We start from the raw sequence: 55258 nt of genomic DNA on the forward strand, positions 1-55258 counted from the left end.
GGGCGGCGGGGGCGGCCGTGGGGGCGGGCGGGCGGATGTCCTCCAGGCCGAGGGCGGGGGTGCTGCGCGGCTTGACACCGAGCAGGTCGCGCAGCAGCCCGGTCACCGTCTCGGGCAGCGGTGCCGCCTTGGCCGGGTCGCCCCAGCCGTTCCACAGCATGTCCATTGAACGGTCGTCCTCACAGGTCGGTGTGCTGGTCGGGGGTCGGTCGGGTGGCCGGTCCGCGCGGCTCTGCTGCCGTTTCCGGGGCCGGGCCGCTTCCGTCCGGGCCCCGGGGCGTTACACTGTGACACATGACGCCTATTCGTCACAACGGTTCGGGCAGCGGTTCGGACAACGACGCCGTGCTCGACGCGGTACGCGACTGTGTACTGGCCGTCGGGGTGCGGCGCACCACGCTCGCCGACGTGGCCCGCCGCGCCGGTGTCTCCCGGATGACGCTCTACCGGCGCTGGCCGGACCTGCGGACCCTGGTGGGCGATCTGATGACGCGGGAGTGGATCGAGGTGGCCACCCGGGCCATACCGGAGCCCGCGCCCGGCACCCGGACGCGCGCCCGGATCGTGGACGGACTCGTGGCCGGGGTCGAGGCGTTCCGGGCGCACCCGCTCTTCCGGAAGATCGTCGACGTCGATCCGGAACTGCTCCTGCCGTACGTCCTCGACCGGCGCGGCGCGAGCCAGGAGGCGCTGCTGGCCCTGCTGGGCGACGCGCTGCGCGAGGGCCACGCGGACGGTTCGGTACGGCCCGGCCACACCGAACGGCAGGCCCGCGCCCTGCTGTTGACCGTGCAGTCCTTCACCCTGTCCCTGCGCACGATGACCGACGAGGACGATCCGGAGCTGGACTCCGCCGCGTTCCTCGGTGAGCTGCGCACCCTCCTGGAGAGGACCCTGACGCCATGAGCCACACCGAGGCCGCGCCCGGCTCGTCCCTGAGCGCACACCGGCGCCACCGGGAACTGGCCGAGGCCGCGGACGGCCGGACGGCCGACGTCCTGGTCGTCGGGCTCGGCGCCACGGGCGCCGGAGTCGCGCTGGACGCGGCGGCCCGCGGACTGGACGTCGTCGCGGTGGACTCCCACGACCTGGCCTTCGGCACCTCCCGCTGGAGCTCGAAACTCATCCACGGGGGGCTGCGCTACCTGGCCTCCGCGCAGTTCGACGTCGCCCACGAGAGCGCGGTCGAACGCGGCGTGCTCATGACCCGGACGGCCCCGCACCTGGTGGCCGCCCAGCCGTTCGTGCTGCCGCTGACCCCGCTGGTCTCCCGGTCCCAGGCCTCGCTGGCCTGGACCGGGTTCCGCGCGGGGGACATGCTGCGGCTGGCCGCCCGGACGCCGCGCCGGGTGCTGCCCGCTCCGCGCCGGCTGACCGCGACGGAGGCCCGGCACCTGGCGCCCTCGGTCCGCGCGGCCGGGCTGCGCGGCGGACTGCTGTCCTGGGACGGCAAGGTGACCGACGACGCCCGGCTGGTGACGGCCCTGGCCAGGACGGCCGCCGCGCACGGCGCCCGGGTACTGACCCGGGTGCGCGCACTGGAGCTGACCGGGACGGGCGCGCGCATCCGGGACGAACTCACCGGCGAGGAGGGCGAGATCAGGGCGCGCGCCGTGATCAACGCCACCGGGGTCTGGGCGGGCACCCTCGCCGACGGCATCCGGATCCGGCCCTCCCGCGGCACCCACCTGGTCCTGCGCTCCGAGCGGCTCGGCGCCCTGCCGGCCGGCCTGCACATCCCCGTCCCCGGGGAGACCAACCGCTTCGTACTGGTCCTGCCGCAGGGGGACGGGCGGGTCTACGTCGGTCTCACCGACGAGCCGGTCGAGGGCGGGATACCGGACGTGCCGGAGGTGCCCGAGACCGACATCGGCTTCCTGCTGGACGTGCTGGGCTCGGCCCTGGACGCGCCCGTCGGCCGCGACGAGGTGATCGGCGCCTTCGCCGGACTGCGCCCGCTGCTCGACACCTCCCCGGCCGGCGCACCCGACCGCACCTCCGACATCTCCCGCCGGCACGCCGTACTGACCTCCCCCGACGGGGTCACCACCGTGGTCGGCGGCAAGCTCACCACCTACCGGCGGATGGCACAGGACGCCGTGGACGCCGCGGCCGCGGCCCGGGGCCTGCGCGCCGCGCCCTCCCCCACCGCCGCGCTGCCGCTGATCGGCGCCGCCGACCCCGGACGGCTGCGCGCGCTGCCCGTGCCCCGCCGCCTGGTTCTCCGCTACGGCACCGAGGCCGTGGCGGTCCACGCCCTCGCCGCCCAGGACCCCGCCCTGGCCGAGCCGGTACTCCCCGGCCACCCCGTCACCCGCGCCGAACTCCTGTGGGCCGTCCACCACGAGGGCGCCCTGGACGAGTCCGACCTCCTGGACCGCCGCACCCGCATCGGCGTGGTCCCGGAGGACCGCATCCAGGCACTCCCCGTGGCCCGGGAGATCCTCGGAAGGACGGCGCCGGTACACCCCTGACCCGGCCGCCCCGCCCCGGCATCGTCCGGCATCGGGGACGCGCATCCGGAGCAGGCGGTGACCTCGCGTCAGAGCAGGCGGCGGATGTCGCCGCGGACGCGGTAGAAGCCGCCCGCCGCCGGGTGCAGGGCATCGACGACGTACCGGGCGCCGGGTTCGCGTATCGCGCGCGGGAACTGGACGTTCCAGGAGGCGTCGTAGCCGTCGGAGAGCACGTGCACCCGCAGCCGGCCCGCCTCCTGGACGCACTGGACCACCACCGCTCCGGCGGGTGCCTGGGCGACCGTGGACACCGCGGCCACGGCCGTGGCCGGGGCGTACGTCGGCAGGGCGGCGGCGAGCTTGACGTCCCGCACCACCGGCACCGTGCCCTGCTGGGCGGCCGAGACCGCCGCCCCGCCGGCGTCGACGCACACCAGCGAGCCGTCGGTGGTGACCAGGTACAGCCGCTCGTCGTGGTACTGCATGGACAGCGCCGAGCCGCTGCCCGTGCCGAGCTTCCACAGCCGTGTGCCGTCCTGGTCGAAGCAGTAGACCGAGGATGCGGAGTCCCCGGCGAAGACGAACCGGCCGCCGGGCGAGGTGGCGCACGAGTACACCGGGCTGTCGCACGCGTACGTCGCCTCGACGGCGCCGGTGGCCTTCGACAGCCGCTGGACCACGCGGTGCGCCGTACCGGCGTACACCGCGTCCTGCTCCTGCCAGCCGAAGAGCACTCCGCCCTTGGTGGGCGTGTGCCACAACTCGCCGCCGCCGTCCGGCACGTAGGCGGTGACGCCCCGGTGGTGGCCGTGGTAGACGGCGCGGTCGTCGGCGCGGACCATCCAGGCGTGCTCGCCCTGACTGCGGCGGGACCACTGGTGTTCGTCCTCGTGGTCGATGACCGTGAGCCGGCCCTCGCGGTCGGACACGTCCAGGACGCCCTCGTGGATGTCCAGCCAGAAGATGTCGACGTCGGCGGCGATGTCGTAGGCGGCGAAGGGCAGTTTGGAGGAGAGGTCGTAGACCTTGCCGTCGTCGCAGCCGGCGTAGATCCAGAAGTCGTCGGCGACCAGGCACTTGACCCCGTCCGGCAGGCTGAAGCGGGCCAGGACGGCGCCCTCGTGGTCCAGCGTGTAGACGTCACCGGCCTGGTTGCCCACCCAGCAGCGCTCGTCGTCGACATGGATGCCGAACGCGGCGGAGCCGGTGCGGAACCGCCACAGCACCGGTGCGACAGCCCGTGCCGTGGACGGGGCGGAGCTGACCTGACGGCGGGTCACCGCGCGCGGTGCGCGCCCGCCCTGGACGGCGGGGGCGTAGCCCTTGCGGACCTTCTCCCCCACCTTCCTCGCGGCGGCGGCCCGTGCCTTCTCAAGGGTCGGGAACCTCGTCGTCTGCGTCTGTCCGGCGGCGCCGATCCGGCCGTACCGCACCGTCACCACCTGTCCGTCGACCGTCACCTCGTAGAACTTGTGGGCGCCGCCGCCCTCCTGCGACAGCTCCAGGTACGTCGTCGACACCGTGGACCCCGTGGACATGGCAGACCCCTCCCCAAGTGCGGACCCGCGCCGTTCCCGCAGGTCCTCAACTGCTGTTCACGGTAGAGGGACCCACTGACAACGCCCCCGGGCCGACGGCCCCCCTTCGTCGGACACGGCCACGCTCGTGAGGCGCGGCCGCGTTCGTCAGGCGCGGCGGTGGGTGTTGAGGCGGGCGGCCCGGCGGGTGAGGTGGTCGCGTTCGGCGAGGTTGGGCGCTGTCCGGGCCGCCTCGGCGTACAGCCGTGCCGCCGTGGCCAGGTCTCCGTCGCGCTCGTGGAGGTAGGCCGCCACCGCGGTGTGGCGGGGCAGTGCGGCGTCCAGCCCGGCGAGCGCGGCCAGGCCGGCGCGCGGGCCGTCGGCCTCGCCGACGGCGACCGCGCGGTTGAGCCGGACGACGGGGCTGTCGGTCAGGCGGGCCAGTTCGTCGTACCACTCGACGATCTGCACCCAGTCGGTCTCCTCGGCGGTGGGTGCGTCGGCGTGCAGTGCCGCGATGGCGGCCTGGGCCTGGAACTCGCCCAGCCGGTCGCGGGCGAGGGCCGCCTGCAGGATCCGGATTCCTTCGGCGATCAGCCCGGTGTCCCACCGCCCGCGGTCCTGCTCGGCGAGGGGTACCAGGCTGCCGTCGGGCGCCGTCCGGGCGGCGCGGCGGGCGTGGTGCAGCAGCATGAGGGCGAGCAGGCCCGCCACTTCCGGGTGGTCGATCCGGGCGGCGAGCTGCCGGGTGAGCCGGATCGCCTCGGCGGCGAGGTCCACATCGCCGGAGTAGCCCTCGTTGAAGACGAGGTACAGGACGCGCACCACGGTGGCCACGTCGCCCGGCTGGTCGAACCGTACGCCGGAGACGGTGCGTTTGGCCCGGCTGATGCGCTGGGCCATGGTGGCCTCCGGCACCAGGTAGGCCTGGGCGATCTGCCGAGTGGTGAGGCCGCCGACGGCGCGCAGGGTGAGTGCGGTCGCGGCGGCCGGTGTCAGGGACGGGTGGGCGCACAGGAAGTAGAGCTGCAGTGTGTCGTCCGCCGCGGGCGCGGGCCCGGGCGCCGGCTGTTCGTCGTGGCGGTCCTCACGGCGGCGGCGGGCGCTGTCCGCCCGGGCCTGGTCGAGGAATTTGCGCCAGGCCACGGTGACCAGCCAGCCCTTGGCGTCCCGCGGCGGGTCGGCCGGCCAGACGCGGATCGCCTCGACCAGGGCGTCCTGCACGGCGTCCTCGGCCGCCGCGAAGTCCGCTCCGCGGCGGACGAGGATCCCGAGCACCCTCGGTGTGAGGCTCCTGAGCAGGGCCTCGTCCATCGGTGGCATCACTCCGTGACGGTGGGCGGCGCGGCCAGGAACGGGCGGACCTCCAGCCACTCGTGGATCGGCTTCCCGCCCGCTCCGGGCGCGGCCGACAGTTCCCCGGCCAGCTCGACGGCGCGCTCGTAGTCGTCGACGTCGATCACCATCCAGCCGGCGATGAGGTCCTTGGTCTCGGCGAACGGGCCGTCGGTGACCGGCGGGCGCCCTTCACCGTCGTAGCGGACCCACGCCCCCTCGGGGGCGAGCGCCTGACCGTCGACGAACTCACCGGTCTTCTCCAGCCGGGCGGCGAACTCCTGCATGTACCGCACGTGCGCGGAGATCTCCTCCGGCGTCCACTGGTCCATCGGCACGTTGTTGACCGGAGCCGGAGCGCCGCGGTAGTGCTTGAGCAGCAGGTACTTGGCCATCGTGGTTCTCCCTGGTGGTCGTGCGACCCATTGTGGTCGCGTTCGACGCTGGGACGCAGCCGGTCGGGAGTTCTCGACATCACCGGCGGAATTCTCTTCGACGCCCGCGGAAAGCGGCCTGGGCGGGCCGGCCCGGGCGAGCCGTCGGCGGGGGCCGGCCGGGGTCCGACGGGGCGGGGAACGGCCCGAGCGCATGGATTCGCCGTTCCCCGTCCCTGCCGGTCGGCCCACCGCCGCTCGGGGCCGAGGCGGCGTGCCGGTCCGTGGGGTCACGACCTCGGCGGACGTACGGAACCACCGGTCCCGTCGCGGACCCTCCGATGATCGTTCTCGTTCCGACCCTCCGGCACCGCGCCCGCACCCGCCAGCCGGAGGGGCCCGGCCGGGTGAGGCGGCCCGGCCGGCCGGCACCGCCGGACCGCCGGCGGCAGCGCTCGAACGGCTCATCCCTGCGGGAACTCCCGAGGCGTGCGCGGAAGTTGGCAGGTGGTGTGCGAGGCTGTGCGCGGCAGGTGCGGACCGGGGCCGTGCCGGTCGGGGAGAGGAGTCCGGCGTGGCACAGGACGGCTTCGAGGCCGTGGGCATCGACACCAGCAGACCGCATCCCGCGCGGATCTACGACTACCTCCTGGGCGGCAAGGACCACTACGAGGTGGACCAGCGGGCGGGCGACGAACTCGCCGCCGCGGCCCCCGAGGCGCGGATCGGTGTCCGGGCGAACCGTGCCTTCCTGCGGCGCGCCGTCCGGTACGTCGTCGGCGGCGGGGTCCGCCAGATCCTGGACATCGGTACCGGCCTGCCCACGTCGCCGAACGTGCACGAGGTCGCCCAGTCGGTGGCACCGGACGTCCGCGTGGCCTACGTGGACAACGATCCGATCGTGGCCGCGCACGGCAACGCCCTGCTCAGCCGGTCGGGTACGACCCGCATCCTCCTCGGGGACCTGCGGGTCCCCCGGTCGGTCCTGGACCACCCCGACGTACGCCAGCTCATCGACTTCGACCGGCCGGTCGCCCTGCTGCTCGTCGCCGTCCTGCACTTCCTCACCGACGCGGACCGGCCCGAGGAGATCGTCGCCACACTGCGCGACGCGCTGCCGGCCGGCAGCTTCCTGGTGCTCTCGCACGCCACCGGCGACTTCGCCGACCGCAGCGCCGCCCAGGCGGTCTACAGCAAGGCGAGCGCCTCCCTGAACCTGCGCACCCGCGCCGGGGTCGAGCGGTTCTTCGACGGTTTCGACCTGGTGGAGCCGGGCCTGGCCCAGGTCCCGTTCTGGCGCCCGGACACCCCGCCGCCGCCCCGGTCCGGGGAGATCGGCTTCTACGGCGGCGTGGCCCGCAAGACGGCCTGACCCGGCCCGGGCGGGCGGCTCGGGCCGCACGCCCGCCTGGCCTGGCCTGGCCGGAGCGGGCGGCGCGGCCCGCACGACCGCCTGACCCGGCCGGGGCGCCGGTTGCCGGACCCCGGTCGGGCCGCCGTGCCGGCGTTACACCACGAACGCGTTGACGCGGCCGGCGGCGATCTGCCGCTTGCCGTCGACCGCCTGCGCCACCGCCGGGTACGGCTGGGAGCTGTTGAGGCTCCAGCGGTAGCCCACGAACAGGCCCGTGCCGGGGTCGGCGTAGAAGACCATGTGGCCGTAGCCCACCCCGTTGTGCTGCGTCCAGGTGGCGTTGTCGTCGCTCAGCTCGGCCCGTGTGTCGGGGTAGGCCCGGTAGCGGTCGATGCTGGTCTGGCTGGCGAGGTCCGGGCCGCCGTGCGGGTTGTCGGTGCAGTCGACGACCTGGAAGAGGTGCGGGACGACACCGGGTATGCCGAGCTTGCCGTCGACGGAGGAGGCGTAGGTCCCCAGGTAGGCGCGGATCAGCACGGTGTGCCCGGTGTAGGGGACGGTCTTCTCGTCGGGGTCCTTGTCCCACGCCACGATGTCACCGGGGCGCAGGTTGACCGGCTTGGTCACCGGGTCGAAGTGCGGCACGGCGGAGGCGCCGAGGAAGCCGGCCTGCAGGTCCTCGGCGGTGGGGTAGGTACCGGTGCGGGTGGTGCCGGCCGGGGCTCCCTTGGTCGGGAAGTACTGGTCGAAGTAGGACGAGGTGGCCCAGCCGTAGGCGGTGTCGGCGCCGTAGGCGCGCTCCAGCAGCAGCGTCATGAACGACGCGCACTGGGACAGGTTCTCGAACTCCTCCGGGTGGCCGGGACGGCCCCAGGTCACCGTGGTTCTGCCCAGCGTCCTGCCGTCGGTCTCCACGTTGTACCGGTTGTGGTCCCAGGGGTTGGTGCGCAGCCGCAGGTACTCCACCAGCGTCTCGGCCTCCAGCAGGTGCGTCGGCTTGAGCGGGTACAGCGCGGCGGACTTCGGCTCGGCCGCGGCGGCCCGGGGCGGTGAGACCAGTGACGCGGCGGAGGCGGCGAGCGCCAGGCCGGCGCTTCCGGTCAGCAGGTGGCGGCGGGAGGGGCGGGCGGAGGGCGCGGACACGAGGGCTCCTTCGAAGCGGGTGGTGCGGGCGGACTGCCGCACCCTACTGACGAGTGATCACGGGAAGGAAGGGGCCGGTGCGTGGCCGGCCCGCCCCATGAGGAGAATCCGCGCTTCCGCTCGGTCGTGCCCGCACACCGCCCGCATCCCCTCCCTCCTGCGCGCTCCCGCCCCCTCCCTCCTGCGCGCTCCCACCCCTTCCCTCCTGCGCGCTCCCCCTCGCTTGGTGCCCCTCGGCCGATGGTGCGACGCTGGGTGGAGAGGTGTCCTACGAGGGGACCTGGAGGGCCGATGGGGCGCGACGTCCCGGCGCTCGTCTTCACCCGCGAGGACCGCCGCCGGTACCGGATCAAGATGCACGAGTGCCTGGAGGCGCTGGCGCAGATGCTGCGCGAGGCGCGGTTCGAGTCGGAGCGGCCACAGGTCGGCCTGGAGATAGAGCTGAACCTGGTGGACGACGAGGCCGAACCGGCGATGCGCAACACCGATGTGCTGGAGGCGATCTCCGACCCGGCCTGGTCCACCGAACTCGGCCGGTTCAACCTGGAGATCAACGTCCCGCCCCGGCGGCTGACGGCGGGTGGTCCGGACGCCTGGGAGTCGGAGATCCGGGCCGCGCTGAACCACGCCGACCAGCGGGCCCGGTCGGTCGGCGCCCGGCTGCTCATGATCGGGATCCTGCCCACGCTGCGGCAGGGGGACATCACCGAGCAGGCCCTGTCGGAGAACCCCCGCTACCGGCTGCTCAACGACCAGATCTTCGCGGCCCGCGGCGAGGACCTGCGCATCGAGATCGACGGCGCCGACCGGCTGCGGACGTACGCGGACACGATCACGCCGGAGGCCGCGTGCACCAGCACGCAGTTCCATCTGCAGGTGTCGCCGGAGGAGTTCGCCGGCTACTGGAACGCGGCGCAGGCGATCGCCGGGGTGCAGGTGGCGCTCGCGGCGAACTCCCCGTTCCTGTTCGGCAAGGAGCTGTGGCACGAGACGCGGATCCCGCTGTTCGAGCAGGCCACCGACACCCGCCCGGAGGAGATCAAGGTGCAGGGGGTGCGGCCCCGGGTGTGGTTCGGCGAGCGGTGGATCACCAGCGTCTTCGACCTGTTCGAGGAGAACCTGCGCTACTTCCCGGCCCTGCTCCCCCTGTGCGACGAGCAGGACCCGGTGGAGACTCTGGACCGCGGCGACACCCCCGAGCTGTCCGAACTGACCCTGCACAACGGCACGATCTACCGCTGGAACCGGCCGGTGTACGCCGTCGCGAACGACCTGCCGCACATCCGGGTGGAGAACCGGGTGCTGCCCGCCGGCCCGACGGTGGCCGACACCCTCGCCAACGGCGCGTTCTACTACGGGCTGACCCGGGCCCTGGTGGAGGAGGACCGGCCGGTGTGGTCGCGGATGTCCTTCGCGGCCGCCCAGGACAATCTGCACACCGCCGCCCGGCAGGGCATCGACGCGCCGCTGTACTGGCCCGGGATGGGCGAGGTACCGGTGCCGGAGCTGGTGCTGCGCCGGCTGCTGCCGCTCGCGCACCGCGGCCTGGAGCTCTCGGGCATGGACGCGGCGTGGCGTGAGCCGCTGCTCGGCGTCATCGAGCAGCGCTGTGTGACGGCACGCAACGGAGCGGTGTGGCAGAAGGAGATGTTCCACCACATCGCCGGCACCGCGCACGCCGGCCGGCACGAGGCGCTGCGCCGGATGACCCAGGTGTACATCGACTACATGCATCTCAACGCCCCGGTGCACACCTGGCCGGTGGACTGACCCGGGTCGGCGGCACGGGCCCCACCCGGGGGGAAAGCCCCGGGGCGCGGCCGCCGCTAGCGGTGTACGGCGGGTCGCTCCAGGCTCGTCTCGGGGCAGGCCGACGCCTCCGGCAGATGGGACTTCGCCCACTCGGCGAGTGCGCGGAGGGCGGGCTCCAGGGCCGCTCCGGCGTCGGTCAGCCGGTAGGACACGCGCAGCGGTGGGCCCTCGTCGACCTCGCGGAGGACGAGGCCGGCCGCGCCGAGTTCGGCGAGCCGGTCGGACAGCATGCGTTCGCTGATGCCCGGAACGGCCCGCCTCAGGTCGGTGAAGTAGGCGGGCTGCTCCACCAGGACGGCCACGATCGGGCCGCTCCAGCGTTTGCCGAGCAGCTGGAAGACCCGGGTGATGCCATCGTCCACCCGCTTGCACGCCGCGCTGTCGTGGTTCTGCTCCGCCGCCATGACCTCAGGGTACTACTTCACCGTATGGGGCTGAGAAAAAGTAAGTCGATGTGTTAAACATAGTCCAGTACGAAACGTGAGCCGAAGGCGCTGCGGCGTCCGGCCGTCCTGAGCTTCCCTGGAGACCTCCATGGCCACCCTGCTGCACATCGATTCGTCCGTCTTCCCGGCCGAGGCGTCGGCGTCCCGCCCCGTGACGGAGGCCTTCCGCAAGCACTGGGAGGAGCAGCACCCGCAGGGCACGGTCATCTACCGCGACCTGGCCGCCGAGCCCGTTCCGCACATCACCGCCGAGGCGCACCTGGCCGGCTTCCTCCCGGCGAGCGCGCACACGCCCGAGCAGGCCGCCGTCTTCGCCGAGCGCGTGAAGCTGATCGAGGAGCTGGAGCAGGCCGACGCGATCCTGATCGGCGCCCCGATGTACAACTACACGATCCCGTCGACCCTCAAGGCCTGGCTGGACAACATCATCCTGATGGGCCGCACCGCGGGCGAGAACCCGTCCGCCAAGGGCACCCCGGTCACCGTCGTCGCCAGCCGGGGCGGCTCGTACGCGCCGGGCACCCCGCGCGAGGGCTACGAGTACGTGCAGAACTACCTCAAGGCCGTGCTGGCCGACGCCCTGGGCCTGGACCTGGAGTTCATCGTCCCGGAGCTGACCATGGCGTCGAAGAACCCGGCGATGGCCGAGCTGGTCCCGCTGTACGAGGCCTCCCGGGACCATGCCTTCGAGGCCGCGGCCGCCAGGGCCCGGCAGCTGGCGGAGCGCCTCGCCGCCTGAGCACCCTCCCGCACCGCACCGCACTGCACCACGGACCCCGGGCCGGCGCCGCGCCGGCCCGGGGTCTCACGCCTGCGTACGGCCGCGTTCAGGCCAGGACGAGCACCAGGGGGACCCCCCGGCACGGCACCAGCCGCAGGCCGTCGTACTCCCCGGGCCGCGCGGCGGTGAGGACCCCGCCGAAGTCCGGGCCCTTGGTGAGGGAGCCCGCCAGGTGGGCGGGGTCCGCGGAGGCGGCGACCCGGCCGCGGGCGTTCACCAGGCGGGCCGGCCGGGACAGCCCCCGCAGCAGCGGCAGCACGGCGGCCTCGAAGTGCCGCAGGTACACGTCGGCCGCGGCCACGCCGGCGAACCGCCCGTGGCTCCGTACCGGCTGGGACAGGGTGAGGCTGTACTCGTCGGAGCAGAGGTAGTCCACGTAGGGTCCGGCCACGGCCCGGCGCCCGGTGTCGCGGGGCAGCGCGAACCAGTCCCAGTGCGTGTAGTCGGAGTAGGCCGACCTGCCGGGGTCGAGATCCAGCAGGAGCGGGCGGACGGCGCCGTCGGCGCCCGTCTGCCACCATTCCAGCCAGGCCGGCACGTCGGCCAGCAGGCCGGGGGCCGCGACGAAGCCGACGCCGGAGACGAGTTCCTCCTGGCGCAGCCGCAGATGCAGTCCGGGGCGCAGGGCGGCGAGGTCGCGGCTGGCGGGCCGGCGGCCCTCGGCGGCCACCCGGCGCAGCAGGGCCGCGGTGTCGGCACGGGTGGCGGCGACCGCCGCGAAGACGGCTTCCAGCACGCCGCACACCTGCGCGGCCACCCGGGTCGCCGGGTCCGTGGCGACGGTGGCCCCGAGGCAGACGCCCATCGTGTCCTCCAGCGGACGGGAACCGGTCGCGGCGCGGTCAGAGCGTGAGACGTACGGCGACGAGCCGCGCCGTCGACTCCCTGACGCACCGCTCGGCCAGCGTGCCGGCCGTTTCGTGGGCCCCATCCTGCACGGCGGAGACGACACAGCGGTGACGCTCCGCAACTTCTTCACGATATGGGTCGTCGGCCAGGACGAGACACAGCAGGGCGCCCACCTCGCTCTGCAGCGCCACCTGTTCCCGGGTGAGCCGGGCCGACTGGGCGGCGGCGGCGAGTTCGACGTGGAAGCGGCCGTACAGCCGGGTGCGTGCCGCCGCGTCCGCGGCCCGCGCCAGTTCCTCGGCCGTGCGGCGCAGCGGCTGGAGGTCCGCGGGTTCGGTGCGCTGGGCGGCGAGCCGGGCGGCGGCGCCGGACAGGGCGGCCCAGTGGTCGCCGAGGTCGCGCAGCTCCTCGGGGCTCCAGCCGTGCAGCCGGGACTTGAGCCGGTCGTCGGCGGGGATTTCGGGCAGCGAGACGAAGCTGCCGCCGCCGCGGCCCCGGCGGGTGGTGACCAGGCCCTGCTGCCGCAGCGCCATGAGCGCCTCGCGCAGGGTCACCGTGGAGACGCCCAGCCGGCCGGCCAGTTCGCTCTCGCCGGGCAGCTGCTCGCCGTCGGCCAGGAGGCCCAGTTCGATGGCGTCGCCTATGCGGTGGACGACGGCGTCCACGCGGGCGCGGTTGTCCACCGGGCTGAAGACAGCCCTGCGGGCACCTGCGTCGGTCTCGTGCTGCCTCACGGTCACCACCTCGTGCGTTGACTCAAGCTTTACCCTAAGGGGACCTTGAGCTATGACCTATGACTTCATATGTTTGCGGTCAACGTTCAGCGCGCCAGAAAGGTTCCGCATGGAGGCAGTGGCGATCCGGTTGCAGGGCCTGCGCAAGTCGTTCGGCGAGACCACCGCCGTGGCCGGGGTCGACCTGGAGATCCGGGACGGCGAGTTCTTCTCGATGCTGGGCCCCTCCGGCTCCGGCAAGACCACGGTCCTGCGGCTCGTCGCCGGGTTCGAGACACCGGACCGGGGCCGGATCGAACTCGCCGGACAGGAGGTCACCGGCCTCGCCCCTTTCGAACGGGACGTGCACACCGTGTTCCAGGACTACGCCCTGTTCCCGCACATGACGGTCGAGCAGAACGTCGCCTACGGCCTCAAGGTCCGCAAGGTGCCCAGGGCCGAACGCCTGGTCCGCGCCCGCAAAGCGCTCGCCGAGGTCCGCCTCGACGGCTACGGCCAGCGCCGGCCCGCCCAGCTGTCCGGCGGGCAGCGCCAGCGCGTCGCCCTCGCCCGCGCCCTCGTCGGCCGGCCCCGCGTGCTGCTGCTGGACGAGCCGCTCGGCGCCCTCGACCTGAAGCTGCGCGAGCAGATGCAGGTCGAACTCAAGGCGATTCAGCGGGAGGTGGGCATCACCTTCGTCTTCGTCACCCACGACCAGGAGGAGGCCCTGACGATGAGCGACCGGATCGCCGTCTTCGACCAGGGCCGCGTCGCCCAGGTCGGCACCCCCGCGGAGATCTACGAGCGTCCGGCGACCCCCTTCGTCGCCTCCTTCATCGGCACCTCCAACCTCCTCGAAGGCGAGGCCGCCCACCGGATCACCGGTTCCCCCGGCACCTACAACATCCGCCCCGAGAAGATCCGCGTCCTGAAGGACGCCGCCGAGCCGGACGAGCCGGAGCACACCACCACCACGGGCACCGTCGCGGAGGTCGTCTACCTCGGCGACGCCACCCGCTTCCTGGTCGACCTGGACGGCGGCGGCCGGCTCACCGCGCTCCAGCAGAACCTGGAGACCTCCTCCGCGGACGTCGCCGCCTACCGCGGTACCCGGGTCCGCCTCCAGTGGCACCGCCGGCACGCCGTCCGCCTGCCCTCCTGACACCGTCCCCACCCCTGGAGAACGCCGTGCGCCTCACCCGTACCCTGCGCTCCTCGGCCGTCTGCGCCGCTGCGCTGCTGCTCGCCGCCGCCTGCGACTCCTCCGGCTCCGGCGGTCCGTCCGCCACCGGCCTCCATCCGCCCGACCTCAAGGCACCGGTAAAGCTCGGCCCGACCGAGGGCCAGGTCAACCTGATCGCCTGGGCCGGCTACGTCGAGGACGGCTCCAACGACCCCAAGGCCGACTGGGTCGGGGACTTCGAGAAGCGGACGGGCTGCCAGGTCCACTCCAAGGTCGCCGCCAGCTCGGACGAGATGGTCAAGCTGATGAAGACCGGCGAGTACGACGCCGTCTCCGCCTCCGGCGACGCCTCCCTGCGCCTGATCGCCTCCGGCGACGCCGCCCCCGTCAACACCGACCTGGTCCCCAACTACCGTGACATCTTCAGCGGGTTGAAGAACGGCGCCTGGAACTCCGTACGGGGGAGGATGTACGGCATCCCGCACGGCCGGGGCGCCAACCTGCTGATGTACGACACCACGAAGGTCAGGCCCGCGCCCACCTCCTGGTCCGCCGTCTTCGACGACGCCTCCCGGTACAAGGGACACGTCACCGCGTACGACTCGCCGATCTACATCGCCGACGCGGCCCTGTATCTGAAGGCCACCAGGCCCGAGTTGAAGATCAAGGACCCGTACGCCCTCGACCGGAAGCAGTTCGACGCGGCCGTGGCGCTGCTCAAGCAGCAGAACGCGGACGTCGGCGAGTACTGGAGCGACTACCTGAAGGAGGTCTCCGCCTTCAAGAGCGGCGACTCGGTGGTCGGCACGACGTGGCAGGTCATCGCCAACCTCGCCGCCGCCGAGGGCGCGAAGGTCAAGGCGCTGGTCCCGAAGGAGGGTTCGACCGGCTGGTCGGACACCTGGATGGTCTCCGCCAAGGCCAAGCACCCCAACTGCGCCTACAAGTGGCTCGACTGGATCGTCTCCCCCAAGGTCAACGCCCAGGTCGCCGAGTACTTCGGCGAGGCACCGGCCAACTCCAAGGCGTGCGCGCAGACCGCGGACAAGAACTTCTGCACCGTCTACCACGCCGCCGACGAGAACTACTGGAAGAAGATCGCCTTCTGGAACACGCCCATCGAGCAGTGCCTGGACGGCCGCACGGACGTGAAGTGCGTGCCGTACGCCAAGTGGGTGCAGGCCTGGACCGAGATCAAGGGCTGAGCCGTGACGACCGACGTGCCGCCCGCCGCCGGCCGGGGCACCGCCCGGCGGCTCGCCGGAACCCTGCACCGCAGGCCCCGGCTGCGTCTGGCCCTCCTGCTCACCGCCCCGCTGCTGTGGCTCACCGTCCTCTACCTCGGCTCGCTGGCGGTCCTGTTCCTCTCCGCCTTCTGGACCACGGACTCCTTCACCTCCCAGGTGGTGAAGGTCTGGTCGACGGACAACTTCCACGCGCTGTTCACCACCCCGGTCTTCCGCCAGGTCGTCCTGCGCAGCGTCGGGGTGGCCCTCGCGGTGACCGTGCTGTGCGCGGTGATCGCCTTCCCCCTCGCGTTCTACACCGCCCGCGTGGCCCGGCCGAGGTGGCGTCCGCTGCTCGTCGTGGCCATCCTCACCCCGCTGTGGGCGAGTTACCTCGTCAAGGTGTACGCCTGGCGGCTGATCCTCTCCGAGGGCGGCCTCGCCGACTGGATGCTCGCGCCCATCGGGCTGAGCGGCCCGGGCTACGGCCTGCCCGCCACGGTCCTCACCCTGACCTACCTCTGGCTGCCGTACATGATCCTGCCGGTCCACACGGCCCTGGAGCAGCTTCCGGCCGGTCTCCTGGACGCCTCCGCCGACCTCGGGGCACGGCCGGGACGGACCTTCCGTTCGGTCGTCCTGCCCATGGTGCTGCCCTCCGTCGCCGCCGGCTCGGTGTTCACCTTCTCGCTCAGCCTCGGCGACTACATCACCGTGCAGATCGTCGGCGGCAAGACACAGCTGATCGGCAACCTCGTGTACTCCAACATCGAACTCAACCTGCCCATGGCCGCCGCGCTCGGCACCGTGCCCGTGGCCGTGATCGTCCTGTACCTGCTGGCGATCCGCCGCACCGGCGCCCTGAACAACCTGTAACCGGCCGCCCGGAGCGGGTGCACGACCCGGAAAACCCGGAGGAGAGGAGCGCCATGCATCTCAGCCGCCTCGCGCGCACCGCCCTGCGCATCGGCGCCGGGCTCGGTTTCGCGGTGATCTACGTCCCGCTGCTGCTCGTCCTGGTCAACTCCCTGAACCCCGACCGCAGCGCGAGCTGGCCGCCGCCCGGGCTCACCGCGCACTGGTGGTCGGTGGCCGCGCACAACTCCGGTGCCCGCGCGGCCCTGTGGACCTCGGTGAAGGCGGGACTGGGTGCCACCGCCATCGCGCTGGCTCTCGGCACCCTGATCGCCTTCGCCGTGGCCCGGCACCGCTTCTTCGGCCGCGGTACCGTCTCCTTCGTCGTCGTCCTGCCGATCGCCCTGCCCGGCATCGTCACGGGCGTCGCCCTGAACTCGGCGTTCGGCACGGTCCTGGCACCGCTCGGGGTGGGCCTCGGCCTGTTCACCGTGATCGTCGGACACGCCACCTTCTGCATCGTCGTGGTCTTCAACAACGTCGTGGCCCGGCTGCGCCGTACGTCCTCCTCCTACGAGGAGGCGGCCATGGACCTCGGCGCCACCACCTTCCGCGCCTTCGCCGACGTCACCTTCCCGCTCGTGCGCTCCGCGCTGCTGGCGGGCGGCCTGCTCGCCTTCGCCCTGTCCTTCGACGAGATCGTGGTCACCACGTTCACCGCGGGGCCCGGCGTCGAGACCCTCCCCATCTGGATCTTCGGCAACATGACCCGCCCGCAGCAGGCACCGGTGGTGAACGTCGTGGCCGCCCTACTGGTCCTGCTCTCGGTCGTACCGATCTACGTTGCCCAGCGGCTGTCCGCCGACACCACCACATCGAGCCGGGTCTGAACTTCCGTGCGGCCCAGCCGGGTTGCGCATCCGGCCGGACACACCGTGCCGCCCTTGCCGGAATGGGACAGCTGGGCCGTCGCGACGTGCGCGCCGCGGATGAAGCGGGGGAAGCGGGTGGAATCGGTCAAAATCATTTGAAGACACTGCCTGGAGGCACTGTTCACGGAGCACGGCCTGGCGGCGCCGCTGACGTAGTGCCCGTCGACCACCGACCCGGCTGTGGCGGGCCAGTGGCGGGGATGGACGGCAGCCGGGGTGGAAGGGTCGTGCTTCAAGCGGCTGAATGAGCCGTACCGGCCGGTGCGGTCGTGGTGTGTGACTGCGCCTTCTGGCCAGTTGGGCAGGGCGATCCCGCGCCTCACAGAGAGATATGCAGGAATGCCCTTTCACCGCGATCCCGGTACGCCCGTTGCGCCGTTGCGACAAGCCCGGCTATGGAGGGCAGTGGGCGGGGCTGTCACTCCTCGCATCCCCCGATGTCGTCCTTGCAGCCCTCCACGTCGGCGGTTGTGACCGTGTTGAGCCGCCACTGCATGAGTCCCTGGGTGTGCTGGCCCGCGGCGGGGATCCGGGCGGTGAAGCGGCTGCCGGCGGGGATGTTGAACTGGTCGGCCTGGCGGTCGCCGCACTTCACTTCCCACTCGCTTTCGACGCCACCTCGCGCGAGGGTCAGTGTCAGCGTGTGGTCGTCTGGTGCCTGGCAGGCGATGTCGAAGGTGTGGGGACGGTTCTCCTTCGAGGTGAAGGTCTTGTTCAGTCCCTGGGCGAGGTTCTCCATTCCCTCGTCAACCCGTGAGGCGCTGTCGGGTTCCACGGCGTTCAGGGCGCGGGTGGCGCGTCGCATGGCGTCTTCCTGGGGTGCCTTGCCTTCCCAGGAGGGGGCCGGAGTGACGGTGGCCGGGCCCGACGAGGCCGTGGGGCTGGGTTCGTTCGTCGTCTCCCGGTTGTTCTGCTCCGCGCAGCCGCCCGTCAGGGCGGTTGCGGCGACGATGAGTGCGAGGGCGACGCTCTGGCGTGCACGCATGGGGCTCCAGTCGGTGGGAGGGGTGCCGCCGCGGCCCGCGCCCGGGCGCGGGCCGCGGCGGCACGTCGTACAGGGTTCAGCGACGGATGGCGCGCCGGTACAGCTCGGGGCCGCAGACGCGGGCACAGGGATCGTCCGAGCGCCGGATACCCGCAGCGAACCCCGCGGCGGGCGGCGGGACGAGCATGTATTCGCGGCCCAGCACGTCGGCCTGGGTGTTGCCGTAGATCGTCACCTCGCCGTCCGACCAGCGTACGAACAAGTCATCCTCCCACTCGTTCGCGCCGAACTCGCCCACCGCGACGACACGGGCGTGCTCCCAGGTGCTGTTCTTGGGTTTTAGTTTGGACTCGCCGCCCAGGCCCCGGGTGGCGACATCCTGGTAGACGGTGAGTTCGCCGTCGGACCACTTCACGAACAGGTCGTGGTTGGCGTCGCTGGTGGAGCCGTCGAAATCACCGCCGGTGATGAGGTCGGCATGGTCGGCCCAGAGCTTGTTCTTGGCGAGCAGTTGCGTCTCCGCGTGGAAGCCGCCGCCGTCGACGTTGACGTACTTGGTGACCTCACCGTCGCCCCAGCGGACCACGAGGTCGTCGGGCCACTTGTTGCCGCCGTACTTGCCCGTCGCGATGCCCTTGGCGTGTTTCCAGACCGACTCGGCCGCGGCGATCTTTATCTCGTTGGCTGGGTGCTGGCTCGTCGACGTGGGCAGCTTGGTGTGCTGGTCGATGTCCTTGTAGATGGTCACTTCACCGTCGACCCATTTCACCAGCAGGTCGTAAGCGTTGGAGCCGGTGTAGTCTCCGGCAGTGATCACGTCGGCGTACTTGCTCCACATGTCGTTCGGCTTTGCCAGCTGCACTTCACACGGCTGGCCGGCCTTGCACCCGGTGTAAAAACCCTGGTTCTGGTCGCCGGGATAGAGGGTCACCTCGCCGTCGGTCCACCTCACGATCAGGTCGGAGTCGCCGAACTTCTGCGACTCGGTGTGGAACATCCCGGAGGCGGCACCGGCGGCGTGCCGCCACAGTTTGGCGTCTCCCATGCCGTCTATGCCCTTGGGGGTGTCGGGTGCGTAGTCGTTGACCGCCTGGTTGTACAGGCGCATGACGTCGGCGTCGAACTGGGAGGAGTAGGAGATGTCGTCTTTGGTGCCGCCGGTCTTGTAACCACCGATGACACCGATGATGTCGCCGCGCTTTCCGTCGAAGTTGCGCAGGAAGGGGCCGCCGGAGACGCCGGGGGCGAAGCCGTCGCAGGCGATTTCGAGGAAGCGGCCGTCGAACGCCTTGGTGTTGGTCGAAGGGCACACCAAGGGCGCCTTCGCGTCGCTCGGGAACCCGATGAGGGTGACGTTGCGCTGGGCGAGCTGCGCGGAGTGCAGGGTGGTGAGCTCGTTGCCCATGCCCGTCGCGTTCTCCAGGAACTGGCCCTTGGAGTTCGGTCCGCTGCGCAGGATCGCGAAGTCCAGGTCGTCGGCCTTGGCGGGACCCTGGGCCAGGTAGCGGCCGTCAATCCAGACCTTGCCCTTCTTGATGGGGAAGATCCCGTAGGGGGCGATGCCGCGGCCCGGGTGGTCGGGATCCGGCTTCCAGCCGGGGGCGAAGGCGAGGGACCTGAACCGGTCGTTGTCGTTCAGGCAGTGGGCCGCTGTGATGACGAGCGACTTGGTCGGCGAGGTCACGGAGGACGCCGAGCAGAACTGGTCGCGCTTACCCGGATCCGACTGCGGATCGTCGTCACTGTTGATGAGGAAGACTCCCGCGGTCGCCACGCCTCGTTTGTCGGGGTGGGACGCAGCGCGCGTCATTCCGCCCGCCATCGGCGGATGTTGGGGATCACTGCCGTCGGCACCCGCCCCGTCCTTGCCGATGTCGACAGGCACGGCGTTGGCGATGCGCTCAGGCGTCCAGTACGCCTCCGCGGCCTTGGCCTCGGCGCCGTCCCTGCCCCGGCAGCAGTAGGGCGCCGACAGGGCGGGACCGGTCCTCACCGGTCGAGGGCCGATCGGTCGTGGGTTTCGCCTGCACCGCGAGAGCCTTGCCGACCGCCGCCGGCGACCAGCTCGTCCTGGGCGGCGAGGAGCACGCCGGCCACCCGCCGCGGCGCAGCACGGACCCCGCCGACCAGCCGGGCCTGGCCCGGACCGGACCGCGGCCGTACGAGCAGGTCGACCCGGCCCGCACCCACCGGCCCGAAGACCTCCGTCCCGGCCTGACCGGCCGCTTCCGGGAGTTGCTGCACGGGCCGGGCTCCCTCCCGTTCGCGGCGCCCCTCATCGAGCGCCTGGCGGCCTCGGGCCACCACAGCTGGTTGAGCGGAGGCGCGCCCCGCGACCTGATGGCGGGTGCCGGCACCGCCGGCGTCAACGGCGTGAAGATGGCGCTGAGCGCCTCACGCGGCTCCCTGTACCGCTTCCTGGTTGTGCACCTTCGAAGTCGACCTGGACGGTCCGCCCGTACCGCTGCGCTTCCTGGACCGCGTGCCCCCGGCCGAGCTGGAGGTGTCCCTCTCGGCCAACGAGCGGGGCACGCCGGCCCGGTGACACCGGATGATCGACGAACTGCCCCGCCACCACCCTGCGCACGCCGCCCTCGCCGCGTACGAGGACCTCGTCCACTGGACGGCGCGGCGGGTGATGGCGGAGTCGACCGGGCGGCGCGATGAGCACAACGCCGAGGCGGAGGTTCCCAGCCGGCGGGCGTACCGCAGGGCGCAGGCGAATCCGCGGGCGGGTACATGGACGTACGCGGTCGACGGCGACGGCTGAGGGGGCTGCCCCGAAGAGCCGTTCCGGCCGGCTTCCGCGTCCACGATCACAGCACACTCCGGGGAGATCGCATGAGCATCGCGCACATCACGGCGCCGGCGCGGACGTTGCGCGCCGCCTACGAGGCCGCCTCGGCCGTCGTCGCCGGGCTGGGTGACGAGGAGTCCTGGTTGCCGACCGGCTGCACGGGCTGGGCGGTCCGCGACCTCGTCTTCCACTGCCTGCAGGACGCCCAGCGCGGGCTCGTGGCCCTGCACACGCCGTCGGACGGGCCCGTGGACCGGGACGCGGTGACGTACTGGCGGGACTGGCGGCCGGACACCGCGGGCGCGGCGAACGGGCGGCGCTGGGCGCGGGTGAACGGGAGCATGTTCCTGGTCTTCGGTCAGTTGCAGGAGCTGTACCTGGAGACGCTGGCGGCGGCCGTGCACGCGGCGGACGCGGCCGATCCGGACGGGCGCGTCACCACCCAGGGGCACGTGCTGACGGCCGGCGACCTGATCACCACGCTGGCGGTGGAGGCGACCGTCCACCATCTCGACCTGACCGTCCGGCTCCCGCTCGCCGCCGGTCCCGCGCCCGAGGGCCTGACGGCGGTGCGTGCCACGCTGGACGGTCTGCTCGGCCGGCCCGCCCCGGCGGACTGGAGCGACGAGCGGTACGCCCGTCTGAGCACCGGACGCGCCGAGCCGACCCGCGCCGAACGCGCCGCCCTGGGAGCGGCGGCGGACCGGCTCCCGCTGTTCGGCTGAGGGCCCGCCGCACGCCCCACGCTCGGCCGGGGGACCGCCGCACGCCCAACGCGGGGACACCCGCGGACGACACCTGCGCGGTGCGGGGCATCCCGGCCGGGTTGATGGAAACCTGCGCCCATGAACAACCCTCCCAGCATCAACAGTTACGTCGACCGGGTCACGGCCGGTCCCGGCGGGGCGATGACCGACGAGGTCGGCGTCGTCACCGGCGACCTCACCATCGCCACCATCCTGCTGGCCGACGGCCACAGTGCGCGGGTCGCCGTCCAGCATTCCGGCAGCGACACCTGGTACACCCTCGCCGGCAGTCCCGCCCCGGTGCCGGCCGGCCAACTCGCCGCCTACCACCGGGATCTGCTGGGCCGTATCCGCCGGGGCGGCGGAACGCGCGCGAGCTGAGCCCGAGACGCCGGCCCGCCGGGAAGGGCGGCGTGATACGGCGCTCACGGGTAACCCGCGATGTCATGAACCCGTTGAAGAGGCGGACCCAGCAGCCACAGCAGAGCGAGCAGCCGACGGCACCGGTACGGAAACCGCCGTGCCCGGTCACCACCGCGACGGCCGGCGGAGCGGGGAGGTAGCCGTGCTCTTCCTGGTCGTCGCCCTGCTCCTGCTGGGTCTCGTCGTGGGAACGGCCGCCTATCTCCCCTGGCCGCTCACACTGGTGCTCGGCTCGCTCATCGCCGTCTGGCTGGTCGTCTTCGCGGGCCGCGAACGGCGCCGGCGCAACCGGACGAGGAGGGTCTGACATGCGGCTGACCGCTCCTCCCTCGTACCGGACGGGCCGGCGGGACACCGAGGGCATGGCCGTGGCCTCCTTCGTCCTCGGTCTCGTCGGACTGCTCGTCCTCAACCTGATCCTCGGCCCCATCGCCATCGTGCTGGCCGTCATCGCCCTGCGGCGGGACACCCCGCGCCGGTTCCGCGCCCTCCTCGGGCTGGGACTGGGCATCGCGGACCTGGTCCTGCTCGCCGTCCTGGCGTCCGCGCACGGCACCACGTCCTGGTTCGTGTGGGGCGGCTGAGCACCCCGTGGCCAGGCGCTCCGGGTTTCGGGGCCGCGCTCCGGGGGAGTCGGTGCCCGTGGTCTCCTACGGACCCCCTCACCGTGTGTACGTGCCGGAACTGCGGGCCGACTGGCTGACGCAGACGTTCGTGCACTGGGCCTACCCGCCCGCTCTGATCCAGCCACTGCTCCCGCGCGGCCTGACCGTGGACACGTACGACGGCTCGGCGTGGGTGAGCCTCACGCCGTTCGTCATGGCCGGTGTGCGCCCGCCCGGCTCGCCCGCCGCCCTGCCCCCCTTCGCGGAGACCAACCTGCGCACGTACGTGCGGGGCCCGGACGGCGGGCAGGGGCTGTGGTTCCTGTCCATCGAGGTGGCGAGCCCGGTGATGCTGGCCGCCCGCGCGGTGGGGGTGCCGTACCACGTCGGCCGCCTGGAGCTGGCGCGGCGCGACGGTGTGGTGGCCTACAGCGGCGCGCGGCGGGGCAGCGGGCCCCGGTACCGCCTGTCGGTCCGGCCGGGCGAGGCGATCCGGCCAAGCCGCCGGGACGTGTGGCTGACCTCGCGCTGGCGGGCCTTCACCCGGCGGCTCGGCGCCCTCTGGGAGACCCCCGTGGAACACGCCCCGTGGCCCCTGCGGGAGGCGCGCCTCGACGCGCTGTCGGAGACGGTCACCCTGGTCGCCGGGCTGCCCCCGCCCGTCACGGAGCCGGTCGTGCACTTCTCAGACGGGGTCCGGAACGTGCGCCTGGGCTTCTCGCACCCGGTACGGCGCCGCGGCCGGGCCCTCCACCACGTAGCCCCGGACGGATGAACGCGGCCCCGCCGGGCCGCGCCCGGCTGCGCTTCGACGGCTGGATCGCCGGCTTCGGTACGGCGTCCGGGACCCGGGTGGTGCTCGGTCACTGGCCTCGCTCGCCGTTCGGCCCGTTCAGCGACGTGATGCTGGAGCGGGAGGACGGCCACCGCCTGCTGCTGGCGCCGACCCGGCGTACGGCGGACTTCATCGCCGGCACCTACGCCTTCGACGAGGTACGGATCGTGCCGGTACGGGTCCGGGCCACCGGCGGCCACTGGACGGTGACCGCCGGTGCGCTGCTCGACCTGCGCCTCACCATCGGCCGCAGAGGTCTGCCGGGGCTGCTGCTGCGGGCCGTGCCCGGAGCGCTGGCCTCCCGGACCGGCTGGACGGCGCTGACCGACCCACCGGCCCGTGTGCTGCTCGGCGTGCGCACCCGTGGGAGCGCGGGCGGCGGCCGGCGCGAGTGGTACGGCGCCCGCGACCTGCACCGGATCGCCGCGGTGAGCGCCGTCCACGAAGGGCGTGACCTCGGCCCCCTCGCCCCGGTCGAGCCCCCCGTCCGGTTCGGTTTCGGCTCGGCGCCCCGCACCCCGAGCCTCGTGCGCATCACCACCACGGTGAGCGTGCCGCGCGCGGCCGGAAGCCGTGCACGTCCCCGCCCGGCGCCGCGGAAGCAACGCGGGAGGACCGTCGTGAACGGACCGGTACGGTCCCGCACCCCCCGGCCGCAGTCCCCCGGCGGCACCGACAGGAAGCTGCTCGGCGTCTACCTCAACGACCACCTCGCCGGCGCCACCGCGGGCAGCCGGCGGGTCGGCCACCTGGCGCGCGTCTCCCGCGGTACCGCCCTCGGCCGTGCCCTCGACGGCGTGGCCGCCGAGATCGCCGAGGACCGGGCGGCGCTGCTGAAGATCATGCGGGACCTGGACGTCCCCGTGCGCCCCTGCAAGGTCTGGGCCGGCTGGGCGGCCGGGAAGGCGGGCCGGCTGAAGGGCAACGGCCGGCTGGTCCGGCGCTCGCCGCTCAGCACCGTGCTGGAACTGGAGGCCCTGCGGCTGGCGGTGGCGGGCAAGGCGGCCGGGTGGACCACCCTGCGCCGGCTCGCCCCGGCCGACGAGCGCCTGGACCCCGTCCTCCTCGACACACTCCTCGACCGGGCCGAACACCAGCGGGACACCGTGGAGGAGTGGCGCGTGCACGAGGCCGAGACAGCCCTCCGCACGACCGTCCCGCCCACCACCTGACCCGGGGCCACGAGCCCACCGCCCCGGCCATCCCTGCCGGGCCGACCAGCCCGGTCGCCCGGCCGACCCCGCCGACCCGCCAGCCCGGCCGGCCCGGCCGGCCCGGCCGGCCCGGCCGGCCAAAGCCGAGTCGGGCCCACCCCGCCGGCCCGACCGACCAGCCGAGTCCGGCCGACCCGCACGGTCCGATCAGTTCGGCTGATCCGGCGGGCCAGGACCGGCCTCCCCGACGGCCCAGCTGCGCCGGCCGTTCGGCCGGCCGGTCCGGCCGGTCCGGCCGGTCTCGTCGGTTCGGGCCTGCGCCGGTCTGACGGAGCTGCCCGCCAGGCACGGGCCCAGGCCACCCTCTCCCCCCTCCCCCACCCGTTCGCCAGAGCGGCTCGGCGGGGCCTTTCGTAGGCTGGAGGGAGCCGTTCCTCCTCGCGGAGGGCTGCCGGCAGGCAGGAGAGGGTCGTGATCGAACTGGCCGCGGTGTTCGCCGTCGCGGGAGCCGCGAGCAACGCCGTGGGCACCGCGTTCCAGCGGAAGGCGGCCTCGACGAGCAGCCACGGCGGCCTGAGGCTGCTCGCGGATCTGGTGCGCCGGCCCTTCTGGGTGATCGGCATGGCCGGCGTGATCTGTGCCGCGCTGTTCCAGAGCCTGGCGCTGGTCAACGGCCCGCTCGCGCTGGTCCAGCCGCTGTTCATCCTGGAGCTGCCGTTCGCGCTGCTGGTCGCCGCGCCGCTGATGCACCGCAGGCTGCCCCCGTGGGGCTGGTGGGGGGTGGGCGGCTGTGTGGCGGGCCTCGCCGTGCTGCTCGTCGCGGCGGCCCCGCACGGCGGGACGGCTCACGCGCCCCTCGCCCGGTGGATCCCGGCCCTGTGCCTGTGTGTCGGCCTGATGGCCGCGGCCGTGCTGCCGGCGGGCCGGGGCCGCCCGCCGGCCCGGCGCGCGGCGCTCCTGGCCGCCGCCTCCGCGACGGGCAACGCCCTGACCGCCGCGCTCCTGAAGTCGGCCAGCGGCACGTTCGCCGACGACGGCTTCGCGGCGTTCCTGAGGTCCTGGCAGACGTACGGCTTCGCGCTCGCCGGTGTCGCCTCCGTACTGCTGCTGGAGAACGCGCTGCAGGCCGGCCCGCTGGCGGCGGCACAGCCCGCGCTGACCATCGGCGACGCGGTGGTGAGCCTGAGCCTGGGCATCACCCTCTTCGACGAGCGGATCCGCACCGGCTGGTGGCTCGTGCCGGAGGCCTGCGGTGCCCTGCTGATCGTGGGGGGTGTGCTGGTCCTCAGCCGGGCCGTGCAGCGCATCACCGTGCTGCCGGTGCCGGCCGAGGAGCAGCATTCGACGGCGTGAGGCGGCTCAGGGAGAGGTGCGCCCCCGCCGGCCCCCCTGGCGCGGCCGCGTGAGCCGTACCTCCTCCACGCCCAGCAGCCCCAGCAGCGGCACCCGGCCGACCCGCTGGCCGGGGTCGATCACCAGCCCGGAGCCGCGGATCAGGTCCAGCAGCAGCTCGGCCAGCGGCATGACCATGTGCCGGCCCCAGCAGCGCTCCGAGGAGTGCCCGAAGGGCAGGTAGCCCGGCGCGGTGTCGGGGTCGAGGCGGTCCCAGCGTTCCGGGCGGAAGGTGTCGGGGTCGGCCCAGAGGGCGGGGTCCCGGTGGGACAGCAGCGGCAGCAGCAGGACGTCGTCCCGTTCGCCGATGCGGCCGTCTATGGCCGGGTATTCGGGCGAGGCCTTGCGCAGGATGTTCCACGAGGGCGGCAGCAGCCGCAGCGACTCCAGGATGATGTTCCGGCCGGACGTGCCGTCGTCGAACGGGAAGCCGAGCCAGAGGGCGTTGGTCACCAGCGTGGAGACGGTGAAGCACACCGGGGCCGCGGCCCTGCGGTACATACCCATCACGTACCGCCGATCCTGGTACCCCCGCGCCCGCGCCGCACGGTTCGCGAGGCCGGTGAGCCGGGCGTCCGGGCGGGGCCAGCCGGGCAGGGCGGCGCCGGCCGCGATCACCGACCAGGTCAGTTTCGGAGTCAGTTCGAGGTTGCGGCTCATCAACAGGCGCAGCCGGCGCGGATCCTGACCGAGTATGAGGTCGCGCAGGAAGAGGTGCCCGGTCAGCGGCCAGGGGCCGGCGAGGTCCACGTCCTTCGGCAAGGGCCTGGCGAGGGCGTCGCGTACGTCGTTGCCGATGGTGCGGGTGACCGTGGAGGCCTCGGTGCGGGTGATGGAACGCCCGTGCAGCGGCTTGAAGGTGGGGCGCTCGGTCTCGGTGGCCCGGCGCGCGGCCAGGATGCGGTCCGCGACCTCGTGTCCCGCGACGCCGACGGTGTCGGGTTCGAGCCGGAAGACGTCCCGGCCCAGGTGGTCGTCGAGGAGCGCGGCCAGCCGCGGGGCGAACACGGTGGCGCGCGCACGCGCGGTGGATGACGGCGGCATGGCTGCTCCGGTACGGGGATGGGGCGGCGGGGGGTGACAGGGCACCGCTGTCCGGCCGGACCGCATCCAGGTCGGCCGGACAACGATGTCGGCGCACCACGGTGGTGCGGGATCAGTACCAGAGGTACCAGGCGTTGGCCTTGAGGCTCTTGGCGGCGGCAACGCGGTTGCGGAGTGCGAACAGAAGCTTCATCACTGCACCTCCCCTCGGGGGCGGACGGATGACACGCGTCGGACCGGACGGAGCCGGTGAAGAAGATCACGTGCCGGCAACGTTCCGGAACCTTCCCGTGGCCGCTCACCGGTTAATCGCGAGGACGCTCAAAAGCGCTGGCGTGCAGTCGATTTCGGACTTTCGCCGATCATCGGCGCTCCGGTTTGACGCATCGCCCGGCAGGCGGGAGCCATGACCGAGGTCCTGACCTGCCGTACTGGTGACGGGAGGCGAAGACTGCCCGGATGCCGGACGCCCGGTCGTGGAGAGCGGACACGCGCCACGTTCCCGCACACGGGATCGGGGCCGGACATTGACCGGATATGCACCACGCGACCGGGCCGCCGGGCAAGGCCGGTTTTTCCTCGAAGGCGGAGCCGCTGAGGACCGCGCGTCGTTCCGTCATGCGCCGCACGCCAGACGACCGGCGCCGGCTGATCCAGTCGCTACTCGGCCCGCACCGGGTGCCGGCTCATGACCGACACCCGGTTGAACGCGTTGATGGTGACGGCCACCCAGACCACCGCCGATATCTGGTCCTCGGTCAGGACGTCCCGCGCCGCCGCCCAGGCGGTGTCGGCCGCAGCCGTGTCCGCCACGGCGGTGGCCGCCTCGGCGAGGGCCAGGGCGGCGCGTTCGGCGGGCGTGAACAGCCCGGTCTCGCGCCAGGCGGCGAGGACGCCGAGCCGCTGCGGGGTGTCGCCCGCCCGCAGCGCTGCCCGGGTGTGCAGGTGCAGGCAGTAGGCGCAGCCGTTGAGCTGGGACACACGGAGGTTGACCAGTTCGACCAGGACCCGGTCCAGGCCCGCGTCGGCGGCGACCGCGCGGACCGCCTCGGAGGTCTGCACCAGCGCGTGGTACGCCTTCGGGCTCTGCTTGTCGATGAAGATCCGCCGCGTGGTGCCGGCCGGCTCGGGACTGGTCAACCTGGACTCCTCCGGATCAGAGTTGTTGAAGTTGAAACTATCACGGCCGCAAGGCGCCTTCCCGCGCTGACGGGCGCGTCGGTGACGTCGTGCATAGCATCCAGGTATGGCAGACATTCCCGACGAATTGGTCAGGCTGGAGCGGTCCGCTGAATCGGAGCGCGCGCATCTGGCCGGCCTGAGCGGCGAGGAGTACGACGCCCAGTGGCAGGCCTGGCGACGGGCGGCCGAGGCGTTCCAGGCCGCGGTGACCGAGCATTCGGCGCACGAGGGCATGTCACGGTACGAGCTGGAGCAGGCGGTGAAGAAGGCGGTCCGGGGCGGGGAGGAGGATCCGGCGCGGTAGACCGGCACGGGCGGCGGCGGCCCGGTAACCGGCAGGCCCCGGGCTGACGGCAGGCCCGGGACGGCAGGCCCGGGACTCCGGCGCGGGCGGTGGCCGGCTCAGCGGTACGGCGGGGCGCGGCAGGCGGGTGCGGCGGCCCGGGTGTCCCCGCCCGCGCCCTGGATGTCTGCGGGAGTTCCGCTGGATGTCTGCGCGCGCTCCTACTCTCGATGCCATGACCTCGCCACTCCGTGCCGCTGCCACGGCCCAGCCGTCCCCCCGGACCCTGACCGCCGCCGTCGTCCAGGCGTCCGCCCCGCTGTTCGACACGCCCGCCGCGCTGGCGCGCGCGGAGGAACTGATCCGGGAGGCCGCCGGTGCGCGGGGCGCCGACGTGGTCGTCCTGCCCGAGGCGTTCCTGGGCGGCTACCCCAAGGGCCTGGACTTCGGCATCACGGTCGGCAGCCGGACCCCGGCCGGCCGTGACCTGTTCCGCCGCTACCACGCCGCCGCCATCACCGTCCCCGGCCCCGAGGTGGACACCCTGGCCGCCGTCACGCGGGAACTCGGCTGCCACGCCGTCGTCGGTGCCGTCGAACGGCACGGCGGCACCCTGTACTGCGTCGCGCTGTTCTTCGGCCCCGAGGGCTGTCTGGGACTGCACCGCAAGCTCATGCCGACCGCCGCCGAGCGCTACCTGTGGGGCCAGGGCGACGGCTCCACCCTCCCGGTCGTCGACACCGGGACGGCCCGCCTCGGCGCGGGCATCTGCTGGGAGAACTACATGCCGCTGTTCCGCACGGCCATGTACGCCAAGGGCGTCGACCTGTGGTGCGCCCCGACGGTGGACGACCGCGACGCCTGGCAGGCCACCATGCGGCACGTCGCCCTGGAAGGCCGCTGCTTCGTGCTCAGCGCCGCCCAGTACCTGCGCCGCGCCGCCCTGCCGGCCGACCTCCACCCGGTCCAGGGCGACGAGCCGGACACCGTCCTGATCGGCGGCGGCTCGGTCATCGTCTCCCCGCTCGGCGAGGTGCTCGCCGGTCCGCTGCGCGACGGCGAGGGCATCCTGAGCGCCGAACTCGACCTCGACGACCTCGCCCGCGCCCGCTTCGACTTCGATCCGACCGGGCACTACGCCCGCCCGGACGTCTTCACCCTCCAGGTCGACGAGTCCGCCCGCACGGCCGTCAGCGGCCTCTGACCGGCAAGGCGTGCCGCCGTCGGGGGTGGCCGAGAGGCTGAGCGGCCCGGATGCCCTGCGTCCGGGTTCCCGTCCGGGTCAGGACGAGACGATGATCCGGCGGGCGCTGTCGCCCGCGTCGACGCACTCCTGGTAGGGGTTCGGGTCGCCCGGACGCTCCTGGCACTTCCACGCGGTCCCGCCGACGCGGAGGGTCGCGGGTGCGTCGCCCGTACGGGAGGCGGCCCTGGTGTAGGCACCCGCCACCTGCAGTGCCGTGGCGCAGGACACGGACGGGCCGGCGGACACCGCCAGCCCGGTGGCCTGGTCCGCCCCGCAGTACGACACGGATGGCTGAGCGGTGTCGGCGCCGCCGCCACCGGTGCCGGCGACCGCGGGGGCCGGGGCCCAGAGGCCCAGCGCCGCGGCCCCCAGCAGGGCCGCGGCCATGCTCCTCCTGATCGAGCGCATAGGGGGTGCCTCCTTCACGGCGACGACGGGGGTGGCCTGTGCGTTCGTCCCCGGGCGGGGCAGGCCGGATGCGCCGTGTACCCAGCCTTCCCCGGTACGCGGACCGCCTACCAGGGTGGCCGGGCCGCCGCGGCCCGTCCGGGAGCGGAGCACGCGGGCGCGGGCGCGGTCAGCGGTCAGCGGTCAGCGGTCAGCGGTCAGCGGTTGACGAAGGTGAGGCTGTTCGCGTCGTAACGGTCGCCCGCGATCCGGCCGGCCGGCGCGGCGGCCTCGATGGCGGCGAGGTCCTCCGCGGTCAGCTCGACGTCCAGGGCCGCGAGGTTCTCCTCCAGGTACCGCTGCCGCCGGGTGCCGGGGATCGGGACCACGTCCGCGCCCCGGTGCTGCACCCAGGCCAGGGCGAGCTGTCCGGCGGTGACGGACTTGGCGGCGGCCAGCTCGTCCAGTTTGGCGACGATCGCCAGGTTCCGTTCGAGGTTGCCGTCGGCGAACCGCGGCTGGCTGCGCCGTACGTCGGTCTCCGCGAGCCCTTCCAGCGAGCTGTAGCGGCCGGTCAGGAAGCCGCGCCCGAGCGGCGAGAACGGGACCAGGCCGATGCCGAGTTCGCGGCAGACCGGGGCGACCTCCGCCTCCAGGTCCCGGGTCCACAGCGACCACTCGCTCTGCAACGCCGAGATCGGGTGCACCGCGTGCGCGCGTCGTATGGTCTGCGCCCCGGCCTCGGACAGTCCCAGGTGACGGACCTTGCCGGCCTGCACCAGCTCGGCCATGGCGCCGACCGTCTCCTCGATCGGCACCTGCGGATCGACCCGGTGCTGGTAGTAGAGGTCGATGTGGTCGACGCCGAGCCGGCGCAGCGAGGCCTCGCACGCCTGGCGTACGTAGGCGGCGTCGCCGCGGATCAGGGTGGGCTCGCCCAGGCGGTTGGCGAAGCCGAACTTGGTGGCCAGCACCACCTCGTCGCGCCGCCCGGCGATGGCCCGCCCGATCAGCTCCTCGTTGTGCCCGAAGCCGTAGAAGTCGGAGGTGTCGAGGAAGGTCACGCCGAGGTCGAGGGCACGGTGCAGGGTGGCGATCGACTGCGCGTCGTCCGTGTCGCCGTAGCCGTGGCTCATGCCCATGCAGCCAAGTCCCTGCGCGGAGACGGCCAGTTCGCCCAGATACCGGGTGGGGACGTCGGTCATGCTGCTGCCTCCTGGGCTCGTCGAACGTTTCCTCTGGACGCTAGTTGTTGGAGCGCACTCCATGTCAAAGGGGAGGTCGCCCCGGCACAGCACTCCTCCCGCCTCGTCGTGGAAGACCTCCGGCCGGTACCGGTGGCCGTCCGGGCCCTGCGCGGGCCGGCAGGCCTACGGGGTCGACCGCGGCGACTCCGTGCGGAACAGGGCACCGGTCCGGTCGTCCGCCGCTGCGAGGAAGCGGGTCGGCGCTGCGAGCGGACGGGACCGGCGGGAACAGCTCCGCGCCGTCCGGCGGCCTCTCGTAGCGCCACATGCCGGCCACCCGGCCGGTGACGCCGTCGAGGACGGCCTCCCCACCGTCGTCGTGCTCCGGCAGGCGCCCCGCGCGTGCTCCGCCCGTGTGAGAGGGAGCAGGCCCCGTTCGCGCAGCGGGCATATCGGGGTTGTCGCCCGCACGCCATCCGAAAGGTTCCGGTATGAAACGCCTCGCGCTTCCCGCCCTGGTCACCGTCGCGGTGCTCGCCTCGGGTGGGACGGCCACCGCCCTCGACGCAGCCGATCAGCCGGGAGGGGAGGCAGCGGTTCCACGGGCAGAGGACTACACCTGGGCCGAGGGCAGGCATGCCGTACTGGCTCCCGGCCAGGCCGGCAGTTCCGAGGCCCAGTGCCCGCCCGGACAAGTGCCGACCGGCGGCGGCTACAACGTCTTCGACGGAGGCGGTATCGACCTCATGGTGAGCACCAACTCGCCGACCACCGACGGGTGGCGCGCCGTGGCCCGGAACACCGGCTCCGCGCACACGGTCGAATTCTGGGCGGTGGTGCTGTGTGCTCCCGGCACACAGACCCGGAGCCCCCGGCTCGCCCCGGTCACCCGGTAGGGGTCGGGCGAGCCCGGAGCGACGGTCACGGATCACGGACCCCGACCGGCGGCTGGGACACGGCCCGGGGCGGGGCAGCGCCCCGGGCGGCCGTCAGTCCGCCGCCGGCAGCACCTGGACGGTGTCTCCGACCGCCCGTTCGCCGGCCGCGTCGGACGGGTGGTTGACCAGTGTGCCGTCGACGGCCATCGCGGTGGAGCCGCCGCCGTCGAGGTTCATCGCCTGCACGGCTCCGAGCGACCTCATGAACGCGGCGGCCTCGTGCAGGGTGAACCCTTCGCTGCCGTTCTTCAGCCGCCCGTCCACCGTCGCGAGGATCAGCCGGCCCCGGCCGTCGATGCCCGCCATCGTGCGCGGCTGGCGGACGTTGGCCCAGGCGTAGCCGAAGGAGGTGTACTCGGGGTCGACCACGCCCTCGGCGGCGGCGTCGATGTCGATACGGCCGTCCTTCAGCAGCGTCGGCGCCGCGCTGACGAGGGAGTCGTCGCCGTCGAGGGTGACGCGGTCGCCGTCGGCGGTGCGGACGACCTCGCCGACCTTGACACGGCGGTTCGGCCCGGCGTGTGCCGCCAGCCAGTCGGCCGCCCGGCCGATGCCCTGCAGCACATGCCCGCCCTCGGGGACGCGCCCGCCGCGCGCACCGGTGGAAAGGACCCGGCCGGACGCGTCCAGCACGACCTGCGCTCCCGGACCGGTCGGCAGGCCGGCCTGGAAGGCATCGGTGAACTGGACCATGTCGTCGGCCAGCCGGCAGGTCACGTCCTGCCAGGGCAGCTCGCTGGGCGTGCTGCCGGGACGGCCGCAGTCCCGGACCGTGCCGGGCACCCGGTTGACGCCCTGGATGGCGTAGGCGGCCTTGCCCGCCCGGGCGGTGACGGTGCTCGTCAGGTCCGCGATCCGGATGCTGCGGCCGCCGTCCTCGATGAGCAGGGCGGACCGGGAACCGGCCGCCATCGACTCCAGTTCCCCCCGGTAGGCGCCGATCCCGGACATGGTGCCCGGGACGCCGTCGCCCGGTGACAGCACGAAGAAGCCGCCGTTGACTCCGACCAGCGAGTGCAGCTTCCGCGCCACCGCCGAGGTGGTCTCACGCTGTGCCACGTTGCCGTCGTGCGTGGCCTCGATGCGTCCGTGGAAGGACTTCGGGTCGATCACCGCCACGTGGACGTTCTCCAGGTCGGCCGGCTCCTGGACGTCGTACCCGGTCCAGGACAGGGTCGTGCGTACCCCGGCCGCGGTGACCGCCGAGGCGGCCGTCCGCGCCTCCTCCTGGGTGGCGTACCGGCCGACCCGCACCCGGTACCCCATCAGCCCGTGCGGAGTGTCGGTGTAGTGCGGCCACTGCACGCTCTCGACGCGCGGCCGGAAGCCCGCCTGGGTGAGCTTGCGGGCGGTGTCGTCGGCCCAGGCTCGGGTGGAGACCTCGGCCCAGGTCACGGGCGCGTCCGGGTCGTTCGAGCTCCACCGGCTGCTGGTCGGCGCCTGCACGGTGACCGTCCAGGCGTGCCGCGAGCCGGGGTGCCGGATGACACCGGTGCGGACCGTGACGCCGGAGGCGACGGTCTGCGTCGTCCACTGCTCGGTCGCCGCCCGGCGCGCCGGTCCCGCCTCCGCCGCACCGGGCAGGAAGGCCGGGACCGTGACGGCGAGCACGAGGGCCGCCGCGAGTCGGGCACGGACACCGGCGGAGCACCGTGCAGCACCCGGGATACGGGTACGACGCATGCGCATGCACCTCACGAAGGGTCGGGGGGCGACCGTGCCCCGAGCACACCTTGACAACGGTGGTCCACTTCACCGGCCGTACGTGACATCCACTGTCTCGCGAACGGAAGGAAACACAACAGCCACGTGAACTCGCCAGTGCCGGAACGGAATCGGCTTCACGCCGCCCGGCTGACGCGTGGCCACCGTGCGCGGCCCGGGTGGCGCGCGTGAGGAGGCGGCCCGCGCCGAGCAGCCGTTCGCGGTCGGTCACCACCTGCTCCGACAGCGCTGTGCCTTCGCCCCTGCGGCCTCCGTTCTGGTCAGGAGACGGAGACATCGGCAGGCACCGGACGGCTGACGCGTTCCCACGAGAACCGCCACGGCGCCGGACTCGTTCTAGACGACGAGCGTGATCGCCGCCCCGGCTCCCCCCAGGCCGAGGGCGACCGCGGCTGCTCCCCAGCCGCCCCTGCCCCAGGGGAAGAGGAAGAGGCGGTCGGCGGACAGGCGGCCGGGGCCGATGGCGGCGACGGACAGGGCGACGACGGCGATGCACACGTTGTACTCGACGCCGCCGTCCGTCTCCCACGCGCCGTGGGCGGCGGTGACCGTCGCCATCGCGTTGATCATGACGCCGATCAGGGCGGCGGCCGCGAGCGGGGTGAGCAGACCGAGGGCCAGGCCGAGGCCGCCGAGCAGTTCGGACAGGCCCCCGATCACGGCGAAGAGCTTTCCCGGGCGGTAGCCCAGCGCCTCGAAGCCCCTCGCGGTCGCGGACAGGCCGTGACCCCCGAAGAGTCCGAAGACCTTCTGCGCCCCGTGCCCGGCCATGTACAGGCCGAAGACCAGCCGGATGAGCAGCAGGCCGCAGTCGGCGGCGGTCGCGAAGGGGGCGGGGGCCGCGGGATGCGTGGCGGGTCCGCCGGAAGGGGCGGAACGGTTCATGATGCGCTTGATCAACATGGCAGTGCTCCGGTGGGAAGGCCAGAGCGGGCGTTTTCCCCAGCTCGGACGGCTGCCGAGCGACCGGTGGAGGCCCGGCTCCACGCAGCGTCGTAGAGCATGCCCCCGTAGGTCCGATCCTTCCGCTGCGGGCGGTGTCGTGCATCCGGGGGACGTGCGCCCGCAGGCGCGCCGTCGACACGGCCTTGACCGCCGGTGCCGGTCCCCCTCGCCCCGGCCGGTTCACTGTTCATCCGTTCTACCGACACTCCCTGGTCATGGTAGGTTCACAGAAAAATCGAAGCCCCGGGTTGCCCGGTATTTTGGAGCGCGTATTCATGCCTGGCGCCACCGTTTCGGTCGTCATCGCCGCGTACAACGCGATGCCGTATCTGACGCAGTGCATCACCTCGGTCGCGGACCAGAGCATCGGCCGTGAGCGGCTTGAGGTCATCGTCGTGGACGACGGTTCGACCGACGGCACCGCCGACGAGCTGGAGCGCCTCAAGGGTGTGTACCCGGAGATGCTGCGCGTCTTCCGGCAGGCGAACTCGGGCGGCCCGTCGGCCCCGCGCAACCTCGGCCTGGACCACGCGACCGGTACGTTCGTGTTCTTCCTGGACGCCGACGACCGGCTCGGCCCCGAGGCCCTGGAACGCATGGTGCGGATGGCCGAGGAGAACGGCACCGACGTGGTGCTCGGCAAGATGGTCGGGGTCGGCGGACGGGGCGCGCCCACGTCGATGTTCAAGCGGAACCAGCCGCGCACGGACGTGTTCTCCTCGCGGGTGTACTGGACGCTCAACCCGATGAAGCTGTTCCGCCGGGAACTGCTGGAGCGGCACAAGCTGCGCTTCCCCACCGATCTGGCCATCGGCGAGGACCAGCTCTTCGTCGGCCCGGCCTACGTGCACGCCTCGGGCATCTCCGTGGTCGCCGACTACGACTGCCTGTACTGGATGCAGCGCGAGGACGGCGGCAACATCACGCTCCGGCTCAAGGGCACGCAGCGGCGGCTGCAGTTCCTGCCGCGCATGGTCGACATGATCCTGGAGCTCGTGCCGCCCGGTCCGGGCCGCGACCACCTGGCGCACCGGCATCTGACCGTGGAGGTCCAGCAGCTGCTCGCCGGCCACCTCGTCCACGAGCCGCGGGAGACGCAGCTGAAGACGCTGGACCGGCTCGCGGAGATAATCGAGCCCCTGTGGCACGAGGGCATGAGCGACCAGCTCTCGGCCATGGCCCGGCTGCGGCTGCACCTGGTGCGCCACCGCATGCTGGACGAGGTGCTCGAACTCGTCGCGTTCGAGAAGCGGCTCGCCCGCTCCAAGGTCGCCACCCCGGTGCTGGTCGACAACGGCCGGGCACTGGCCCGCTACCCGTTCCTGCGCGACCCCGAGCGCGCGATCCCCGACGCGTACTACGACGTCACCGCGCAGCTCGGCCTGCGCCACCACGTCAGCCGCGCCGAGATGGACGGCGGCGTGCTCCGCCTGGCCGGACACGGTTACCTGCACCGTGTGGAGACCCGGGACGTCACCACCGAGCTGGTCCTGCGCGAACGGGACAGCGGGACCGAGTACCGGCTGCCCGTCACGCACACCCCGACGCCGGGGCTCGGCGCGGCCGAGGACGAGGGGCAGTACGCGTACGACCTGGCCGGGTTCGAGGCCACCGTCGACATCGCGACCGCCGCCGGCGGCGAGCCGCTCGCCGACGGACTGTGGGACATCTCCCTCGCGGTCGGCGCGCAGGGGCTGAGCAAGCAGGTCCGGATCGGCAGCAGGCGCGCCGGGGACGTCTCCGGGGAGCCCGGCACCCGTGTGCTGGGCACCGGCGAGGAGCTGCGTGCCGTCACCCTCTACACCACCAAGCCGTACGGCAACTTCACGCTCGAAATCGGCGAGCTCAAGCACAAGGTGCGGCCGCTGCTGCGCGTCGACAAGGACATCCGCTGGGCCGACGGCTCCCCCACCGGGCTGCGCGTCCGCGGACGGCTGGGCCTGGCCGAGCACCCCGCGGACGCCCTCGTCCTGGTCCTGGAGGACGGCACCGGCAACACCGTCGCCCTCGCGGTCCGTGAGGTCGCCGCCGACGGTGCGTTCCACGTCACCGTGCCGGTCGACGCGCTCCCCGCCGGGGTCTGGACGGCGGAGCTGCGGCTCGGCCCGTGGGCCGTGCCGCTGCCCGCCCTCCCCTCGGATCTGGCCCCCGCCAAGTGGCGGCGCCGGGCACTGCCCTGGTACGCCCGGCCGCTGCCCGGCACGACCGACCGCTTCGCGCTCAAGGTCGCGCGGACCGACCTCGTCAAGGGACTCGCCAACCGCCTCAGGTAGCGGGCGGCCCGTCAGGTCGTGGGCCGGGCGCAGGTCACGTCGCGGACCGGGAGGCGTCCGGTCGCCAGGTAGGTGTTGACGGTGGTGTCCACGCAGGCGCTGCCGAACACGCCGTACACCGCGTGCTGGTCGGCTCCGCGCAGGGTCACCAGGCGGGAGCCGGGCCAGCGGTGGCGGACCGACCGGGCGCCGCGGTAGATGGTGCGCGGGTCGCCGGTGGCGTTGACGAGCAGGGCCGGCAGGTCGTCGCGGATCGTGGTGGGGCGTTCGCGCGGCGCGTCCCAGAAGGCGCACGCGTTGATGCCGTTCGCGACGGGCGCGAACAGCCGGTCCCCCGCCCCGGCGCGCCGCAGATCGCGCCAGTACGTCTCCGGGTCGCGGGGTGCGGCCACGTCCCCGCACAGGATGGCCGCCTGCGCGCTGCCGTAGGCGGACTCGTGCCCGGTCAGCAGGAACTCCAGTGCCGAGGCCAGCCACGGGGACGGGGTGACCGTCCGGCCCCCGGCGGCGCGCCGCAGGTCCCGGACGCCCTGTGCGAAGTCGCCGTAGGCCTGGGGGTTGTCCTGGGAGAGCCCGTTGAAGACGAGGACGGGCAGCAGGTGGTCGTCCACCCGGTAGCCGCCCAGGCGCAGGGGTGTGCGGGCCGCGGCGCCGCGGACCGCCTCCACGGTGCCGAGGACGGCGCCGCGGGTGCGGCCCAGCCCGTAGGCCGCGTGGTGGGCGGCGGTCCAGTCGGCCCAGCCGCGCAGGGCGTGCCGGTTGGCCTCCTCCGAGCCCCGCAGCAGCCGCGGGCTGTAGCGGGCGGGGTCCACCACGCCGTCCAGGACGACCCGGTCGACGCGCTGCGGGAACATCGTCGCGTAGACCTGTCCGAGGTAGGTGCCGTACGAGTAGCCCAGGTAGCTGATCCTGCGCTCGCCGAGGGCGGCGCGGACGACGTCCATGTCGCGGGCGGTGTCGCGGGTGGTGGCGTACGGCAGCAGGTCACCGGCGTGGGTGCGGCAGCGGTCGGCGAGGTCCGCGGCGAAGGAGACCATACGGTCGAAGCCGGCGCGGCCGCTGCCGGCTCCGCGGATCATGCTGCCGGTGGGCCACCGGCAGTCCAGCCGGGTGCTGCGGCCGACGAAGCGGGGGTCCACTCCGACCACGTCGTAGCGGGCGGCGACGTCCTTCATGGCCTTGCGGACCCACGGCGGGTCTCCGATCGTCTGTCCGCCGGGTCCGCCGCTGTTGAGCAGGAGCGCGCCGGCGCGGTGGGCGGTGTCGGTGCCCCGGATCCGGGATATCGCGACGGTGATCGTACGGCCGGCGGGGCGGGTGTAGTCCAACGGCACGGTGACGTCGGCACAGCGGGCGCCGGCCTGTTCGAGTTCCTTGCCGGTGGTGTCGTCGGGGCCGAGCAGACAGCTCTTCCAGTGGAGGTGCTGGTGGTGGTAGCGGGCCAGGGGGTCGGCGGCCGGCCGGGCCGCGGCGGGGGCTGCGGGGGCGGCGCCCAGGGTCAGCGCGCCCGCCAGTGACAGGGTGAGGGCTGCCGCGCCCCGGGAGAGGAGGCGGCGCGGGCGCCGGCCGGCGGCCGGTGGGGTGGGGCGGGTCATGCGGGTGTCCTTTCGGTGGACGTGCCCTCGCAGAGGGCCTTGTCGACGACGTCGAGGAAGTCCAGTTCGGCCTGGAGGGTGGCGGGCACCTCGTTCAGGGCGACGGCGACGGCCCGGCCGCCGGGTCCGGTGGCGACGAGCGCGCGGTGGCCGCCGGGCACGGTCCCGGCGTGGCCCCACCAGGTGCCGCCGCACGACAGCGGTGAGGAGATCAGGCCGAGCCCGTAGCGGGCGCCCGGCCAGAGCCGGTCGGGGTCGGCGGCCACCGTGCGCCGCATCTCGGCGGATTGGGGTGCGGGCAGGAGCCGGCCGGCGGACAGCGCGGTGGCGAACCGGGTCAGGTCGGCCGGGGTGGACACCAGGGCGCCGCCGACGCCGCCGAAGGTCGTGTTCCAGTCGGTGCCGTCCACCCGGCGGCCGTCCCCGGCGGTGAAGTAGCTGCGCGAGTGCGGGCCCCGGATGCGGACGGCGTCGCCCGGCCAGTAGGTGTCGTGCAGGCCCAGCGGGCCGATGATGCGGCGGGTGATCTCCGTCTCCGGGCTGTGGCCGGTGACCTGGCGCACGATCAGCCCGGCGATCAGGTAGTTGGTGGTCGCGTAGTGCCAGGTGTGCCGCGGGGGCGGCAGCCGCAGGGCGCGGGCGATGAGCCGGCGCGGCTCGGAGTGGCGGTACCGCAGCCGTTCGATGTGCTGCCACTCGGGGGCGTCGAGGTAGTCGGGCAGCCCGCCGGTGTGCTGGAGGAGCTGCCGCACGGTGATCCGGCGGCCGTCGTGACCGCCCGCGCGGATCAGACCCGGCAGGTAGCGCTCGACGGGCGCGTCCAGGGACAGCCGCCGCTCGGCGGCGAGTTGGAGGACGACCGTCGCGGTGAACGTCTTGGTGACGCTTCCGACCCGCAGCCGGTCGGTGGTGTTCATGGGGCGGCCGGTGCGCAGATCGGCCACGCCGTCGCTCGCCGTCCAGCGGGCGCAGGGCGCGTCCGGGCCCGCGCCGGTGACCAGGACCGCGGCGCCGGCGATCCGGTCGTGCGTCACCAGGTGGTGCACGGACCGGCTGAGCGCCGGGTGGGGGCCGCACGCGCGGGGCGTGTGCTGCGGGGACTGTGCGGCGGCGGCCGGGGCGGTGGTCAGCAGGCAGGCCAGCGCCATGGCCGCGAGCCCGGTACGCCGGCGGACCGCGGAACTCGATAAGAAGATCGCCATGGGACCTCACGCTAGGCACCGCCCGCACCGCGCTCACTCCGGCAGGCAGGCGATTCGGTGCGGGGGGCAGCACCAGCGCGCGCCCGGAGGCGAACCCCCGGGCCCGGCAGCGGATCGCGCCGTCAGACAGGCGTACCAAGGGTGAACCTGGGCGCACGCACCGTCCTCCGGGGCCGGGGGGCTGACACCCTGGACGGGACGGAGGGGTGCGCTCGTGGCCGCTGGGGGCAGGCATGACGGTGGGCGAGGCCGACGGCGGTGCCGTCGGGAGGGTGCCACGGCACGTGGCCTGTGTGATGGACGGCAACGGGCGCTGGGCGGCCCGGCGGTCGCTGCCGCGTACGTCGGGTCACCGTGCGGCGGAGACGACGGTCATCGACGTCATCGAGGCGGCGCGGACGGCCGGCGTCACGTGGCTGAGCCTGTACGCGTTCTCGACCGAGAACTGGCGGCGGCCGGGCGCCGAGGTCGACTTCCTGATGCGGCTGGTGCGCCGCGTGGTGCGCAAGCACGCCCCGCTGCTGCACGCGCGCGGGATCCGCTGCCGGTTCCTCGGCGTGGCGGATCCGCGCATTCCGCCGGCGCTGGCCCAGGACTTCGCCGATCTGATGACGCTGACCGAGCGGAACCGGGGCATGACGCTGACCGTCGCGTTCGATCACGGCGGGCGCAGTGACATCGTCGCGGCGGCACGGTCCCTGATCCGCAGCGGGGTGCCGGCCGAGGCGGTGGACGAGCGGTGCTTCGCCGCACACCTGCCCTTCCCCGACACACCCGACGTGGACCTCGTCATCCGCACCTCCGGTGAGCAGCGGATCTCCAACTTCATGCTCTGGCAGGTCGCTTACGCGGAGTGGATGTTCCCGCCGGTTCTCTGGCCCGACTTCCGGGCGCCGCACTTCCTGGAGTGCCTGCACACCTACCAGCAGCGCGACCGCCGGTTCGGCGGCGTGCCACCTATCGTGGACGGAGAACGGCCGGCGTGACCGAGACGGGCAGTCAGTTCGAGGAGTTATTCGGCGATCCGCGCTGGGCGCCGGCCATCATCCGGGCGACCGTCCTGGAGGCCGCGCACCCCCAGGTCGGCGCGGCCCTCATCGACAGCTCGACGTTCGTGACCCACCCGTGGCGCCGGCTGCGCAACACGGTCGTGAGCCTGCAGCGCATGTTCGGGCCCGACGACGAGGTGCGGCGCAGGGAGGCGGCGCGGCTCAACCGGCTGCACGCCCGGCTGAAGGGCACCGACGCGCACCGCCGGCCGTACGACGCGCTGGACCCCGCGGTGCGGGCCTGGGTGGTCGCGACGCTCTTCGAGAGCGGCGTCACGATGTTCCGGCTGAGCGGGCAGCCGCTGGAGCAGGACGTCATGGAGCGGCTGTACGCCGGGTTCCGGGCGTATCTGGCCGCACTGGACGGCGATGCCGATCAACTGCCGCCCACGCTGCAGGAGTTCTGGCCGTACTACGACCGGGTGATCGAGCAGGAGCTGGAGAACACGGAGGCGATGCGGATCATCCTCTACCGGCTCTTCGACCATCTGCCGGCGCCCCCGCTGCTGCACGGTCTGCCCACCCTGTGGGCGGCCGGCCGCGCGGTCGCCGGTCCGCTGCTCGGTGCGGTCACCGTGGCGTCCCTTCCGGAGCCGTTCCGCCGGAAGGCGGGGCTGCCCGAACTGCCCGGCGCGCAGACCCTGATGCAGGGCGTCTACCTGGGCGCGGGCCTCGCCCGGTTCCTCCCGGACGGCTGGCTCCGGCCCGAGGCCGTCATCGATCTGCTCACCCTCTCCCCCGACAGCGACGACCCCCGGGCCCGGACGATCAGCGCGCTGCGGGACCGGATGAAGCGGGCCGGGGCGCTGGTGCGGCTGCTCGCCCCGCTTCCGCCCGAGCGGGAGCCCGGAACCGCGACCGTGTCGTGGCGCAGCGCGGAGGAGTTCTTCAGGGAGGTGCTGGACCAGACCGGGAACGGCTACCTGGACTGGCCCGACCTCGCCGCCATGGCCCGCGAGATCGCCGGCCGCCTCGACCTGGACGAGCCGGCGGAGACCCGGCTCTACGACGCCTTCGCCGCCTGGTGGCGGGAGCTTCAGGCGGCTCTCGACACCGACGGCGACGGCCGGGTCAGCGCGTCGGAGTACGCGGCGGCCGTGCCCTCCCTCGCCGGTCCCGCGCTGATCAGGGTCGCCGAGGTGCTCTTCGACGTCACCGACGCCAACGGTGACCAGCGGGTCGACGCGGCCGAGTACCGGGCGCTGTTCCGCACGGGGTTCCGCCGGGACGTGCCGGGCGCGGACGGCACGTACACGCGCGCGGAGTTCGTGCGGGGCTTCCTGGCCTTCATGTCGGGCCGGGAGCGCTCGACGCCCTACGACCCGCTGCTCGCCGACGCGTGAGCGGCCCGCGAGCGGGGCGACCTGCCGGGGGTGCCGCGCGGCACCACCGCCGCACCGGGGGTGCCGCGCGGCACCCCCGGTGCGGCGGTGCGTGCGGTCAGCCGAGGCCGAGGGCGCCCAGGGTGTGCTCGGCCATGCGCCGCTCACCGAGGGCGTTGGGGTGGACCGGGACCACGTTCTGCCCGAACAGGAGCGGCTCGATCCACCGGGTGCCGACGGGCTGGCAGGCGTCGTGCCCGGCGGAGGCCTCGGCGAAGTCGACGTAGGTGGCCCCCGTCTCCTCGGCGGCGCGCCGGACCACGGTGTCGAGGTGTGCCTGGAGGGCGTGCAGGTAGGGCACGTCGCCGGTGGCGACCGGCAGTCTGACGAAGCAGGAGGGGTCGGCCGTGGCGGGCGTGATCCACGGGTAGCCGAGCACCGCCACCCGGGCGTGGGGGGCCTTGGCGCGGACGCTGCGGAGGGCGGACTTCAGTGCCGGATAGGTGGTGGCGTCGATCTGGTCGTCGAAGGACGTCCCGTACCGGTCCTTGCACGGGCTGCCGTGGCCGCCGCTGAGGACGCCCGCGGTGCCGCACGCGACGATGGCATTGATGAAGGTGCCGTTGTCGTTGCCGCCGATCGTCAGGGTGACCAGGTCGGTGTCCGCGGTGACCGCGTCCGCCTGCGGGGCGACGCCGGGGTACTGGGCCTCGGTGAAGTCCTTGGTCTGGGCGGCACCGCAGGTGACGTCCGTCAGACGCGCCGCCGTCCGCGCGGCGATGACGTGGGGGTAGTTGGCCGTGGAGCGCAGGCAGAGCGGGCTGGTGACGTCGACGGGGAGAACCCCCGAGGCGGCGCTGTAACTGTCCCCCAGGGCGGCGTAGTTCAGGGGTGTCGTGGCTTGGGCGGGGGCCGTGGTGAGGCCGAGGGCCAGCGCGCCGGCGGCGGCGGAGGCCGCGGTGAGGAGGCGGCGCAGGGCGTGCAGGGGCATGTGGTGCTCTCCCTTCTCGGGACGGGGACACGGGACGGCCGGGCATGGCGGTGCCGTGGGTGGGGTGGATCGCGAGAACGGGGCGGCTCGATCGAGCAGAGGTGTGCGGGCCGGCCGTGGGACGCCGGCCGCGGGTACGACGGGGTTACCGTCGGGTACTACCGCTAGGCAATGTGAGGCCGCCGCGGAGCGGAGTCAACATTGCGGACAGAACTTTTGAAAAACGTACGGCCTGATAATCCACCCGGATTCGGGGCACCCGTAGGTCAGGAGCACCACCTTCACCGGCTGGAGGCACGACATGATCGCCCTCGGCATCATCCTGCTCATCATCGGCTTCCTCACAGGCATATCGATCCTGTGGACCATCGGCGTGATCCTGCTGGTGGTGGGAGCCATCCTGTGGATCATGGGAGCCATGGGCCACGCGGTCGCCGGACGGCGCCACTATTGGTGAGCGGCGACATGTGATCCCTCCCGGCGGGCGCTGATCTCAGTGCCCGCCGCGGCGGGCACCCCACTGCGGCCCACCGGAGGAGCGTCCGGCGGGCCGCCGGTCATGCGTGGAGCCGGCGACCGTCGTCGGTGCCTCGTCACCGTCCGGGTCCGTCCTTGCCGTCGGTACGGCGAGCCCACGCCGTCCCGCCCCCGACTCCCGCCCAACGCTCCGCCTCCGCACGGCTGCTGCCCACGGTTGCCGGCCCCGCGCGCCGGGTGACTGTCGCGGAAGTGCCGCGGAATTGTCCGTGATCCGTAACAGCGGGATCCTCCGCTCAACCGTCGCCGTCCTGCCAGGTGCCGAGCACATCGGCACGGCACAACGCGGACACGGCAGGGGGCGGGACGGACATGGCGCGGCATGGTGGACGGGGATGGTACGGGCGGGTGGTCGCGGCGGCGGTGGGGGTGACGGCGGTAGCCGCCGCCACCTCGGTGTGGACCGCTCAAGCGGGCCAGAGCGGCGGCGGCTCCGCCCCCAAGGCCGCCCGGCCCGCCGCGAAGGCGGCGCCCGTGTCCGCGGTCATCGCCCACTCCTCCGACCGGGGCGAGCACGCGGTCAACATCACCATCGACGACGGCCCGGACCCGGTCTGGACCCCGCAGGTGCTCCAGGTGCTGCGGGACAACGGCGTCAAGGCGACGTTCTGCATGGTCGGCACCCAGGCCCAGGCGCACCCCGACCTGGTCAAGCAGGTGGTGGCCGCCGGGCACCGGCTGTGCGACCACACGGTGTCGCACGACACGACCATGGACACCAAGCCCGAGTCCTACCAGTCGCAGCAGATAGTCGACGCGGAACGGCAGATCACCAAGGCCTCGGGGGGCGTGCGCCCGATGTACTACCGGGCCCCGGGCGGCGCGTTCACCCCGTACAGCCGGAAGCTGGCGGCCTCCCACGGGATGCGGCCGCTGGGCTGGAACGTCGACTCGAAGGACTTCGAGCGGCCGGGCAGCGGCGCGATCGTCACGACCGTCGAGCGCGAGCTGGCCAACGGTCCGACGATCCTCTTCCACGACGCGGGCGGCGACCGCTCCCAGACGGTCGTGGCGCTGCGCACCCTGCTGCCCTGGCTGAAGCAGCAGGGCTACGCCTTCGGCTTCCCGGTGCGCTGACCTGCGGGCGGGCGCCGATCGACGGCGGCGGTCCGAGCACGCCCCTGACGTGCGAGGATGAAAATATGGACATCCCGCGCAGGGAGGATCGGCCGCGCATCCGCACGGATGCCACCGTCCTGCTGGAGGACAGTACGGAGGAGCTGTACGAGTCCGCACCGTGCGGTTACCTGTCCACGCTGATGGACGGCACCATCGTCAAGGTCAACAGGACGCTGCTGGACTGGCTCGGCCTCTCCCGGGAGGAGGTCGAGCACGGCAGGCGCTTCACCGACCTGCTGACCGCGGGCGGCAGGCTCTACCACGAGACCCACTACGCCCCGCTGCTGCGCATGCAGGGGCATGTGGGCGGGATCGCGCTGGACATGAAGGTCGCGGACGGGTCCCGGCTCCCCGTCCTGATCACCTCGACCGTGAAGCACGACGCCGACGGCAGTCCCCTGCTGGTCCGCACCACCGTCTTCGACGCCACCGACCGCCGTTCCTACGAGACCGAGTTGCTGCGCGCACGCCGCACGGCCGAGGAGGCCCTGCGCCAGGCGGAGGCCGACCGCGAGCAGCTGCGCGAGGCACTGGCCGTACTGCAGCAGAGCCTTCTGCCGGCCAGTCTGCCGGCCGTGCCCGGCGTGGAGACCGCCGCGCACTACCACACGGCCTCGTCGATACAGGTGGGCGGCGACTTCTACGACCTGTTCCCGCTCGGTGACGAGCGCTTCGCCTTCTTCCTCGGCGACGTCTGCGGGAAGGGCCCGCAGGCCGCGACCGTGACCTCCCTCGTGCGCTACACCCTGCGCACCGCGGCCCTGCACCGTCCGGACCCCGAAAGCGTGCTGTCCACCCTGAACGCCGCGCTGCTGGAGCGGTACGGCGGCGGGGACCCGCGGTACTGCACGGCCGTCTTCGGCATCCTGGCACCCGAGGGGCGGAGCGTCCGCGTCCACCTGGCCTCCGGCGGGCACCCGCCCGCGCTGCTGCTCCGGGCGGACGGCGGCGCCGAGTACCTGCGGACACCCGGTGGGCTGCTGATCGGGGCCTTCCCCGACGCCTCCTTCACGAGCGCCCGCACCACCCTGCGCCCCGGCGACACGCTGCTGCTGTACACCGACGGCCTCACCGAGGCGCGCACGGGGGAACGGGACGAGCTGTACGGCGACGACGCGCTGCACTCGTACGCCGGTGAGCTGGCCCCCGCCGGCCCACGCGCCGTGATCGACGCCCTCGTGCGTCTCCTGGTGAGCTTCGGTGACGGGCTCGACGACGACACCGCCCTCCTCGCCCTGGGGCGCCCGCGCCGCTGCGGCCGCTGACCCTGGGACCATGGGCGTGTGGACGTGCTCGCACTGGCTCCGACGCCCCGGACCGCGGTGGCCTGGCTGCCGCCGCCCGGACTGTGGCCGGTGATCCAGGAGATCCGCCGGGAGCACGATCCGCAGGTCCGGCGGTGGCCGCCGCACGTGAACCTGCTGTTCGGCTTCGTACCGGAGGAGGAGTTCGAGCGGGCCGTACCGCTGCTCGCCGCGGCGGCGGCAGAGAGCACGGCGTTCCAGGCGCGCCTGGCCGGTGTGCGCTGGTTCCGGCACCGGCACTACGCGACGGTGTGGCTCGACCCGGCCGCGGCGGACCCGGCGCCGTGGTCCCGGCTGCACCGGGAGCTGGAGTGGCGGTTCCCGCTCTGCCAGGGGCGCGGGGGGCGGTTCACCCCGCATCTGTCCCTCGGCCGCACCCGGGACCCGAAGCGGCTGGCCGCCGAGTGTGCCGTCCGGCTGGGCGCGCTGTCGGCACCGGTCGAGGAGCTGGTCGTGCTGTCCCGGCGCGACGAGGAACCCATGCGGCCCCGCGCCGTGATCACCCTGGGCACGGGCGAGGTCCACCGGACGCGGGAGCCGTGAGAAGCCCGCCCCGGAACGGGGAAGGCGCCCCCCGCCGGGGGCGCCGTCTCGTGCGCGGCCGGCCGGCGTGCCCGGCCCGAAGCTGCCTGAGCCCCGCGCGCACCCGGTACCCGGTCGACGCGGGCGGGAAGCCGCCCGGTGGCCGGGCGCCTTGGGCCGGATGTGCCTCCTGGGGCCGGACGGTCCTCGACGCGTCCGGTGCCGGGCCGGGGGCCGCGTGCGGCCGCCGGCGCGCCTGCGTGAGCCCCCGGTTCCGGGCCGGCCGGCCGCTTGCCGTGGTGGTGCGCGGGTCAGGGCAGCGGGGTGCCGCCGGTCGCGTTGAGGATCTCGCCGGTGATGAAGCTCGCCTCGGCGGAGGCCAGATAGACGTAGGCGGGGGCCAGTTCGGCGGGCTGGGCCGGGCGGCCGAGCGGGCTCTGCTTGCCGAAATCCGCCGTGTCGGGCATGGTCGCCGGGATGAGCGGGGTCCACACCGGCCCCGGTGCGACCGCGTTGACCCGGATGCCGCGCTCGGCGAGCATCTGGGCCAGCCCGTGCGTGAAGGTGACGATCGCGCCCTTGGTCATCGCGTAGTCCAGCAGGTGCGGACTGGGCTGGTAGGCCTGTACCGACGTGGAGTTGAGGACACAGCCCCCGGCCGGGATGTGCGGCACGGCGAACTTGGTCAGCCAGAACATCCCGTACAGGTTCGTCCGCATCACCCGGTCGAACTGCTCGGTGCTGATCGCCTCGATGCCGTCCGGCTGGGACATCTGGTAGGCGGCGTTGTTCACGAGGACGTCGATGTGGCCGAACTCGGCGACCGCGCGGTCGATCAGCGACCGGCAGTTGTCCTCGTCGCGGATGTCGCAGGACACGGCGACCGCCTTGCGTCCCGCTTCCTCCACCAGCCGGGCCGTCTCGCGGGCGTCGTCCTCCTCCTCGGCGAGGTGGGTGAAGAGCACATCGGCACCCTCGCGGGCGAAGGCGAGGGCGACCGCCCGGCCGATGCCGGAGTCCCCTCCCGTGATCACGGCCTTGCGGCCGTCGAGACGGCCGGAGCCGCGGTAGGACTCCTCGCCGTGGTCGGGCGGCGGGTCCATGGGGCCGGTCCAGCCCGGGTGCGGCTGGTTCTGGGAGGGGAAGTCGGGGCGGGCGTGCTGTGTGACCGGGTTCGGCCGGTCACCCTGCTGGTCCGTCACGGTGCCTCCTGCGTCTCGGGGGGACGGAACAGGCGACCGGGTTCCCTGCTCGGGCCGGGTGAAAAGCGTCCGTACGGGTCAGGCCCTGGGCGCGTCCTGGCCGGTGGCGCGCAGGTGGTCCCTGCGGGCGAGGTTGTAGATCCGCAGGAGGTGCTTCGCCACGGCGCAGTGCGCGGCGTCGGCATGGCACTGGCGGCAGGTCCGCATGTGCTGCTCATAGGTGAAGCGCGCGTTGTCCAACGCGTCGTTGACAGAAGACATCGACTTCTCCGGGCAGGGCGGCGACGGGGACGGCGCCGAGTTGACTGACTGGTACACCCGGAACAAGGTGATCATGTTACTGGCGGTACTGGGAAACTCGTACTGTCGGCTGCGGCGGATTCCGGACAGCCCCTTCCTGCGCCGGGGCTTTCACCCTGGCGGGGCACAGCCGGCCCGGGACTGCCGGGAGGACACCGGGACGCCCTGGCTCCAGCCGCTGGGACCCGCGCACGCCCTGCTGGAGACCGCGCACCACGCCCGGGCCACGGCAGCCGATCCGGCCGACCGCGCCGCGGTCGCCGATGCCGTGGCCCGCACCCGGCTGGACACCATCGCGGGCAGCCTCGACTGGACGACCGGCCCGGCACCCGACATCGCCCTGCCGCCCCTGACCGGTGGCCAGTGGCAGCCGGGACCGGACGGCCCCCGCCTGACCGTCGTCACCAACGCCGGCCACCCGGAGGTACCCCTGCCCGGAGACCTGACTCCGGCCCGCTGAGCACCGCCGAGGGGCACGGGCGACGGCCGGCGCCGGCACCGCCCGCACACTGCGGCGGCTGCGAGGAGGCCCGCGGACCCAGGGGGTCGCGGCGCACCGGGCGGGGCGCACATGGGACCGCCGGCTCACGCCGGTGCGCCCCACCGCGCCGTCCGTGGGCCCGGTGCACGCGCCGGGTGACGAAGTGCCCGACCGGCCGGTGGAGTTGACGGTGACCGGCGGGAGGTCGTGCACCGGGCGCAGGCGGATCCCGGTTGGTAAGATCGTCGTACGGCATCGCGTGTCGGTCACCGGCCGGGTGAGGCATGGAGGTGCCGGGAGATTGCCCTCGGAGGCATTCCTTCCATGTCAGTCGAGTTGAACCACACCATCGTCCACGCCCGGGACAACCGGGAGTCCGCCGCGTTCCTGGCCCACATCCTCGGGCTGGAGACCGGGCCCGAGTGGGGTCCGTTCGTCCCCGTCGCGACGAGCAACGGGGTGACCCTGGACTTCGCCACGATCCCGGCGGAGTCGATCGTCATGCAGCACTACGCCTTCCTCGTGTCCGACGAGGAGTTCGACGCGGCCTTCGCCCGGATCCGGCAGGCAGGCCTCACCTACTGGGCCGATCCGCACGGGAAGCAGCCGGGCGAGATCAACCATCACCACGGCGGCCGGGGCCTGTACTTCACGGATCCGGCCGGGCACGGGATGGAGATCATCACCCGTCCCTACGGCAGCCACCAGCAGCCGCCGCGGTCCTGAGGAAAGGGCAGGCCGGGGCCTCGGTCCCGGCCTGCCCCGGCGTCCCGCCCCGGCCGGGCCGCACGGCACACTGTCGGCATGGACGACTTCCGCCCGGTCCACCGGGACCCCGCTCCGGAGCGGTACGGACGGCTGCGGGTGCAGAGCGACCTCTCCCCCGCCGACTGGCTCACCGTCCACGGTCCGTGGCGGGCCGCCATGGGCACGGTCGCGGGCGTCGCGGCGCCGGGCTTCGCCGCGTACGCCCGGATCCTGCACCCGGCCCGGCTCGACGAGCGGCCCGTGCGCTGGTCCACCGTGGCCGCCGCCCACGGCGCGCGGGTCACCCCGGTCACCCGCTGGCACGAGGTCATCGGCGCGGACGGGGAGTACGTCAACCGCCCGGACCCGGGCCTGCCCGGCGTGTGGGACGAGCAACCCGACGAGGGTCCGACCCCGCCGGAGGTCGCACGCGCGCTGCTGCCCGTGCTGGCCCGGCACACCACGACCGCGGAGGAGTGCTGGTTCGGGCTGTGGAGCGGGTACGGCCGCTGGGACTGGGAGCGCTTCCCGACCTTCGAGACGCCGGGCCGGGACGAGGTGCTGCTCGCCGGCCGGCTGGCCGACGCCGTCTCCCCCGTGTCCTGGGACGGGTTCGCCGAGCTTCCCGACCTGTGGTGGCCACGGGACCGCTCCTGGTGCCTGGGCGCAGACGTGGACCTGGTCAGCACCTACGTCGGCGGTGCACCGGAGCTGATCGCCGACCTGCTGGCCGCGCCGGACCTGGAGGCCCATCCCGTGCGCCCGGCGGACCCGGTCGGCTGAGCACTCCGCTCGGGCCGGTCGCTTCGAAACATTTCGCTCGGAAACCCGAATGATGCGAGGGGTATTGACGGCCGGTCACCCCCTCCTATCATCCAGAGCATCCGGGAAGCCGACCGCTGTTCGGCAGGTCAAACGGCTGATCTCGTCCTCCCGGTATGTCATGCGCATGGCATCAAGCCCGCTCGCAACGATCGACCGTACGAGGAGAAGCATGAAGTGTCCCCAAAGGCCGGGCCGGCGCCTGGCCTCCTTCTTAGGCACGTTCGCCGCCGTCACCCTCGCGGTGAGCGGAACGGCCGGCGCGCAGCCCGCACCGCTGCAGGCGGGCACCCTCGGTGCCCAGGCCGCCCAGTCGGGGCGGTACTTCGGCACCGCGGTGGCCGCCGGAAAGCTGGGCAACGGAACGTACACCGCGATCCTGGACCGGGAGTTCAACGCGGTCACGCCCGAGAACGAGATGAAGTGGGACGCCACGGAGCGCTCCCGGGGCTCGTTCAGCTTCACGGCCGCCGACCAGATCGTCGGCCACGCCGTCGCACACGGGCAGCGCGTCCGTGGCCACACCCTGGTGTGGCACTCCCAGCTGCCCGGCTGGGTCGGCTCGATCTCCGACGCCACCACCCTGCGCAGTGTGATGCGCAATCACATCAGCCAGGAGATGGCCCACTTCAAGGGCAAGGTGTACGCCTGGGACGTGGTCAACGAGGCGTTCGCCGACGGCGGCAGCGGCGCGCACCGCGCCTCCGTGTTCCAGAACGTCCTGGGCGACGGCTACATCGAGGACGCCTTCCGCACCGCCCGCTCGGCCGACCCCGCGGCCAAGCTCTGCTACAACGACTACAACATCGAGAACTGGTCGGACGCCAAGACGCAGGGCGTGTACCGCATGGTGCGCGACTTCAAGTCCCGTGGCGTGCCGATCGACTGCGTGGGCTTCCAGAGCCACTTCGGCTCGTCCGGGCCGCCCGCGAGCTTCCAGACCACGCTGGCGAACTTCGCGGCTCTCGGCGTGGACGTGCAGATCACCGAGCTGGACATCGCCCAGGCGCCGGCGAGCGCGTACGCGAACACGGTGAGGGCCTGCATGAACGTGGGGCGCTGCACCGGCATCAGCGTGTGGGGCATCCGGGACAGCGACTCCTGGCGCAGCGGGGAGAACCCGCTGCTGTTCGACGGCGCCGGCAACAAGAAGGCCGCGTACGGCGCGGTGCTGTCCGCGCTCGGCGGTACGGCGGCGGCACCGCCGGCCCCCGCCGCGCTGCCGTCGAGCTGACGCCGGTCCTCCGGCAAGCAGCTGATCCCGCCGAAGCCGGACACGACCCACACTGGCGGCTCGGCCTGCTGACGCAGGCGAACTCCGCCTGCTGAACGGCCGGAAGCGGGACGCCGTCCAAGCGGCGTCCCGCCTTCCCGCACCGCCGTGCACCGGCTACGGGTTCACGACGCTCCCGCCGAAGGTCACCGCGAGGTGGCCGTCGGAGGCGAAGGACCAGCCGAGGGCGCCCGCGTACGAGGAGCAGCGGGAGCCGTTGCTGCCGGTCCAGAACTGGTTGGAGCTGTCGGCGTTGCCGACGGTCTTGTCGTTCGAGCCGCTGACGGCGAAACGGCACGAGGTGTTCGTGCGGAACACCGACGTGCCCGCGTCGAACGAGAAGTTGCGCTGGGCGTTGTCGATGCCGACGTTGCTGGAGATCGTCATCGTGCCCGGGTTGCTGTTGTAGGTGAACCCGTGGTGGCCGTTCCTGTAGGCGATGCTGTGCTGGACCACGTGGTTGACGGCGATGCCGTCACCGCCGAGCTTGTAGCCGTTGCGGTCGCCGTTGGAGTTGACGGTGCCGTCGCTCAGGGTGCCGTTGCCGTAGGAGAGGGAGTACTCGATGGTCACCGGTCCGATGGCACCGGTGTCCGTCTTGGTGAACAGGTCCCAGCCGTCGTCGATGTTGTTGTGCGAGACGTCGTAGCGGAAGACGTTCCCGGTCCCGGTGGTCAGCTTCGCGGCGAAGCCGTCGGCGTCCTCGCCGTCGGAGTCGGCGTTGTCGTGCGACTCGGAGCTGACGATCAGGTTGTTCGACGGCCACTGGGAGCTGGGCGTGGTGGAGGTGATCCGGCCCAGCTGCAGCCCGGTGTCCCGGTTGAACGCGGTCACCACCCGCTCGACGACGTTGTTGCTGCCCCCGACGCAGATCCCGTTGTCACCGGCGTGCTCGACGGTCAGGCCGTACAGCCGCCAGTAGTCGGCGTTGAGCTGGATGCCCCGGTTGGACGGGCTCTCGCTCTGCCCCGAGAAGTTCAGTACGGGCTTCTCGCCGGGGTAGGCGGACAGGGTGGTGCGGGCGCCGGAGCTGCCGTTCGCGCCGGCCGGGATGGTGATCGTGGAGGAGTAGTTGTACGTCCCGCCGCGCACGTAGATCGTGCCGCCGGGGGTGATCCGGCTGATGGCCGAGGTGAGCGTGGTGGGGGCCGACTCGGTGCCGGCCGCGCCGTCGGTGCCGTTCGGTGACACGTAGAGCACGGCGCCGGCCGCCGCCGTGGACACGTCGGCGTCGAGGTAGTCGAGGTTGGGCAGGCCGTCGGCGGTGGTCGGGGTGAGCCGGATGGTGTTGGCGCCCGCCTTCACCGGCACGGTCAGCGTCTTGGTGGCCCAGGTGCTCCAGGCACCGGTCGCCTCGAACGAGGCCGTGGCGGCCGTCGTGCCGTTGACCGCGACGGTCCCGGGCCGGGCGGCGGTCGTGCCGTTGGCGAAGCGGAAGCCCAGGGTCGCGGTGCCCGCACTGGCGGCGTTCACGGGGAACTGGACGTATCCACTGATGGCGTTGGCGCCGTTGCAGAAGCCGCTGCCGGAGTAGCCGGTCCAGTCGGAGTCGATGGTTCCGGTGCAGACCGCGCTGGAACTCTCTGCCTCGATGACGGTTCCCCCGCTCGAACGGAGTGCGAAGTGGGGGAGGGCGGTGGCGGCCACGGCCGTGGGGCCGGACAGCGCGACGAGCGCGCCGGCGAGCAGACCGGCGCACGCGATGGCTGGTCTCATTTGCATCGGCTTGTCTCCCTGCGGGTTGGCTTCGCTGTACGGATGCGAGTGGTCCAGGGGGTGAACCCGACGCCCGGTCGTGGCATGGTAGGGAGCGCGGGGAAAGCGCTTTCCCCTGGACTTCCCCGACGGTAGAGAGACGTCATGTACGCGTCAACCGTCGCGTACATGATTTCTATTCAGATTTGTGAATCCCTGTGGGAGTTGGGGTGCTACTCGCCGGGGGCGAGGGTGCGGGCCAGGACGGCCGCCGCGTCGGCGATCAGCGCCTGGTCCACCGGGGCGTCCGGGGTCGCCTTGCCGGACAGGACGGCCAGCACGAGGGGGGTCCCCCGGGTCGTCCAGGCCACGCCGATGTCGTGGGCGCTCGCGTAGTCCCCGGTGCCCGTCTTGTCCGCCACGACCCAGTCCCCCGGCAGGCCCTTGCGGAACCGGTCCGCGCTGGTCGCGGTGCCCTTCAGCCAGGTGACCAACCGCTCGCGGTCGGCGTCGGCCAGCGCCCGGCCCAGGGTGACGCGCTCCAGGCTCCCTGCGATCGCCTCCGGGGTCGTGGTGTCGCGCGGGTCCCCGGGGACCGCGGTGTTCAGCTCCGGCTCCCACCGGTCGAGCCGGCTCACCGCGTCGCCGAGCGACCGGAGGAAGCGGGTGAGACCGGCCGGGCCGCCCACCTCCCGGAGCAGCAGGTTGCCGGCCGCGTTGTCGCTGTACCGGATGGCCGCCGCGCACAGGTCGGCCACCGTCATGCCGGTCACCTGGTTCTCCTCGGTGCGCGGCGAGTTGGGCATGAGGTCGTGTGGCGGATAGTGCACGACCCGGTCCAGCGGCGCGCAGCCGCCGTGGTCGCGCAGGACCGCCGCGGCGGCGAACACCTTGAACGTCGAGCACATCGCGAACCGCTCCCCCGCCCGGTGGGACACCGTCCGCCCGGTGCGGACGTTGCGCGCGTAGACACCGAGCCGGGCGCCGTGACGCCGCTCCAGCTCGGCCAGCTCCGCCTGCCCCGCGCGTACCCGGGCGTCCGGGGCGGCGGTCGCGGCCGGCCCGGAGAGCGCCGTGGCGGCCATCGCGGTGCCGGTGACCGCGAGGCCGGCCCGGAGCAGGCGGCGGCGCGGCAGCGGGTTGGGTCGGTCGGTACCGGTCATGGGTGTGGTCCTCCCAGTCGTCCGTCGTCGGTGCGGATCTCCGACGAGGGACAGCGAAACAGCAGGCGGGCACCCATGTCCAAGAGTGAACTTTGAAGATCCCATGCCTTGTTGATATGAGTGCCCGGTGGATCTCCTGGCACATCTGGACGCGTACGTGGCGACGGCCGAGGAGCAGAGTTTCTCCCGGGCGGCCGACCGGCTCGGCATCGCCCAGCCGCTGCTCAGCCGCCGTATCAAGACGCTGGAGGAGCACTTCGAAGGCCTGCTCTTCGACCGGTCGCGGCGGCAGATCGCGACCACCGAACTGGGCGTGCTGCTGCTCCCGTACGCCCGGGACGTACTGGACCGGGCCCAGCGGCTGCGGCAGGTCGCCCGCTCGGCCCGGCGGTCGCGGGTGTGTGCCGTCGGCGTGCCCGCGGACTGCGCCCCGGCCGCGCTGGCCCGTGGCCTCCGCGCCGGCACCGAGCGCGGCGTCGCCCTCGGCATGCGCGAACTGCCACCGCCGGACCGGGTCTCCGGCCTGGCCGACGGCTCGCTCGGGTACGCACTGGTGCGGGGCGCCCCGGAAGAGGCCGCGTTCCGGGTGCCGTTGGGACTGGCGTCGGCGCCGTCGCAGGACGGCACCGCACTGCACCGGGTCCACCTCGAAGAGCTGCGGCCACGCCGCACTCGCGCCACCGCCCGCACCGCACCCCCGCCCCTGCTGCTCCTGACGGAGGACCAAGTGCCGTACTTCGAGGACAGACTGGCACGCGCCGCGGCTCGCGCGGGGCTGCCCGAGGGCCGGATCCGGCCGGCCGGGCCGGCG

At 73.1% G+C, this 55258-nt stretch carries 56 protein-coding genes and 3 pseudogenes (1 of these 59 cut by a window edge); 34 read left to right on the forward strand and 25 right to left on the reverse strand.

Features of this window, described 5'->3' with window-relative positions; translation table 11 throughout:
- Positions 1-166 (reverse strand): annotated as a pseudogene (locus IG05_RS47155) (FAD-binding oxidoreductase); the annotation flags it as partial.
- A gap of 128 nt (positions 167-294) precedes the next feature.
- Here IG05_RS47155 and IG05_RS0130350 point away from each other — a divergent pair.
- Both IG05_RS0130350 and IG05_RS0130355 read left to right on the forward strand, forming a co-directional pair.
- Positions 295-906 carry a TetR/AcrR family transcriptional regulator gene (locus IG05_RS0130350; protein ID WP_030347234.1) on the forward strand — a complete coding sequence of 204 codons (612 nt, stop codon included), beginning with the start codon at positions 295-297 and terminating at the stop codon, positions 904-906.
- Positions 903-2474 carry a glycerol-3-phosphate dehydrogenase/oxidase gene (locus IG05_RS0130355; protein WP_030347235.1) on the forward strand — a complete coding sequence of 524 codons (1572 nt, stop codon included), beginning with the start codon at positions 903-905 and terminating at the stop codon, positions 2472-2474. The genes IG05_RS0130350 and IG05_RS0130355 overlap by 4 nt, the downstream gene beginning before the upstream one ends.
- A 68-nt stretch (positions 2475-2542) precedes the next feature.
- On the opposite strand, the gene IG05_RS0130360 is transcribed toward IG05_RS0130355, so the two are convergent.
- From IG05_RS0130360 to IG05_RS0130370, 3 genes are all read right to left on the reverse strand, one after another.
- Positions 2543-3994 (reverse strand): WGR domain-containing protein, encoded by a 1452-nt coding sequence (locus tag IG05_RS0130360; RefSeq protein WP_030347236.1) that lies wholly within the window; start codon positions 3992-3994, stop codon positions 2543-2545.
- A gap of 147 nt (positions 3995-4141) precedes the next feature.
- On the reverse strand, positions 4142-5287 hold the full coding sequence (locus IG05_RS0130365) for an RNA polymerase sigma factor (RefSeq protein ID WP_030347237.1): 1146 nt from the start codon (positions 5285-5287) through the stop codon (positions 4142-4144).
- 8 nt (positions 5288-5295) lie between these two features.
- Positions 5296-5703, reverse strand: a complete 408-nt coding sequence (locus tag IG05_RS0130370) for a YciI family protein (RefSeq protein ID WP_030347238.1) — start codon at positions 5701-5703, stop codon at positions 5296-5298.
- 553 nt (positions 5704-6256) lie between these two features.
- On the opposite strand from IG05_RS0130370, the gene IG05_RS0130375 reads away from it, so the two are divergent.
- Positions 6257-7054, forward strand: coding sequence for an SAM-dependent methyltransferase (locus IG05_RS0130375; RefSeq protein ID WP_030347239.1), 798 nt, complete (start codon positions 6257-6259; stop codon positions 7052-7054).
- A 135-nt stretch (positions 7055-7189) separates the two neighbouring features.
- Here the strand turns inward: IG05_RS0130375 and IG05_RS0130380 are convergent, their stop codons facing one another.
- On the reverse strand, positions 7190-8179 hold the full coding sequence (locus tag IG05_RS0130380; protein WP_158839046.1) for a hypothetical protein: 990 nt from the start codon (positions 8177-8179) through the stop codon (positions 7190-7192).
- A gap of 291 nt (positions 8180-8470) precedes the next feature.
- Here IG05_RS0130380 and IG05_RS0130385 point away from each other — a divergent pair, with 291 nt between their 5' ends.
- Positions 8471-9949 (forward strand): glutamate-cysteine ligase family protein, encoded by a 1479-nt coding sequence (locus tag IG05_RS0130385; protein ID WP_030347241.1) that lies wholly within the window; start codon positions 8471-8473, stop codon positions 9947-9949.
- Between the two features lie 56 nt (positions 9950-10005).
- Here IG05_RS0130385 and IG05_RS0130390 read toward each other — a convergent pair whose 3' ends face one another.
- Positions 10006-10395 (reverse strand): winged helix-turn-helix transcriptional regulator, encoded by a 390-nt coding sequence (locus tag IG05_RS0130390; RefSeq protein ID WP_030347242.1) that lies wholly within the window; start codon positions 10393-10395, stop codon positions 10006-10008.
- 130 nt (positions 10396-10525) lie between these two features.
- Between IG05_RS0130390 and IG05_RS0130395 the strand changes: the two genes are divergently transcribed.
- On the forward strand, positions 10526-11176 hold the full coding sequence (locus tag IG05_RS0130395; protein WP_030347243.1) for an FMN-dependent NADH-azoreductase: 651 nt from the start codon (positions 10526-10528) through the stop codon (positions 11174-11176).
- An 88-nt stretch (positions 11177-11264) separates the two neighbouring features.
- Here the strand turns inward: IG05_RS0130395 and IG05_RS0130400 are convergent, their stop codons facing one another.
- Both IG05_RS0130400 and IG05_RS0130405 read right to left on the reverse strand, forming a co-directional pair.
- The gene (locus IG05_RS0130400) at positions 11265-12023 is read right to left on the reverse strand and encodes a PDC sensor domain-containing protein (protein ID WP_030347244.1); all 759 of its coding nucleotides are present in this window, start codon (positions 12021-12023) and stop codon (positions 11265-11267) included.
- A gap of 37 nt (positions 12024-12060) precedes the next feature.
- Positions 12061-12801 carry a FadR/GntR family transcriptional regulator gene (locus tag IG05_RS0130405; RefSeq protein ID WP_030347245.1) on the reverse strand — a complete coding sequence of 247 codons (741 nt, stop codon included), beginning with the start codon at positions 12799-12801 and terminating at the stop codon, positions 12061-12063.
- Between the two features lie 109 nt (positions 12802-12910).
- Here IG05_RS0130405 and IG05_RS0130410 point away from each other — a divergent pair, with 109 nt between their 5' ends.
- Genes IG05_RS0130410 through IG05_RS0130425 form a run of 4 tightly spaced genes read left to right on the forward strand, consistent with a single transcriptional unit; the run spans position 12911 to position 16934 of the window.
- The gene (locus IG05_RS0130410) at positions 12911-13942 is read left to right on the forward strand and encodes an ABC transporter ATP-binding protein (RefSeq protein ID WP_030347246.1); all 1032 of its coding nucleotides are present in this window, start codon (positions 12911-12913) and stop codon (positions 13940-13942) included.
- 26 nt (positions 13943-13968) lie between these two features.
- Positions 13969-15168 carry an ABC transporter substrate-binding protein gene (locus IG05_RS0130415; RefSeq protein ID WP_030347247.1) on the forward strand — a complete coding sequence of 400 codons (1200 nt, stop codon included), beginning with the start codon at positions 13969-13971 and terminating at the stop codon, positions 15166-15168.
- 3 nt (positions 15169-15171) lie between these two features.
- Positions 15172-16065, forward strand: coding sequence for an ABC transporter permease (locus IG05_RS0130420; RefSeq protein ID WP_037814983.1), 894 nt, complete (start codon positions 15172-15174; stop codon positions 16063-16065).
- Between the two features lie 53 nt (positions 16066-16118).
- Entirely contained in the window at positions 16119-16934 is an 816-nt protein-coding gene (locus IG05_RS0130425; protein ID WP_030347249.1) for an ABC transporter permease, read from the forward strand.
- Between the two features lie 460 nt (positions 16935-17394).
- Here the strand turns inward: IG05_RS0130425 and IG05_RS0130430 are convergent, their stop codons facing one another.
- From IG05_RS0130430 to IG05_RS0130440, 3 genes are all read right to left on the reverse strand, one after another.
- A complete protein-coding gene (locus IG05_RS0130430) occupies positions 17395-17961 on the reverse strand; it encodes a hypothetical protein (protein ID WP_030347250.1) in 567 nt (188 codons plus the stop codon).
- Positions 17962-18037: 76 nt separating this feature from the next.
- Positions 18038-19954, reverse strand: a complete 1917-nt coding sequence (locus IG05_RS0130435) for a trypsin-like serine peptidase (RefSeq protein WP_030347251.1) — start codon at positions 19952-19954, stop codon at positions 18038-18040.
- Positions 19951-20205 (reverse strand): hypothetical protein, encoded by a 255-nt coding sequence (locus IG05_RS0130440; RefSeq protein WP_030347252.1) that lies wholly within the window; start codon positions 20203-20205, stop codon positions 19951-19953. The genes IG05_RS0130435 and IG05_RS0130440 overlap by 4 nt, the downstream gene beginning before the upstream one ends.
- A 178-nt stretch (positions 20206-20383) precedes the next feature.
- Here IG05_RS0130440 and IG05_RS50065 point away from each other — a divergent pair, with 178 nt between their 5' ends.
- The 10 genes and pseudogenes from IG05_RS50065 (at position 20384) to IG05_RS0130485 (ending at position 25874) form a co-directional block, all read left to right on the forward strand.
- Positions 20384-20506, forward strand: coding sequence for a hypothetical protein (locus IG05_RS50065; protein ID WP_267883330.1), 123 nt, complete (start codon positions 20384-20386; stop codon positions 20504-20506).
- A gap of 6 nt (positions 20507-20512) precedes the next feature.
- A complete protein-coding gene (locus IG05_RS0130450) occupies positions 20513-20731 on the forward strand; it encodes a hypothetical protein (protein ID WP_030347253.1) in 219 nt (72 codons plus the stop codon).
- Positions 20732-20802: 71 nt separating this feature from the next.
- Positions 20803-21483: a maleylpyruvate isomerase N-terminal domain-containing protein gene (locus IG05_RS0130455; RefSeq protein ID WP_051790407.1), complete on the forward strand. Its 681-nt coding sequence runs from the start codon at positions 20803-20805 to the stop codon at positions 21481-21483.
- A gap of 120 nt (positions 21484-21603) precedes the next feature.
- Complete coding sequence (locus IG05_RS0130460; protein WP_030347255.1) at positions 21604-21885, forward strand: hypothetical protein; 282 nt, start codon at positions 21604-21606, stop codon at positions 21883-21885.
- A 139-nt stretch (positions 21886-22024) separates the two neighbouring features.
- Positions 22025-22234 (forward strand): hypothetical protein, encoded by a 210-nt coding sequence (locus IG05_RS42630; protein WP_037814986.1) that lies wholly within the window; start codon positions 22025-22027, stop codon positions 22232-22234.
- A 1-nt stretch (position 22235) separates the two neighbouring features.
- The gene (locus IG05_RS0130470) at positions 22236-22511 is read left to right on the forward strand and encodes a hypothetical protein (protein ID WP_030347256.1); all 276 of its coding nucleotides are present in this window, start codon (positions 22236-22238) and stop codon (positions 22509-22511) included.
- 91 nt (positions 22512-22602) lie between these two features.
- The gene (locus IG05_RS0130475) at positions 22603-23307 is read left to right on the forward strand and encodes a YqjF family protein (protein ID WP_420707639.1); all 705 of its coding nucleotides are present in this window, start codon (positions 22603-22605) and stop codon (positions 23305-23307) included.
- Positions 23304-23924 (forward strand): annotated as a pseudogene (locus IG05_RS0130480) (hypothetical protein); the annotation flags it as partial. The gene IG05_RS0130475 and the pseudogene IG05_RS0130480, both read left to right, overlap by 4 nt.
- Before the next feature lie 63 nt (positions 23925-23987).
- Positions 23988-24539, forward strand: a complete 552-nt coding sequence (locus tag IG05_RS45845; RefSeq protein WP_078894607.1) for a hypothetical protein — start codon at positions 23988-23990, stop codon at positions 24537-24539.
- 453 nt (positions 24540-24992) lie between these two features.
- Positions 24993-25874: a DMT family transporter gene (locus tag IG05_RS0130485; RefSeq protein ID WP_030347259.1), complete on the forward strand. Its 882-nt coding sequence runs from the start codon at positions 24993-24995 to the stop codon at positions 25872-25874.
- Between the two features lie 6 nt (positions 25875-25880).
- Here IG05_RS0130485 and IG05_RS0130490 read toward each other — a convergent pair whose 3' ends face one another.
- The 3 genes from IG05_RS0130490 to IG05_RS0130500 form a co-directional block, all read right to left on the reverse strand.
- On the reverse strand, positions 25881-26957 hold the full coding sequence (locus IG05_RS0130490) for a cytochrome P450 (protein ID WP_030347260.1): 1077 nt from the start codon (positions 26955-26957) through the stop codon (positions 25881-25883).
- A 112-nt stretch (positions 26958-27069) separates the two neighbouring features.
- The gene (locus IG05_RS50705) at positions 27070-27150 is read right to left on the reverse strand and encodes a tryptorubin family RiPP precursor (RefSeq protein WP_223284023.1); all 81 of its coding nucleotides are present in this window, start codon (positions 27148-27150) and stop codon (positions 27070-27072) included.
- Positions 27151-27617: 467 nt separating this feature from the next.
- Positions 27618-28097 (reverse strand): carboxymuconolactone decarboxylase family protein, encoded by a 480-nt coding sequence (locus IG05_RS0130500; RefSeq protein WP_030347261.1) that lies wholly within the window; start codon positions 28095-28097, stop codon positions 27618-27620.
- A 106-nt stretch (positions 28098-28203) separates the two neighbouring features.
- Here IG05_RS0130500 and IG05_RS0130505 point away from each other — a divergent pair, with 106 nt between their 5' ends.
- Positions 28204-28443: a hypothetical protein gene (locus IG05_RS0130505; protein ID WP_030347262.1), complete on the forward strand. Its 240-nt coding sequence runs from the start codon at positions 28204-28206 to the stop codon at positions 28441-28443.
- A 214-nt stretch (positions 28444-28657) separates the two neighbouring features.
- Complete coding sequence (locus tag IG05_RS0130510; protein WP_051790411.1) at positions 28658-29626, forward strand: nitrilase-related carbon-nitrogen hydrolase; 969 nt, start codon at positions 28658-28660, stop codon at positions 29624-29626.
- Positions 29627-29704: 78 nt separating this feature from the next.
- On the opposite strand, the gene IG05_RS0130515 is transcribed toward IG05_RS0130510, so the two are convergent.
- Both IG05_RS0130515 and IG05_RS0130520 read right to left on the reverse strand, forming a co-directional pair.
- On the reverse strand, positions 29705-30076 hold the full coding sequence (locus IG05_RS0130515; RefSeq protein ID WP_030347264.1) for a hypothetical protein: 372 nt from the start codon (positions 30074-30076) through the stop codon (positions 29705-29707).
- A gap of 197 nt (positions 30077-30273) precedes the next feature.
- Complete coding sequence (locus IG05_RS0130520) at positions 30274-31260, reverse strand: aldo/keto reductase (protein WP_030347265.1); 987 nt, start codon at positions 31258-31260, stop codon at positions 30274-30276.
- Positions 31261-31733: 473 nt separating this feature from the next.
- Between IG05_RS0130520 and IG05_RS0130525 the strand changes: the two genes are divergently transcribed.
- Entirely contained in the window at positions 31734-32138 is a 405-nt protein-coding gene (locus IG05_RS0130525; protein WP_030347266.1) for a hypothetical protein, read from the forward strand.
- A gap of 93 nt (positions 32139-32231) precedes the next feature.
- On the opposite strand, the gene IG05_RS0130530 is transcribed toward IG05_RS0130525, so the two are convergent.
- Together IG05_RS0130530 and IG05_RS0130535 are read right to left on the reverse strand one after the other, a co-directional pair.
- The gene (locus tag IG05_RS0130530) at positions 32232-33863 is read right to left on the reverse strand and encodes a phosphodiester glycosidase family protein (RefSeq protein ID WP_051790447.1); all 1632 of its coding nucleotides are present in this window, start codon (positions 33861-33863) and stop codon (positions 32232-32234) included.
- A gap of 378 nt (positions 33864-34241) precedes the next feature.
- The gene (locus IG05_RS0130535) at positions 34242-34808 is read right to left on the reverse strand and encodes a DoxX family protein (RefSeq protein ID WP_030347268.1); all 567 of its coding nucleotides are present in this window, start codon (positions 34806-34808) and stop codon (positions 34242-34244) included.
- A gap of 317 nt (positions 34809-35125) precedes the next feature.
- On the opposite strand from IG05_RS0130535, the gene IG05_RS0130540 reads away from it, so the two are divergent.
- Positions 35126-37123: a glycosyltransferase family 2 protein gene (locus tag IG05_RS0130540; protein WP_037814989.1), complete on the forward strand. Its 1998-nt coding sequence runs from the start codon at positions 35126-35128 to the stop codon at positions 37121-37123.
- 11 nt (positions 37124-37134) lie between these two features.
- Here the strand turns inward: IG05_RS0130540 and IG05_RS0130545 are convergent, their stop codons facing one another.
- Together IG05_RS0130545 and IG05_RS0130550 are read right to left on the reverse strand one after the other, a co-directional pair.
- Entirely contained in the window at positions 37135-38718 is a 1584-nt protein-coding gene (locus IG05_RS0130545; RefSeq protein WP_030347270.1) for an alpha/beta hydrolase, read from the reverse strand.
- Complete coding sequence (locus tag IG05_RS0130550; protein ID WP_030347271.1) at positions 38715-39920, reverse strand: serine hydrolase domain-containing protein; 1206 nt, start codon at positions 39918-39920, stop codon at positions 38715-38717. Before IG05_RS0130550 ends, IG05_RS0130545 begins: the two co-directional genes overlap by 4 nt.
- Positions 39921-40153: 233 nt before the next feature.
- Here IG05_RS0130550 and uppS point away from each other — a divergent pair, with 233 nt between their 5' ends.
- Together uppS and IG05_RS0130560 are read left to right on the forward strand one after the other, a co-directional pair.
- On the forward strand, positions 40154-40906 hold the full coding sequence (gene uppS, locus IG05_RS0130555; protein ID WP_030347272.1) for a polyprenyl diphosphate synthase: 753 nt from the start codon (positions 40154-40156) through the stop codon (positions 40904-40906).
- Positions 40903-42312 (forward strand): oxygenase MpaB family protein, encoded by a 1410-nt coding sequence (locus tag IG05_RS0130560; protein ID WP_030347273.1) that lies wholly within the window; start codon positions 40903-40905, stop codon positions 42310-42312. The genes uppS and IG05_RS0130560 overlap by 4 nt, the downstream gene beginning before the upstream one ends.
- A 97-nt stretch (positions 42313-42409) precedes the next feature.
- Here IG05_RS0130560 and IG05_RS0130565 read toward each other — a convergent pair whose 3' ends face one another.
- Entirely contained in the window at positions 42410-43282 is an 873-nt protein-coding gene (locus IG05_RS0130565; RefSeq protein ID WP_030347274.1) for an SGNH/GDSL hydrolase family protein, read from the reverse strand.
- Between the two features lie 301 nt (positions 43283-43583).
- Between IG05_RS0130565 and IG05_RS48520 the strand changes: the two genes are divergently transcribed.
- The 4 genes from IG05_RS48520 (at position 43584) to IG05_RS0130585 (ending at position 46785) form a co-directional block, all read left to right on the forward strand.
- A complete protein-coding gene (locus IG05_RS48520; protein WP_189979180.1) occupies positions 43584-43739 on the forward strand; it encodes a DUF6131 family protein in 156 nt (51 codons plus the stop codon).
- 392 nt (positions 43740-44131) lie between these two features.
- The gene (locus IG05_RS0130575) at positions 44132-44896 is read left to right on the forward strand and encodes a polysaccharide deacetylase family protein (protein WP_030347275.1); all 765 of its coding nucleotides are present in this window, start codon (positions 44132-44134) and stop codon (positions 44894-44896) included.
- A gap of 65 nt (positions 44897-44961) precedes the next feature.
- Complete coding sequence (locus tag IG05_RS0130580) at positions 44962-46203, forward strand: PP2C family protein-serine/threonine phosphatase (protein WP_030347276.1); 1242 nt, start codon at positions 44962-44964, stop codon at positions 46201-46203.
- Between the two features lie 18 nt (positions 46204-46221).
- The gene (locus tag IG05_RS0130585) at positions 46222-46785 is read left to right on the forward strand and encodes a 2'-5' RNA ligase family protein (RefSeq protein WP_051790414.1); all 564 of its coding nucleotides are present in this window, start codon (positions 46222-46224) and stop codon (positions 46783-46785) included.
- Positions 46786-47075: 290 nt separating this feature from the next.
- Here the strand turns inward: IG05_RS0130585 and IG05_RS0130590 are convergent, their stop codons facing one another.
- Together IG05_RS0130590 and IG05_RS0130595 are read right to left on the reverse strand one after the other, a co-directional pair.
- Positions 47076-47966 carry an SDR family oxidoreductase gene (locus IG05_RS0130590; RefSeq protein ID WP_030347278.1) on the reverse strand — a complete coding sequence of 297 codons (891 nt, stop codon included), beginning with the start codon at positions 47964-47966 and terminating at the stop codon, positions 47076-47078.
- Positions 47967-48044: 78 nt separating this feature from the next.
- Complete coding sequence (locus IG05_RS0130595; RefSeq protein WP_030347279.1) at positions 48045-48227, reverse strand: hypothetical protein; 183 nt, start codon at positions 48225-48227, stop codon at positions 48045-48047.
- Here IG05_RS0130595 and IG05_RS48525 point away from each other — a divergent pair.
- From IG05_RS48525 to IG05_RS42635, 4 genes and pseudogenes are all read left to right on the forward strand, one after another.
- Positions 48214-48726 carry a hypothetical protein gene (locus IG05_RS48525; protein ID WP_199808409.1) on the forward strand — a complete coding sequence of 171 codons (513 nt, stop codon included), beginning with the start codon at positions 48214-48216 and terminating at the stop codon, positions 48724-48726. The two genes, IG05_RS0130595 and IG05_RS48525, sit on opposite strands and share 14 nt — an antisense overlap.
- A gap of 345 nt (positions 48727-49071) precedes the next feature.
- Complete coding sequence (locus IG05_RS0130605) at positions 49072-49473, forward strand: VOC family protein (protein ID WP_030347281.1); 402 nt, start codon at positions 49072-49074, stop codon at positions 49471-49473.
- Positions 49474-49551: 78 nt separating this feature from the next.
- Positions 49552-50277, forward strand: a complete 726-nt coding sequence (locus IG05_RS0130610) for a hypothetical protein (protein ID WP_030347282.1) — start codon at positions 49552-49554, stop codon at positions 50275-50277.
- 211 nt (positions 50278-50488) lie between these two features.
- Positions 50489-51547 (forward strand): annotated as a pseudogene (locus tag IG05_RS42635) (endo-1,4-beta-xylanase); the annotation flags it as partial.
- Positions 51548-51706: 159 nt separating this feature from the next.
- On the opposite strand, the gene IG05_RS0130625 reads toward IG05_RS42635, so the two are convergent.
- Both IG05_RS0130625 and bla read right to left on the reverse strand, forming a co-directional pair.
- Complete coding sequence (locus tag IG05_RS0130625) at positions 51707-53311, reverse strand: carbohydrate-binding protein (RefSeq protein ID WP_030347283.1); 1605 nt, start codon at positions 53309-53311, stop codon at positions 51707-51709.
- Between the two features lie 206 nt (positions 53312-53517).
- Entirely contained in the window at positions 53518-54369 is an 852-nt protein-coding gene (bla, locus tag IG05_RS0130630) for a class A beta-lactamase (RefSeq protein ID WP_420707641.1), read from the reverse strand.
- A gap of 205 nt (positions 54370-54574) precedes the next feature.
- Between bla and IG05_RS0130635 the strand changes: the two genes are divergently transcribed.
- Positions 54575-55258: the 5' portion of a LysR family transcriptional regulator gene (locus tag IG05_RS0130635; protein WP_030347285.1), read on the forward strand. 282 nt of this gene lie beyond the right edge of the window; 684 of the gene's 966 nt are visible here — the first part of the coding sequence; it begins with the start codon at positions 54575-54577; its stop codon lies beyond the right edge, outside the window.

Origin of the sequence: Streptomyces sp. NRRL S-1022 (assembly GCF_000720135.1) — a bacterium.
Classification (GTDB): Bacteria; Actinomycetota; Actinomycetes; order Streptomycetales; family Streptomycetaceae; genus Streptomyces.

Bases quoted from the DNA above. Each gene is read 5' to 3' on its own strand.
- IG05_RS0130460 (WP_030347255.1), top strand. From the start codon at position 21,604: ATGAACAACCCTCCCAGCATCAACAGTTACGTCGACCGGGTCACGGCC.
- IG05_RS0130360 (WP_030347236.1), bottom strand. From the start codon at position 3,994: ATGTCCACGGGGTCCACGGTGTCGACGACGTACCTGGAGCTGTCGCAG.
- IG05_RS0130515 (WP_030347264.1), bottom strand. From the start codon at position 30,076: ATGCGCTCGATCAGGAGGAGCATGGCCGCGGCCCTGCTGGGGGCCGCG.
- IG05_RS0130365 (WP_030347237.1), bottom strand. From the start codon at position 5,287: ATGGACGAGGCCCTGCTCAGGAGCCTCACACCGAGGGTGCTCGGGATC.
- IG05_RS0130625 (WP_030347283.1), bottom strand. From the start codon at position 53,311: ATGCAAATGAGACCAGCCATCGCGTGCGCCGGTCTGCTCGCCGGCGCG.
- IG05_RS0130595 (WP_030347279.1), bottom strand. From the start codon at position 48,227: ATGTCTTCTGTCAACGACGCGTTGGACAACGCGCGCTTCACCTATGAG.
- IG05_RS0130535 (WP_030347268.1), bottom strand. From the start codon at position 34,808: ATGTTGATCAAGCGCATCATGAACCGTTCCGCCCCTTCCGGCGGACCC.
- IG05_RS0130565 (WP_030347274.1), bottom strand. From the start codon at position 43,282: ATGCCCCTGCACGCCCTGCGCCGCCTCCTCACCGCGGCCTCCGCCGCC.
- IG05_RS0130545 (WP_030347270.1), bottom strand. From the start codon at position 38,718: ATGACCCGCCCCACCCCACCGGCCGCCGGCCGGCGCCCGCGCCGCCTC.
- IG05_RS0130525 (WP_030347266.1), top strand. From the start codon at position 31,734: ATGAAACGCCTCGCGCTTCCCGCCCTGGTCACCGTCGCGGTGCTCGCC.
- IG05_RS0130450 (WP_030347253.1), top strand. From the start codon at position 20,513: ATGATCGACGAACTGCCCCGCCACCACCCTGCGCACGCCGCCCTCGCC.
- IG05_RS48520 (WP_189979180.1), top strand. From the start codon at position 43,584: ATGATCGCCCTCGGCATCATCCTGCTCATCATCGGCTTCCTCACAGGC.
- IG05_RS0130580 (WP_030347276.1), top strand. From the start codon at position 44,962: ATGGACATCCCGCGCAGGGAGGATCGGCCGCGCATCCGCACGGATGCC.
- IG05_RS0130395 (WP_030347243.1), top strand. From the start codon at position 10,526: ATGGCCACCCTGCTGCACATCGATTCGTCCGTCTTCCCGGCCGAGGCG.
- IG05_RS0130550 (WP_030347271.1), bottom strand. From the start codon at position 39,920: ATGGCGATCTTCTTATCGAGTTCCGCGGTCCGCCGGCGTACCGGGCTC.
- IG05_RS0130400 (WP_030347244.1), bottom strand. From the start codon at position 12,023: ATGGGCGTCTGCCTCGGGGCCACCGTCGCCACGGACCCGGCGACCCGG.
- IG05_RS0130505 (WP_030347262.1), top strand. From the start codon at position 28,204: ATGGCAGACATTCCCGACGAATTGGTCAGGCTGGAGCGGTCCGCTGAA.
- IG05_RS0130385 (WP_030347241.1), top strand. From the start codon at position 8,471: ATGGGGCGCGACGTCCCGGCGCTCGTCTTCACCCGCGAGGACCGCCGC.
- IG05_RS0130425 (WP_030347249.1), top strand. From the start codon at position 16,119: ATGCATCTCAGCCGCCTCGCGCGCACCGCCCTGCGCATCGGCGCCGGG.
- IG05_RS0130350 (WP_030347234.1), top strand. From the start codon at position 295: ATGACGCCTATTCGTCACAACGGTTCGGGCAGCGGTTCGGACAACGAC.
- bla (WP_420707641.1), bottom strand. From the start codon at position 54,369: ATGGCCGCCACGGCGCTCTCCGGGCCGGCCGCGACCGCCGCCCCGGAC.
- IG05_RS0130490 (WP_030347260.1), bottom strand. From the start codon at position 26,957: ATGCCGCCGTCATCCACCGCGCGTGCGCGCGCCACCGTGTTCGCCCCG.
- IG05_RS0130370 (WP_030347238.1), bottom strand. From the start codon at position 5,703: ATGGCCAAGTACCTGCTGCTCAAGCACTACCGCGGCGCTCCGGCTCCG.
- IG05_RS0130530 (WP_051790447.1), bottom strand. From the start codon at position 33,863: ATGCGTCGTACCCGTATCCCGGGTGCTGCACGGTGCTCCGCCGGTGTC.
- IG05_RS0130575 (WP_030347275.1), top strand. From the start codon at position 44,132: ATGGCGCGGCATGGTGGACGGGGATGGTACGGGCGGGTGGTCGCGGCG.
- IG05_RS0130390 (WP_030347242.1), bottom strand. From the start codon at position 10,395: ATGGCGGCGGAGCAGAACCACGACAGCGCGGCGTGCAAGCGGGTGGAC.
- IG05_RS0130470 (WP_030347256.1), top strand. From the start codon at position 22,236: ATGCGGCTGACCGCTCCTCCCTCGTACCGGACGGGCCGGCGGGACACC.
- uppS (WP_030347272.1), top strand. From the start codon at position 40,154: ATGACGGTGGGCGAGGCCGACGGCGGTGCCGTCGGGAGGGTGCCACGG.
- IG05_RS0130610 (WP_030347282.1), top strand. From the start codon at position 49,552: ATGGACGACTTCCGCCCGGTCCACCGGGACCCCGCTCCGGAGCGGTAC.
- IG05_RS0130510 (WP_051790411.1), top strand. From the start codon at position 28,658: ATGACCTCGCCACTCCGTGCCGCTGCCACGGCCCAGCCGTCCCCCCGG.
- IG05_RS0130520 (WP_030347265.1), bottom strand. From the start codon at position 31,260: ATGACCGACGTCCCCACCCGGTATCTGGGCGAACTGGCCGTCTCCGCG.
- IG05_RS0130430 (WP_030347250.1), bottom strand. From the start codon at position 17,961: ATGCGTGCACGCCAGAGCGTCGCCCTCGCACTCATCGTCGCCGCAACC.
- IG05_RS0130605 (WP_030347281.1), top strand. From the start codon at position 49,072: ATGTCAGTCGAGTTGAACCACACCATCGTCCACGCCCGGGACAACCGG.
- IG05_RS0130540 (WP_037814989.1), top strand. From the start codon at position 35,126: ATGCCTGGCGCCACCGTTTCGGTCGTCATCGCCGCGTACAACGCGATG.
- IG05_RS0130455 (WP_051790407.1), top strand. From the start codon at position 20,803: ATGAGCATCGCGCACATCACGGCGCCGGCGCGGACGTTGCGCGCCGCC.
- IG05_RS0130355 (WP_030347235.1), top strand. From the start codon at position 903: ATGAGCCACACCGAGGCCGCGCCCGGCTCGTCCCTGAGCGCACACCGG.
- IG05_RS50705 (WP_223284023.1), bottom strand. From the start codon at position 27,150: ATGAAGCTTCTGTTCGCACTCCGCAACCGCGTTGCCGCCGCCAAGAGC.
- IG05_RS0130410 (WP_030347246.1), top strand. From the start codon at position 12,911: ATGGAGGCAGTGGCGATCCGGTTGCAGGGCCTGCGCAAGTCGTTCGGC.